This is a genomic window from Streptomyces lavendulae subsp. lavendulae, assembly GCF_002803845.1.
In the GTDB taxonomy this organism is placed as follows: Bacteria; Actinomycetota; Actinomycetes; order Streptomycetales; family Streptomycetaceae; genus Streptomyces; species Streptomyces lavendulae.
On the sequence record NZ_CP024985.1, the window covers coordinates 7,432,570 to 7,490,240 of the forward strand.

A 57,671-nucleotide genomic window follows, 5' to 3' on the forward strand; every position below is an offset into this window, starting at 1 on the left:
GCGGCCGTCGGCCCGGCGGGGAGCACCACCACGTTCGCGGCGGCGCCGGCCAGCGCGGGCGTGCCGTCGATCACGCCGACGCCCCGCACCGGCAGGGTCTTGTCGTCGCTGAAGCGCAGTTCCCGGACACCGCCGCCGGTGATCCGCGCGGCCAGGCCCTTGCCGAACAGCGCGGGCAGCGGGGCGTCGGCGCCGCCCCCGCCGACCAGCAGGCCCGGCTCGAACCGCCCCCGGCCCACGGCCCGGGACAGTTCCGCGTACGTGACCGGGTCCGCGACGACCACCGTGACCTGGGTGGAGCCCTGCTGGGTGTCGAGGAGGAACCCCCAGTTGTCGACCCAGGCCGGGACGGAGGTCCGTACGCCGGGCAGCCCGGCGGCCGCCTTGCCGAACCCCTCCGGGACCGTGCCCAGCGGCGGCGCGGCGACCTGGGCGTCACCGCCGATCGCGGCCCGCGCCACCTGGTGGCGCGAGATGTCCACGGAGGCCAGGACGGTGGCCCCGAAGCCGCCCGTGGTCACGGCCAGCAGCAGCGCGATCAACGGCAGCACCGACGGCCGGGATCCGCCGCCGCCACCGCGGGCCGCACGGGCCAGGCCCAGGAACCCGATCAGTCCCCGGCCGCGTCCCGCCGCGTGCGACAGGACCCGTACCAGCACGGGCAGCAGCCGGGCCAGCAGCAGGCCCCCGCACAGGGCCAGCAGCAGCGGGGCGGCGACCAGCAGCGGGTCCAGGCCCGCCCCGGCGGGGGCGACCCCGCGGCGGCCGACCTCCGCCACCGCGGCCGCGGTGGCGGCGAGCACCAGCAGCTCGGCCACCAGCCGCCGGCGCGGAGCCCGCCCGCCGCGCCCCGACAGCAGTACGAAGGCCCGTACGGGGAAGGCCAGCAGCGCGAGCAGGGTGACGGCCCCGGCCGCGATCAGGGCAGGTCCCGGCCGGGGGACCGGCAGCAGTACGAAGGCCAGGGCGGTGGCGAGGGCGGCGGCGGGCAGCACGGTGACCGCGCCCTCCGCGAGGAGCCTGCGGACGATCCCGCGGCGCGAGGCGCCCCGTGCGCGCAACAGCAGCAGTTCGGCCGTACGGCGGTCCGCGCCGAGCCCCGCCGCCAGGCACAGCACCACCAGGGCCTCCCCGGCCAGTCCGGCGGGGCCGAGGGCGGCGAGCGGAGCGGCGGCCTGCCGGCGGGCCTGCGCCTGGGCGAACAGCCGCGGCAGTTCGGAGGTGACCTGGAGCTGCGCGCGGCCGGTGCTCTCCCGCAGGCCCGCCGCGGTGGGCCCGGCCAGGTACGAGGCCACGGCGGCGGAGGTGCCGGGCAGCCGGTCGGCGCGGACCGCGCCGGTGTCCAGGGGCAGCCGCCAGAAGTCCTGTACGGTGCCGCCCCATTCGCCGAGGCGCTCGACGCCCTCGGCCCCCACCAGGGCGGTGACCCACCAGCGGGGCGTCAGACAGGCCGCGGTGGGGCAGGGCAGGCCGTCCCAGTACACGTCCGCGGGATCGTCGGCGGCGTAGAGCCCCACGATCTCCGCGAGAAAGGGGGTCCCCACGGCGGACTGGGTCTTCAGGACCGTGCCGATCCGGGCGTCCAGCGTCTCGGCCGCGCTCTTCGCCAGGGCGACGGGCACCGGGGCGCCCGCGGTCGCGCCGCCGGGCCAGCGGCCCTCCACGATCCTGGCGTGGGAGGCGACCCGGGGCAGGTGCAGGAGGCTCAGCTTGGTGGGCGGCGGGGGATCGCCCGGCATCATCTTCAGCTCGGTGTTGGCCAAGGGCTGCGGGGTGACCGTGACCGTGCCGTGGACCGGGCCGGTCGCCGCCAGGTCGATGCCGGTCCCCCCGCCGGTCCGCGCGCGCAGGTCGGCCAGGACGGAGTCCAGCGACTGCGGGGTCCGCGGGCCGGGGAGGGTGCGGGCGCTGGCGTACAGGCTGGTCGGGCCCGGGCCCTGCTGCTCCAGGTAGGAGCGCACCGCGTCATCGGCACCCCGGTCCAGGGCCCGGGGCAGGGCGGCCGCCAGCAGTACGGCGACGAACGCCAGCGCCGCGGCGAGTCCCGCGGCCAGGGGCATCGCCCGGAGCCGCGTCCATACCCAGGCCGCACCGGACGCACCCCGCGGGGCGCGGGCGGGGGTGGCGGCGGCGCGACGGGGGGTGGGCGGGGTGCTCCGGTCGGGGGGCGGGGTGCCTTCCGGGCCGGGGGGCGGGGTGGTCACATCTCCTCCACGTACCGCAGCCGCGCGGCTGCGCCTCGGTTGGTCCGCCCGCCCCGGCCGCCGAGCACCGCCGACAGCAGGGGCACCGCCGCGACCGCGAGGGCCAGCAGCAGTGTCTGGGTGGTCGGCAGGCCCACCACGACTCCGGGCACCGGCCGCCGCGCGGCCGGTGTCAGGACCGTCAGCGGCACCACCAGGTGGACGATCGCCGCGCCCAGGCCCGCGCCCACGGCCGTTCCGAGGCCCACCAGCAGGCAGCCCTCGGCGGCGGCCGTCCCGGCGAGCCGGGGCCGCGAGGCGCCCAGGGCCGAGAGGATCGCGTGCTCCCGGGCCCGTTCCCGCCCCGAGGCCGCCGCCGAGGCGGCGAAGCCGATCGCGGCGAGCACCGCGCACGCCACCGCCAGGGCCGCCAGCGCGGCCTGCGGGCCCGCGCTCAGCGGGTCCTGGAGCAGCGCGTCGGCCACCTCCTCGCGCAGCACCGCCTTCTGCGAGCCGGCGCCCGCGCGCAGGGCGGCGGCGGCCCGTGCCGGTGACGGGTCGCCCGGGGAGGCGGCGGGCAGCCACCATTCGCCGGCGGTGGGCAGGGGCTGCGCGTCCTCGGCGGCGAGCCGGCGCGCGGCGGCGTTCAGGTCGACGGCCAGGGCGGTGTCACCGGCCACGGGCAGCGACCCGACGGCGGCGGTGACGCGTACCTGCACGGTGGTGACGCCGAGCCGGACGGAGACGTGGTCGCCCACGGAGGCCCCCATGGCGGCGAGGAACCCGCGGGTGGCGACCCCGCGGAGCTCGGCGGGGGGCCCGCCCGGGCTCAGCGAGATCTGCACGGGCGTTCCGGGCCGGCCCCGGTAGTGCAGCCGCAGCAGGTCCGGTCCGGCGGGCCGCAGGTCGGCGGCCGGTTCCCCCTTGGACACCTCGGGGGTACGCAGGTTCCAGTCGGGCGCGGTGGCCGCCACGTGCACCCCCGGTCCGTCCGGGGTCCCGCTCACCGAGACGCGGCGCACGGAGAGGTCCCCGGCGACGTCGGCCAGGGTGCTGGAATCGAACCAGGCCGGCTCGGCCCCGTAGGACATCGCCATGCCCACGACGCTCAGCGGCCCGGCGGCGGACCCCAGCGGGGATCCGGTCAGCGGGTCGAGCTGGACGGAGACGGTGCCGTCGCCGTTCTCCGGGAGGGCGGCGGCCGGGGTCCGGTACGTGAGCCCGAACCGGTCGCGCAGCAGCAGTGCGAGGGACGGCCGGCCGCTCGTCGCGGGGGCGGCCGGAGCGGTCACGGTCACGTCGAGGTCGATGCGCCGCGGGGTCGCGGGCAGGTCGATCCCGTCGCCGCCCGCCGTGCGTCCGGCGGCGGTGGCCGGTGGCAGGGCCAGCGGGGCGAACAGTGCGGCCATCGGCCGTCCGTCGCGCAGATCGGCCCGCAGCGGCAGCCGGTCGGCGGTGCGCGAGTCCAGCGCGAGCAGCCGGCCGGGCTTGCGGCCCGGCAGGGCCACCTCGTCGTGGATCACGGGGACGATCCGGTCGCCGCCGGGCAGGGCCGCGTACCGGCCCGCGCGGCCCATCGGAGCCAGGTCGCCGCCGGTGATCCGCAGTCCGCCGGCGGCGGCGAAGTCGGCCTGGTCCCGCTGGGAGGCGGACCAGGCGGTGTGCTGGCCGAGGGCGAGCACCCCGCTGGACACGGCGAGCACCAGCAGCAGGACCGGCCCGGTGGCCCGCTGCGGCCGGCGGGCCAGCTGCCAGCCGACCAGCGCCGGACCGAGCCCGCGGCCCCGGGCGGCGATCCGCCCGCCGAGCCGGGCGGCGAAGGGCAGCAGCCGCAGGACGAGCAGGGTGCCCGCGCACAGCGCCAGCGTCGGGGCCGCCACCAGGACGGGGTCGACGCCGAGTACCCCGCCGCCGGCCGGGGCGTCCCCTTCGCCACCGCTGTACCGGGAGAGCTGCCGGTAGGCCAGGACGGCGAGGGCCACCAGTGCCAGGTCGGCGCCGGAGCGGGCGAAGCCGGAGACCACGGCCCTGCGGCGGCCGCCGCGCCGCAGGGCGGCGGCCGTGGCCCCGCGCAGCACGGCGGGCAGCGTGGTCAGCAGGACGCATAACAGCGCGCAGACCGCCGCGGCCGGCCACAGCAGCCAGGAGCCGCCCGCGTCCAACGGCACCCGCGCCAGAGGTCCGTAACGGCCCGTCAGGCCCAGTAGGAGCGGGGCCAGCAGCGGGGCGAGCACGGCCGCGGGCAGCGCGAGGAACAGCGACTCGGCGGTGGACAGCAGGCCCAGGCGGCGGCGGGAGGCGCCGCGCGCGGTCAGCAGGACCCGCTCGGGCTCCTGACGTTCCCTCAGCAGGTGGGCCACCAGCAGCAGGGCGGCCGACGCCAGCACGGAGAGCTGGAGCGCGCCGACGAGCAGGGTGGAGCGGGCGACCCGCTGGCCGGACTGCAGGTCCGCGATGAAGGAGGCCAGGCCGCCGCTCACCGTCAGCCCCGAGGGGCGCGTGGTCTCGGCCTCGGCGGCCCGGCCGCGCACGGCCTCGACCGCGGAGCGCGGCGTACCGGTGAAGTCGGGGGTCAGCAGGGTGGCGCGGCTGTTCTGCGGCAGGCCGCCCGCGGTGAAGGCCGAGTCGTCGACGAGGAGCGGGCCGTAGGTGGTGAAGCTGCCGACCTGCACCTCGCGTCCGCCGAGCGGGTCGAGCCGCCAGTACGGGGCGTCCGGCTCGGCGGCCCGGTAGACGCCCGTGACGAGCACGTCCAGCGGGGCGCCGCCCAGGCGGTCCTCCAGCCGGACCTCGGCCGGCAGCCGCTCGGGGGTCAGGCCGAGGCGGGTCAGGGCCGCCGTGGGCAGGGCCACCGGCAGCCTGCCGGGGTTCTGGCCGACCGCCTCGGGCCAGTGGCCGGCGAGGAGGCGTACGCGGTCCCGGGACAGGGCGGCGAGCAGGGTGAGGTCGGCGTCCTTGCCGGGGGCCCGTTCGCCGGGCAGCCCGTACGAGCGGCTGCGCGCCACGCTCTCGGAGCCGGTCGGCACGGAGCCGAAGACCCGGTCCGCGAAGGCCCGCACGGCCGCGTCGTCGGCGGGACGCTGGGGCAGGGCGTGTTCGCCGGTGAGCACCAGGGCGGTGCGCGCCCGCTCCGGTCCGGTCAGGGCCCGGCGCATGCCCGCGTCGCCGACGCTCCGGGTGAACGCCAGCAGGGCGGTCAGCGCGGTGGTGGTGATGAGCACGGTGAGCACTACGGCGACGGCGAGCGGCCAGCGCCCGCGCAGCCGGCGCATGACGAAGCCGAGCATGTGCCTGTTCCTCCCCCGTCCGGACTTGAGGCCCCGGATAGCGGACGATGCTGTCAGATCCGATCAAGTATCGGAAGGTACTTGCGTGATGGATGTGACAGATGAGCAAATTCGGACGTGAGGGCGGGAGAGTGTCGGAAGCGCTCTCCGGGGCAGCGCCGCCGCCCGCCGATCCGAGGGGGAGCCCACCATGACCCAGCAGCAGGTCAGTGCCACCGCCGTCACACCCATGGTGGTGGTGCGCGACCTCCGGCGGAGCTTCGGGAGCGGGGCCCGCACCGTACACGCCCTGCGTGGCGTCTCGTTCGAGGTGCGGCGGGGTGAACTCACCGCGCTCAAAGGCAAGTCGGGATCCGGCAAGACCACCCTCATGAACCTGGTCGGCGGGCTCGACACCCCCACGGGCGGCACCGTCGAACTCGACGGCACCGATCTGACGGGCCTGGACGAGAGCGGCCGGCTCGCCCTGCGCCGGGACCGGATCGGCTTCGTGTTCCAGTCCTTCGGCCTGATCCCGGTGCTCACCGCCGCGGAGAACGTCGGCGTCCCCATGCGGATGCGGGGGGTCCCCGCGAAGCAGCGCGAGGAGCGCGTGCGCACCCTGCTGGCCCTGGTCGGGCTGGCCGAACACGCCGGACAGCGCCCCGGGGAGCTGTCCGGCGGTCAGCAGCAGCGCGTCGCGGTGGCCCGCGCGCTGGCCAATGAGCCCGCCCTGATCATCGCGGACGAGCCCACCGGCCAGCTGGACTCCGAGACGGGCCGCTCGATCATGCGGCTGCTGCGCGCGGTGGTGCGCAGCGAGGGGATCACCGCCCTGGTCGCCACCCACGATCCGGAGCTGATGGAACTCGCCGACCGGGTGGTGGAGTTGCGCGACGGCAGGATCGCCGAGGCGGCCGGCTGAGGGGCTCCGGGCGGTACGGCCCGGGTGGCGGGGGGAGCCGCCGGGCCAGGAGGGCGGCCAGCAGCAGCGGGGCCAGGGTGAGGAGCGTGAAGGTCACGGGCCCACCCGCTCCCGGTCGGCGGGGCGCGGGCGGACACGGGCGTCGAGGTCCAGCAGGAGCCGCAGGGACCGTGAGGTGGCGGACGTCTTCCAGGAGCGTCCGCTCCGGGGCCAGGCGTCCAGTACGTCGAGCAGGGCCGAATCGCAGAAGGTGACGAGGGCGGCGTCGAGGACGAGGCGCCGGGCGCCTGCGGAGGCGCCTTGGGCGAAGAGGTCGCGCAGGGGGGCGCAGGTGAGGACGTCGAACTCCCCGGCGAGGCCGACGGCGAGGACGCCGTCGCGGAGCGTGGCCCGTATGCGGGGCACCGGGTCGGGCGGGGCGTCGGCAGGGCCGGCCGCGGGCAGTATCGGGGCGCTTATCGCGTTTATGGGACTGTTCATGCCCATCCCAACGGTGTGCGCCCCGGCGGGGAAGCGGCGCCCGGGCGCACTTCACCCGCGTGGGGCGCCCGGCTGACCCGTTCCGGCGATCTTCATCACCCACGCGGTCCCTGCGGCCGGCGGGGCCCCTCCGGCGGCGGGGCCCCGGTGTCCCGCCGGGTCCGCGGCCCCCTCCGCACGGGTCAGGGCGGCGGCGGGAGCCGGTGGGCGAGGCGTTCCTCCGGGGTCGGCGGATGGAGCACCCGGGCCGCCGACAGGCGCAGCAGGGGGGCGGGGTCCGGGTCCGCCGGGGTCCACAGCCGGACGGTCCGGTCGCGGGAGGCCGTCGCGAGGCGGGTGCCGTCGGGGGACCAGCACAGGCCGTTGACCCAGTCGGCGTGCAGCCCCACGACGACGGCCGGTGCCGTCGGCGCCGCGGGGTCCCACAGCCGGACCGTGCGGTCCCGGGACACGGAGGCCAGCCGGGTCCCGTCCGGGGACCAGGCGATGTCCTGGACCCGGTCCTCATGACCCGTCAGGACCACGGGCCGCCCGCAGCCCGCCGGGTCCCACAGCCGCAGCGTGCGGTCGCGGGAACCCGTGGCGAGGCGCCGCCCGTCCGGGGACCAGGCCACCTCCCACACCTGGTCGGCGTGGCCCTCCAGCGTCGCGAGCCGCTCGCCGGTGTCCGGGTCCCAGAGGATCACGCCGCGGTCCGTCCCGCAGGTCGCCAGCCGCGTCCCGTCCGGCGACCAGTCGGCCCCGGTGACCCAGTCCCGGTGTCCGCGCAGCACCCGCAGCGGGGCCCCGCCCGCCGCGTCCCAGACCCGTACGAGCCCGTCGCGCGCGGCCGTCGCCACCCGGGTCCCGTCGGGGGACCAGCAGAGCGCCGACACCTCGGCGCCGTGCCCGTCCAGTTCCACCGCCGACGGTCCGCCGTCGCGCGGCCACAGCGCCACCGTGCCGTCCCGGCGGCCCACCCCGAGCCGGGTGCCGTCGGGCGACCAGGCCAGGCCCGCGCACTGCCCGAGGGGCAGCACCTCGGGCGGTCCGAACCCCGGGGCCCGCCAGACCCGTACGGTCCCGTCCTCGGAGGCGCTCGCCAGCCGGGTGCCGTCCGGTGACCAGGACGTCTGCCACACCGACTCGGCGTGCCCGCGCAGCACCGTCGGCGGCGCCCCCGTGTCCCACACGGCCAGCGTCCCGTCGTGCGAGGCCGTGGCCAGGCGCCGGCCGTCCGGGGCCCAGGAGAGCGCGTACAGCGCCTCGCGGTGCCCGGTGAGCCAGAGCGCCGCCCCCTCGGGGCCCGTGTCCGGGCGCAGGTCCCAGACGCGCACGTTGCGGTGCTGGTCACCGGCGGCGAGCCGGTTGCCGTCGGGGGAGAAGGCCAGGCAGTTGATCCCGTCCATGCTCTCGAACGTGCGGACCGCCGCCCCCGTGGCCGCGTCCCGGAGCACCACCGTCCGGTCCGTCGAGCCGGAGGCCAGCAGGGTGCCGTCCGGGGACCAGCACAGCGCCGTGACCCGGCTCCGGTGGGCGGTCCCGGCCGGGACCGGGCCGCCGGGGCCCGCCGACGGCCAGATCCGTACGACCCCGTCCTCGCCCGCGGCCGCGAGCCGGCCGCCGTCGGGGGACCAGGCCGCGCTCCACACCATGCCCGGCGGCGCCGGCCGGGTGCCGGCGGGGGTCAGCGCGGCCGGGTCCCACAGCCGGAGCACCCCGTCACCGGCCGCCGTCACCAGCCGACGGCCGTCCGGGGAGAAGGCCAGGGCCCCGTGCCCGCCCCCGTCCCCGTCCGCCCCGTGCCGCGCGGTCGCCGAGCGCCGCCAGGACGCCGTCTCCCACGAGCTCAGCCGCGCCCCGCGGGTGACGCACACCAGCAGGGTCCCGTCGGGCGACCAGACCACCGCACGGGGCCGGTCGCCCGGCACGTCGAGCACCGCCGAAGGCTCCCCGGCCAGGGCCCCCACCCCGGCACCCGCGGCCGCCTCCCACACGCGCAGCCGTCCGTCCCCCGAACAGGCCGCGAGCCGCGTCCCGTCCGGCGACCAGGCCGCGCCCGTCACCGCCGCCCCGAAACCCCCGCGCACCGACCGCAGCAGCGAGCCGTCGAGCGCGGTCCGCAGCGCCTGGAGGGCGCCTGGGGTGGGCGCCCACTCGGTGACCGCCGCGCGGGCGATCCCGATCGCGGTCTCCGGCTCCCGGCTCTCCAGCACCCGGGCCGCCACCGCGTCCGCGGTTCCGGCCCGCGCCGCGCCGTCCGCACGGGCGCTGCGGTCCACGTACTCCACGACGAGCGGCGACACCTCCAGCCCGGACGGGGCGCCGGTCTGCCCTGCCAGCCAGGACCGCGCGTCCGCCAGCCGCTCCCCGGTCAGCAGGAAGGCCTCGCCCCGCCCCGCGAACTCCCATTCCTGCGCCCAGCGTTCCCACGCCCCCCGCTGCCGCAGCCGTTCGACATGGGCCTCGACGGCCGCGTGGAGCGGCGGCCACCGGCGCAACAGCGCCTCGTGGGCCAGGTCGAGGACCCCGGCGTCGGAGGTCAGCAGCCGGCCGGCGACGAACGCGTCGGCGATCTCCCGCTCGGCGGGCGCCAGTTCGGCCCGCGCGACCCGTCTGCGGACCGGCTCCCCGCCCCGTACGGTGACCAGCCGCAGCAGCGTCCCCACCACCGGGTCGTCGCCGTGCGGGGCGCCGGGGCCCAGGAGTTCGGCGCGGATCCGGTCGGCCTGCCCGACGAGCGCGCCCGCGACCCCGCCGACCTCCCGGTAGAGGGCGTGGCCGATCACCGACCCGGGTCCGCCCGCGCGCCGGTACAGCTCCTGGAGGGTGTAGGCGAGCAGCGGCAGCGCGTCGCCGCCGCCGCAGTCGTCGACGATCCGGGGGACCAGCCCCGCCTCGAACTCCACCCCGGCGGCGGCCCCCGGGCGGGCCACCACCTCGTGCAGCGCCTCCCGGGGCAGGGTGCCGATCACCACCGGATCCCGTACCAGGGAAGCCAGGTGGCCCTCCAGGAACCCGGTCAGGAAGTCCGAGCGCAGCGTGCCCACCAGCCACAGCCGCGGGTCCCGCTCCAGGACCTCCCGTACCGCCTCCGCGAAGGCCGTGCGCTCCCCGGCGCCCGACAGCGTCAGCAGCTCCTCCAGCTGGTCCACCACCAGCACCCTCGGCCGCCCGTCCCGCGGCCCGCCGTCCACGGCCGCGCGCAGCGCGCCGACCGGATCGGTGCCGGGGGTGATGGCCGGGTACGCGCTCCAGCGCGTGCGGCGTCCCGTCAGCGCGGGCAGCAGCCCCGCCCGGACCAGCGAGGACTTGCCGGAACCGGAGGGCCCGACGACCGTCACGCACCGGTGCGCCCGCGCGGGGGCCGCCGGGTGCAGCCGGGCGACCAGCTCGGCGGTCTCCCGCTCCCGGCCGAAGAACACGGCCGCGTCCTCTTCCCCGAAGGCCTCCAGCCCGGGGTACGGGGGCTGTCCGGCGGTCCACCGGGCGGCCGGCGCGGGCGGCCGGCGCTCCAGCCAGCGCAGCCACAACTGCCCGCCGACCAGGGCCAGCAGGCCGATCCCGACCAGGGGTATCGACCACTGGCGGAGCAGCCGCAGCGGGAGCGGGACCTCACCCTCCACGTTGGTCGCGTAGTTCGTCGCGATTCCCAGCAGGGCGCCCACCAGCATGAGCAGCACGTCGAGCACCAGTGCGAGAGGCCGTCGTTGCATGGGTCGAAAACCTACCCGGTGCGCGACGGCGCCGGGATCGGCCGACGGCCCCCCGCCGGGCGTTCGGCCTCAGGGCATCGACTCCCGGATCACCGCGGGCGGGAGGGCCGGGTGGGCCGCCGCGGCCTCCACCACCTGCCAGTCCGGGTCGTCCAGCAGGCGGGGCAACTCCCTTGCGGGCAGCGCCGGATGGGCGGCGGCATGTCGGCGGGCCTTGACGTCGCCCAGGCAGCCGAGCAGTGCGGGACCCGTGGCGTTCGGGTGCCGGGCCACCGCCCGCAGCACCCCCAGCACCGGCGGGTCGTGGCGGACCAGCTCCTCCAGCAGGGCGCCCGGGGCGTCCGGGTTGGCGGCGATCTGCGCGAGGACCTGCACGCCGTGCCGCGCCGCCATCGCGCGCAGCCGGTCCTCGCCCAGGCCCGGGTGGGCGGCGACGGCCTTGGCCACCTTCGCGTCCGGGTCGGCGGCGAGGGCCTCGCGTACCGCGGGAGGCAGATCGCGCCGCCGGGCCACGTGCGCCCGTACGCCCGCGTCGGCCGAGGCCGCCAGACCGTCGACCTCGGCCTGCGTGGCGGCGGCGATCCGGGGCAGCGGGTCACGTCCGGCCCGCGCCCGGCCGACCGGCCCGGCCAGCAGGTCAAGTGGCAGGCGGGGGTGGCGGATCAGGCGGGCCAGGACCTCCGGGTCCCGGACGCGGGCGAGTGCGCGGATCACCGCCTCGTCGGTCCCCGGATTGCCGGCGAGGGCCCACAGGACCCCGGGCACCGGGTCGCGGGCGAGTCCCGCGTACACCGCCGGGGGCAGACCGGCCCGCGCGGCCACGGGCTCGCGCAGCAGCATCGAGGGGTCGTGGGCGAACCGGGCCACGTCCTCGGCCGGGGTCGAGGGGTTCGCGAGGGCGGCCCGCCGCGTCTCCTCGACGGTGGACCGGTGGGAGCCGTCGCAGGCGGCGCCCCCGCGGAGGTAGGGGGCGTACCAGAGCAGCTCCGGGTCGCTCTCGCAGACGCGGCACTCGGCGGCCGGGGGCAGTCCCTCGCCGGTGAGCAGTGCGGAGAGCAGGGCCGGGGGCACCGCCTCGTTGAGCGCGGTCATCATGCGCACCTCGGCGTGGGGATGCGCGGCCAGCAGGGCCGCCGTGGCCGGGTCCGGGGTCCCGTACGCCGCGAGGTCCGTCACCACGTCGAGCCGGGAGTCGGCGGCCAGCAGGGCGGCCACCTCCGGAGGCAGGCCGGGACAGGAGGCGAGCTTCCCGCGCCGGCCGGGGTCCGGGTCCGTGACGAGGAGCGCGGGCCAGTGCGCGAGGCCCAGGCCCTCGTCGAGCAGGGCGAGGGCGGCGTCCGGCAGGGCCCGCGGGTCGATGTCCTCGGCGCGCAGCAGCCCCCGGCGGACCGGGCCGACGGCCAGGACCCCGCTGCGGGCGGCCAGGGTCAGGGCCTGCTCGCGGCTCAGGTCCGCACGGTCGGCGAGGGCGGAGTCCATCCAGCCGCCGTCCTCGGTGTCCTCCCCGGCGGCGAAGGCGACCAGCCGGGCGACGTACGCGGGCGGCAGCGCCGGATTGGCGGCGAGCCCCTGCACGACGTGCCCCCTCACGGCCCCACCTGCGCACCGGAGCCGCAGGCACCCACCGGTCCGGCGCCCGAGGCCGCGACCGCTTCGGTGCCCGAGGCCGCCGCCGCTTCGCGCAGGGCGTCCCGCAGGGCGGCGGCGTCCGGGTCGAGGGGCGCGCGGCGCGGGGTCGCCACACCGATGTGGCGGGCCGGGCGCGGGGAGGCGAGGGGCACCGCGGCCGATCCGGCGGCCGGGGCCAGCGCGACGCGGGGGATCAGGGAGACGCCGACCCCCGCCCCGACCAGGGCCTGCGCGAAGAAGTAGTCGGTGGTCGACGCGGCGACGCGGGGTTCGAACCCGGCGCGGTCCGCGTACCGGCGCAGGAAGGCCTCCGTCTTCAGGCAGCCGAGCACCCACCGGTCGTCGCCCAGTTCCGCGGGCTCCAGCACCTCCCGCCGCGCCAGCCGGTGGCCGGGCGGCAGGACCGCGTACAGCGGGTCCTCCATCAGCGGCAGCCAGGCCGGACCGGCCGTCCCGGCGCCGCCGGCCGGCAGCGGCCCGTCGAAGTGGTAGGCCAGCGCGAGGTCCGCCGCCCCGGACCGCACCATGGCCAGCGAGACCTCCGGTTCGGCCTCCACCACCGTCAGTTCGACCTCGGGACGCGCGGCCACGAAGGTGGCGAGCGCCCGCGGCAGCAGGTGCCGGCCGCCGCTGGTGAAGGTGGCCACCGTCAGGCGGGCCCGGTCGGCGGCCAGCCGCTCGATCCGCGACCGGACGAGGTCCAGCTCGGCGGTGACCGTCTCGGCCGTCTCCACCAGCAGCCGTCCGGCCTCGGTGAGCTCGACCCCGCGCGTGCTGCGCCGCGCCACCGGGTGGCCGAGACCGCGCTCCAGGGCGGCGATGTGCTGGGAGACGGCCGACGGGGTCAGCCGCAGGGCGGTCGCCGCGCGGTTGAAGCTCCCGTGCTCGGCCACGGCGCGCAGGATGCGCAGCCGGTGCACGTCGATCAACAGATTTCCTTCATACGGGTTCAGCACCTGATCAGTTCCGCCGGGGACAGTACCGCGGCGGAGCCGACCGCATGAAAGAGATTCTGGTCATCGGCGGCAGCCGGTACTTCGGCAGGCACCTGGTCACCCTGCTCCGCGACGAGGGCCACGCGGTCACCGTCCTCAACCGTGGCTCCGCCGCCCCGCCGCCCCGCCGCCCCGCCGCCCCGCCGCCCGGCGTGGCCCACCTGGCCGCCGAGCGCGGCGGAGGGCGGGCGGGAGGCTTCGCCGTTCGCGGGCGTACGCGCTGGACAACGGCCGCGCCACCCGCCTCGGCTTCTCCTTCGCCCACACCCGCGACTGGCTCCCCGGGGCGATCGAGGAGGCGATCGGGGAGGCGGTCGAGGAGGCGGTCGGGGAGGCGGTCGGGGAGGCGACCGCGCCGCCCGTGCCCGCCCCCTGACGCCGTCTCAGCGCTCGCCGCTCCCGGGATGCCGTTCCAGGGGTGTGGCTACCGCCGAGTTGCTCACACTGAAGGTGACGCTTCCGGCCCGGTAGCGGTCGTCCGACCACTCGATCGGGCGACCCGAGCGAGTGGCCGAAGTGTGCCGCTGGCGCAGCAGCGGACCTCCCCGCCGGATCTCCAGCAGCCGGGCGTCCTCGCTGCCCGCCGGGAGCGCGTCGATGAGGTGCTCCCCGTAGTGGGCCACGATCCCGGAGTCCGCCGCGAGGCTGTCCATCACCGAGCGGCAGTCCTGCGGCAGCGCCTCCACGGCCGCCGCGACCCAGTCCGCGTAGGCGGTCCGCTCCACCATCGTCGGCTCGCCGTCGAGCGACCGCAGCCGCAGCACCGCCAGGATCTCCGTACCGGGCGGCAGGGCGAGCCGCTCCGCCTCCTCGGCGGTGGCGGGCCGCCGGGTACGGGACAGGAAGCGGCTGCGCACCTCGTGGCCGACCCCTTCGGCCCATTGTGCGAAGCTGTTCAACTCGCCGAAGCTGTGGCGCCGTTCGTGGCGCAGGACGATCCGGCGCGCGCCCTGGCTGGAGCCGATGAGCCCCTCGGCGGCGAGCGTGGCGACGGCCTGGCGGACGGTTCCGCGCGAGACCGACCAGCGGGCGGCGAGGTCGCTCTCCGAGGGCAGCCGGCCCCCCACCGGGTGGGTGCCGGACAGGATCGCCCGGCGCAATTCGTCGGCGATCTCCAGATACCGGGCCGTTCCCATACGTTCCCCCTCGTCGCGGTGCTCTCCGACCTCACGGTCTTGATCATCATCGATGAGCATCGAGGTGGATCTGTCACGACTCCTTTCGGTCATTCTCGTCTCTTCGTCGAGCCGTGCTCCGCGGTCCAGCCGCCGTTCACCGTCCGTACAGCGGGCACGGGCGAACTGGAGCCAACTTGTTCAGACAAGTGATCTGACAAGTGCAGCCCCCTTCGTCTCCGGGAGAGACCGTGCTCAGTTCCACCGCCCGTCGTGGCGCGGCCGTACTGCTCAGCGCCGCCGTCCTGACCACGCTCAGTGCGTGCGGCGCAGCGCCCGACCCGCAGCAGCCCGGCGGCGCCGCCTCCGGCGACGCCAAGGGCAAGACCCAGCCGGGCGCCGCGACCTCGGCGGCCGACCTCGGCGGCATGGAGGCCCTCGTGGCCGCCGCCGAGAAGGAGGGCCAGCTCAACGTGATCGCCCTGCCGCCGGACTGGGCGAACTACGGCGAGATGATCAAGGCCTTCCAGGCGAAGTACCCCAAGATCAAGGTCGGCAGCGAGAACCCGGACGCCACCAGCGCCGACGAGATCGCCGCGGTCAAGTCCCGCAAGGGCCAGAAGCGCGCCCCCGACGTCCTCGACCTCGGCATCGCCTTCGCCCGCAGCGGCGCCGCCGAGAACATCTTCGCCTCCTACAAGGTCACCGCCTGGGACAAGATCCCCGGCTCCCAGAAGGACGCCGACGCCCGCTGGTACAACGACTACGGCGGCTACGTCTCCATCGGCTGCGACGCCGCGAAGATCCCCAACTGCCCGCAGACCTTCGCCGACCTCCTCAAGCCCGAGTACAAGGGCAAGGTCGCCCTCAACGGCAACCCGACCAAGTCCGGCTCCGCCTTCGGCGGCGTCTACGCGGCCGCCCTCGCCAACAAGGGCTCCTTCGCCGACATCCAGCCCGGCATCGACTTCTTCGGACAGCTGCGCAAGAGCGGCAACTTCATCCCCGTGGAGTCCACCCCGGCCACCGTCGAGAAGGGCGAAACCCCCATCTCGATCGACTGGGACTACCTGAACGCCGGCTACGCCGAGCAGTTCAAGGGCAAGGGCGTCGACTGGAAGGTCTCCGTCCCCTCCGACGGCGTCTACGCCCAGTACTACTCCCAGGCCATCAACAAGGACGCCCCCAACCCGGCGGCCGCCCGCCTGTGGATGGAGTTCCTCTACAGCGCCGAGGGCCAGAACATCTGGCTGAAGGGCCACGCCCGCCCCGTGCTGCTCCCCGTGATGGCCGCCGACGGCACCGCCGACAAGGACGCCGTCACCAAGCTCCCGCAGGTCCAGGGCACCCCGAACTTCCCGGCCTCCACCGAGCTCGACAAGGCCAAGGCCACCCTCGCCGAGAAGTGGGACAAGGCCCTCAGCTGATGTCCGCACCCACCCCCACCTCCCCCACGACGGGGACCGCCGGCGGCACCACCCTCCGCCGCCGGCGGCGCGGCCCGCGCACCTGGCTCGCCGCCCTCCCCCTCATCGCCTTCACCGGGCTCTGCTTCGGCCTGCCGCTCGGCGCCATCGCCTTCGGCGCCGTCACCCGCACCGACCCGGTCACCGGCGCCACCGGCCTCACCGGAGAGCACCTCGCCCGCTCCCTCCAGGGCCCCTACCTAGACTCCCTCGTCGGCAGCGTCGAGCTCTCCGCCCTGACCGCACTCCTCGGCGGAGTCCTCGGCGTCCTGATCGCCCAAGCCCTGGTCACCTCCCGCTCCACCGCCCTGCGCTCCGCGGCCCTGACCGCCTCGGGCGTCCTCGCCAACTTCGGCGGGGTGCCGCTCGCCTTCGCGTTCATCGCCACCGCCGGGATCTCCGGGGTCGTCACCCAGCTCGCGGACCTCACCGACCTCGGCTGGGACCTGTACTCCTTCACCGGCCTCGCCGTGGTCTACCTCTACTTCCTCACGCCCCTGATGGTCCTGGTGATCGTGCCCGCCCTGGACGGGCTCCGCCCGCAGTGGCGCGAGGCCGCCCAGAACAACGGGGCCACCGGACGGCAGTTCTGGCGCCACGTCGGCCTGCCCGTGCTGGCACCCTCCCTGCTCGGCGGGTTCGTCCTGCTCTTCGGCACCGCCTTCGCCGCGCACGCCACGGCCGCGGCCCTCGTCGGCGGCTCCGTGCCGCTGGTCACGCTGAAGATCGCCGACGCCCTCTCCGGCAACGTCCTCACCGGCCAGGAGAACGTGGCGCTCGCCCTGGGCCTCGACATGATCCTGATCGCCGGCCTGGTCATGGCGGTCTACCTGCCCCTCCAGCGACGGAGCGCCCGATGGCTGCGATGACCCCGACCGCCCCCCGGGCGGACAGCGCCGAAGCGGCCACCGGTGCCGCCCCCGCCCGGGCCCGCCGACCGCGGCCCCGCGTCTGGCGCGGAGCCGTGCTCGCCCTCGCGGGCGCCTACTTCCTGCTCCCGCTCGCCGCCTCCTTCGTCTTCACCGTGCACGTGCCCGGCCAGGGCCTCACCTTCGAGGCCTACACCGAACTGCTCGGCGCCGAGGGCTTCACGCGGAGCCTGTTCCTCTCGCTCGGCCTGGCCGCCGCCACCATCGCGCTGTCCCTGCTCCTGGCGGTGCCCGCACTGGTCGCCGTACGGATCGGCTCGCCCAGGCTGCGCCCCGTGGTGGAGGTGATGTGCATGCTGCCCCTGGTCGTGCCGCCCATCGCCCTGGTCACCGGTATCACCACGGTGCTGCGCTGGGGGCCCGAGTACCTCTCGCGGACCCCGCTGTACCAGACCTTCCTCGCCGTCCAGAACCCGGACTTCCCCGTCGTCCTGGTCCTCGCGTACACGGTGCTCGCACTGCCCTTCGTGTACCGCTCCCTCGACGCGGGCCTGCGCGCCGTCGACGTCCCCACCCTGGTCGAGGCCGCCCGCAGCTGCGGAGCGAGCTGGCCGCACGTGGTCCTGCGCGTCCTGCTGCCCAACCTGCGGGCCTCCCTCGCCGGAGCGGCCTTCCTCACCCTGGCCCTGGTCCTCGGCGAGTTCACCATCGCCTCGCTCCTCGGCTTCCAGCCCTTCGCCGTGTGGATCGTCTCCATCTCCGGCGCCCAGGCCCGGATGTCGGTGGCCGTCTCCATCCTCAGCCTCCTCATCACCTGGCTGCTGCTGCTCGTCCTCTCGCGGGCCGGCACGAACCCCACTACGGTCTCCGCCGAACCCGCCACCTCCCGCAAGGAGTCCTGACCCCCATGTCCACGACCCTCACCGCGCCACGGAAGCCGGCCGGCCCCGCCGCCCCGGCGGGCGCCCGCGTCGAATTCCGCGGCCTGCGCCGGGCGTTCGGCTCCACCGTCGCCCTGGACGGCCTCGACCTCACCGTCGAGCCCGGCGAACTCCTCGCCCTGCTCGGCCCCTCGGGCTGCGGCAAGACCACCGCGCTGCGCGTCCTCGCGGGTTTCGAGACGCCCGACGCCGGTGAGGTGCTCGTCGACGGCGAGGACATCACCCGGGTCCCGGCCAACCGCCGCGACGCGGGCATGGTCTTCCAGTCGTACAGCCTCTTCCCCAACCTCAGCGCCCGCGACAACGTGGCCTTCGGCCTGCGCGTGCGCAAGGTGCCCGCCGCGCAGCGCCGCGAACGCGCCGCCGAACTCCTCGACCTGGTGGGCCTGCCCGACCACGGCGACCGCTACCCGCACCAGATGTCCGGCGGCCAGCAGCAGCGCGTCGCCCTGGCCCGCGCCCTCGCCCTGCGCCCCCGCGTGCTCCTCCTGGACGAGCCGCTCTCCGCCCTGGACGCCAAGGTACGGGCCAACCTGCGCGAGGAGATCCGCCGCCTGCAGCTCGACCTCGGCATCACCACCGTGTTCGTCACCCACGACCAGGAGGAGGCCCTGTCCATGGCCGACCGGGTCGCCGTGCTGAACGCGGGCCGGCTGGAGCAGTGCGCCGCCCCCGCCGAGCTGTACGAACGCCCCGCGACCCCCTTCGTCGCCGAGTTCGTCGGCACCATGAACCGGCTCCCCGGCCGCCTCACCGACACCGGCCTCGTGGAGGTCGCCGGAACCCGGCTGCCCGTCGACGGCCCCGTCCCGGCCACCCCGGACGTGGAGGTGCTGGTCCGCCCCGAGAACCTCACCGTGACCGCCGACCCCGAGGGCGGCGCCACCGTCACGTCCGCCTCCTTCTTCGGCGCCGTCACCCGCCTCCACCTCGACCTCGCCGACGGCACCCGGGTCAAGGCCGACCTGCCGTCGCGCGACGCCGGGGACCTGGCCCCGGGCGCGCGGGCCGTCGTCGGACCGGCCGAACGGCCCGTGCTCGTCGTGGCGAGGACCGCGTGAACGCACCCGCCGCCGTGCTCTTCGACATGGACGGCACCCTCGTCGACACCGAGGTGCTGTGGTGGGAGACCACCGAGCGGACCGCCGAGCGGCTCGGACACCGCCTCGGCCCCGCCGACGCCCCCGAGGTCGTCGGCCGCGCCGTCCCGGACACCGCCGCCCACCTCGTACGGGTGGCGGGGCGCGGGGAGCCGGCCGAGGTGGCCGCCGAACTCACCGAGGGCTTCTTCCGCCGCGTCTGCGCCGGGGCGCCCCTGCGCCCCGGCGCCCAGCGGCTGCTGACCGCCCTGGAGGCCGAGGGGATCCCCTTCGCGCTGGTGAGCGCCTCGCCGCGGGTGGTCGTGGACCAGGTGGTCGGGGGCGCGCTCGCCCACGTCCCGTTCGCCTTCACGCTCTCCGCCGACGACACCGTACGGACCAAGCCGCACCCCGAGCCCTACCGCGCCGCCGCCGCCCGCCTGGGCCTCGCGCCCGAGCGCTGCGTGGCCGTGGAGGACTCCCCGGACGGCGCTGCCTCCGCCGAGGCCGCGGGCTGCGCGCTGCTGGTGGTGCCCTCGCTGCTGGACGTACCGCGCTCGGCCGCGCGCACCTTCGCCGCCTCCCTGGAGGAGGTCACCCCCGAGCTCCTGCGCGCCATGACCGGCGCCGGGCCCGCGGCTCAGGCCGACAGGACGAGCAGCTCCAGGATGCCCTCGGCGTAGGCCCCGGAGACCGACCCCGGTCCGGTCTCCAGCACGCCGACCAGCAGCGGCAGGCCGGTCCGTACGTGGGCCGCGACCTGCCCGTACAGGCCCGCCCCGTAACCGTCCCCGTCGTCCTCGGCGCTCAGCAGGGACAGCAGGGTCCACAGCAACGCCTCGCGGGTCGTCAGCCGGGGCGGGCCGGCCGACCACACGGCCATCAGCACCGCACAGGCGGCCGGCGCCGGGGGCCACAGCCGGGTCCCGGTGAACACGTGCCCCTGCAACGCGTGGTACGCCGCCGGATGTCCCTCGGCCGCGTCCCACAGGGCGTCCTCCAGGTGCTCCGCCGAGCGGCCGCAGCCGCAGGTGACGGACGCCCAGTCCTGCCGTGCGAGCTCGGCCCGCACACCGTCCGGCACCAGCGGGCTGCTGCGCGGCTTGTCCTTCCCTCTCATGAGGCTCCTTTCACGAGGCCCCAGTATGGGAGGGAGCGGGGACCGGGTCGAGCGGGGCCGCCGCCGCTCCCGCCCGCATGGCAGTCTGGGGCCCGTGAACGAGGCACCGCAGGCAGCAGACGCACCCCGGGAACCGCAGGAACCGCGGACGCCCCGCCGGACCTCCGGCCGGACGCCCCTCTACCTGGAGGTCGCCGAGGACCTGCGCGGGGCCATCACCGCCGGTGCGTACGGATCCGGGGCCCGGCTCCCCGCCGAGGACGAACTCGCCCGCCGCTACGCCGTCTCCCGGGGCACCGTACGCCAGGCCCTCGCCGCACTGCGCACCGACGGGCTGATCACCTCCCGGCGCGGCATCCGCCGCGTGGTGCTCGGCGGGCCGGGGGAGGAGAACGCCGCCACCGAGCTGCGGAGCTTCACCCGCTGGGCGCGCTCGCTGGGGCAGGAGCCGGGCGGCCGGACCGTGTCCGTGGACCCGGGCACGGCGGACGGGGAGGAGGCGGAGCAGCTGCGGATCGCCGCGGGCGACCCGGTGTACCGGGTGCTGCGGCTGCGCACCCTGGCGGGGGAGCCGGTGATGGTGGAGCGGACGACCTACCCCCGGGCGGTCGGCGCCCTGGTGGCGGGGATGCCGCCGGACACCGTCTCGTACTCGGAGCAGCTCGCCCGGCACGGGGTCCTGTTCACCGACGCCCACCACACCATCGACATCGCGCCCGCCGACGCCGACGACGCGCGGCTGCTGGGCTGCCGGGCCGGTGAGGCGCTGCTGCGGGAGCGGCGGCGCTCCACCGACCCGGCCGGCACCCCGGTCGAGTGGTCGCAGGACCGGTACCTGCCCGGGACGGTGGCCTTCACGGCGCATTCGACGGCGGCCAGCGCCCTGGGGCGCCGGCTGCGGCCCTGAGCCCGCCCTCAGCCCCGGGTGAGCAGCAGCCCCGCCAGCAGCGGCCGGAAGTGCGCGAAGTCCGGGGTCACCCCCTGCGGGTCCTTGGCCTGCTCGTCCCACCGGCGCACGGCGACCGCGTCGGCGGCCCCGGGCAGTGCCTCGAAGGCCCGGGCCTGCCGCGGGGTCATCGGCCCGCCCTGTACGCGCAGGGTGTGCACCGAGGCCTCGGAGAGCAGGCCGAGGTATCTGGGCTCGGCCGTGCACAGGTACCGCTTGGCGGCCACGTGCAGCCGGACCGGCTCGGTCACCTCCGGCCCGAACCAGCGGGCCAGCCAGTCGGCCCCGGTGTGGCTGTGCCGGTTGTCCAGGCCCTCCTCCATCAGGTCGCGGCCGGTCACCGTCCCGTGGAAGTGGCCGATGTCGTGCAGCAGCGCGGCCGCCACCAAGTGGGCGGGGGCCCCGGCCGCCTCGGCGAGGGCGCCGGCCTGGAGCATGTGCTCGGCCTGGGTGACCTCCTCCCCGAAGTACTCGGCGGCGCCCTCGCCCGCGAAGAGCGCGGCGAGCAGAGCGAGCGGATCCCCGTCCGGGGTGGGGGACGCGGCGTTCACGCGGCGGCTCCTTCACGGCGCAGCACGGCCAGGGTGGAACCCAGCCCGTCGAGGTCGGCGTACGCCCCCTGGAGGTGCCGGCGGCCGCTTTCGGCGAAGGCCGTACGGGCGTGCAGCAGGCGGGTGTTGTCGAAGACGAGGCAGTCCCCGGGTGTGAGGCGGAAGTCCAGGCGCAGTCCGGGGCGCAGCAGCAGCTCGCCGAAGAGCCGGTAGGCGGCGTAGAACTCCTCCAGGACCCGGGCGCTGCCGTGGAGGGTGCCCAGGGAACGGTTGTTGTACCGGATCTCGCGGATCCGCCCGAGCGGGTCCACGTCGATCAGGGGCCGCTGCGCGCGCAGTTCGGTGCGGGCGTCGCCGAAGGCGAACTCCACCGGCACCCGGGTCAGCACGTCGAAGGCCTGCGGAGCCTCCCGGCGCAGCAGCGCGGCCGCGTGGAAGCCGTCCACCAGCCCGGAGTCCCCGCCGGACGCCTCGTTGCGCAGGCAGTGCAGCAGTTGCACCGTCGGCACCGGGTCCCGGTAGGGGTTGTCGGTGTGCGGGTCGATCGGCGCCCCGGTGAAGGCCAGGTTGTTCGGGTCGGCCTCGACGCGGACCTCGAAGAGCTCGCCGTAGTTCGTCCGGCGCACGAAACCGAAGGTCTCCGCGACGTCGAGCACCATCCGGTCCCGGCGGGGCACGTCCCTCAGCAGGACGAAGCCCAGCCGCCGTACGCTCTCCAGCGCCCCGATCCGTACCGCACGGTCGCCGGTCTAGGCGTCCCACGAGGCCCCGGGCAGGCGTCCGGTGAGGTCGGCGGCGGCCCACAGCTCCTTGTCGTCCTCGGTCCGGCCGTCGCCGCGGGGCCGGTGCGGGCCGCCGGGGCAGTGGGCGGCGAGCCAGGCGGCCGGGTAGCGCGAGCGGTGTCCGTCGGGCTCCCACACCACCTCCCACACCGGCCCGTCGTCGCCCGGCAGCTCGCGCGCGGAGCCGACGGCGGGCCGGTCCGGCAGATCGGTGATCCGCAACAGCTTCTGACCGGTGCGCGGGTCGCGGCAGTCGCCGCAGGGGCAGTTGTCGCGCAGCCAGGGCGCGGGCGACTCGCTGATCGCCGTCGAGGACATCGGGGCTCCTGTGTGGTCGAAAGTTGTATGTACAACTCCGGGTGGCTGTCGGGCATGCTGGCAGCCCCCGATGACCGAGAGGTGGCGCCGAGGTGGCCGGAAAGGACCGGAACCGGACCGCGAGCAGCTTCGTCTGAGACCCGTGTGGATGAAGCGAAGAATCCCGGCCCTGCTGCTCGCCCTGCTCACCGTCCTGGCGGGATCCCTGATCAGCCCCGCCTGGGCCTGCGGCTGCGGGGCGATGGTCCCCGACGAGGCGTCCCGGATCGGGGTGGACCGGGAGGCCTCGGTGGTGCGCTGGGACGGCCGCAGCGAGGAGATCGTGATGCGGTTCACCGTCGGCGGTGACGCCCGCCGCGCCGCCTGGATCATGCCGGTCCCCGGCCGGGCCACCGTGGGCCTCGGCGACGCCGGGCTCTTCCCCGCGCTCACCGAACTCACCCGGCCCGTGCACCGCACCCGAACGTACTTCTGGCCGCGCGACACCGACTGGCCCTTCGCCGACGACCGGGACCGCCTCGTCGGCGCCGCCCCGCCCGGCGCCGCCCCCTCGGTCGGTGTGGTCGGCCGCGAGCGGCTCGGCGACTTCGACGTCGCCCGGCTCACCGCCACCGACCCGGACGCCCTGCGCACCTGGCTGGAGAGCAACGGGTTCAAGCTGCCAGACCGGCTCGCGGCGGAACTGAAGCCGTACGTCGACCAGAAGTGGGAGTACGTGGCCGTCCGCCTCGCCCCCCGCGACCAGGGTCGGCCCCTGAGCGGCGAACTGGACCCGCTGCGGATCCGCTTCGACAGCACCCGCCTCGTCTACCCGATGCGGCTGTCCCGGCTGGCCCGCACCCCGCAGTCCCTCGGCCTGTTCGTACTGGCCGGCCACCGGATGGAGCCCGCCTCCGCGATCGGCGGGGCCGCCCCGGAGGTGACCTTCGCCGGACGGATCACCCCGACGGGCCCGCTGGCCGCGCTCACGGGCGGGAAACCGGTGTTCCTGACCGCGATCGACCAGAGGTTCCCGGACCCGTCCCGCATCGACGGGGACCACGAACTGCGCGCCACCGCCGAGGACACCCCCTACCAGCGGGCCGTCTACCGCTACGAGGTCCTCACCGTGGGCGGCGTCCCGGTCTGGCTGCTCACGGTGGCCGGCGCCCTCCTGACGGTGGCCGCGGGCACGGCGCTCCTGATCCGGCACCGCCACCGCCACCGCCGCCGGGCCGGGTCCGCCTGACGCCCGCGGGGCTCACTGCTGCGGCAGGATCACCGTCACCCCGGACCCGGGCGCCGAGCCCATCGCGGCGAGCGCGGCCGGGGCGCCGGACAGCGGGAGGGAGCGGGTCACCAGCAGGTCCGGGCGCAGCGCCCCCGAGCGGACCAGTTCCAGCATCGGCGGATAGGCGTGGGCGGCCATCCCGTGACTTCCCAGCAGCTCCAGCTCCCAGCCGATGACCCGGTCCATCGGCAGCGCCGCCGGGCCGGACTCCGCCGGGAGCAGCCCGACCTGGACGTGCCGCCCGCGCCGGCGCAGCCCGGCCACCGACGCGGAGGCCGTGGCGGGGGAGCCGAGGGCGTCCAGCGAGAGGTGCGCGCCGCCGCCGGTGAGCTCCCGTACCTCCCCGGCCGCGCCCCCGGGCCCGGCGGCCCGGGGGTCGAGGGCGTGGGCGGCGCCGAAGGAGAGGGCCAGTTCCCGCGCGGCGGGGGCGGTGTCGACGGCGACGACCCGGGCGCCGGCGGCCGCCGCGATCATCACGGCGGACAGCCCGACCCCGCCGCAGCCGTGGACGGCGACCCATTCGCCCGCCGCCACCCGGCCCCGCGCGACCACCGCCCGGAACGCGGTGGCGAACCGGCAGCCCAGGGCGGCGGCCGTGGCGTACGAGAGTTCCGCGGGCACCGCCACCAGGTTCACGTCGGCGTGGTCCAGGGCCACGTACTCCGCGAAGGAACCCCAGTGCGTGAACCCGGGCTGCGTCTGGCGGGCGCACACCTGGTGCTCGCCGGCCGCGCAGTCGGCGCAGGTGCCGCAGGCGCACACGAAGGGGACGGTCACCCGGTCGCCGGGCCGCCAGGCGGACACCCCGGAGCCCACCGCCTCGACGACCCCGGCCAGTTCGTGCCCGGGGACGTGCGGGAGGGTGATGCCGGGGTCGTGGCCCATCCAGCCGTGCCAGTCGCTGCGGCACAGTCCCGTCGCCTCGACGCGCACCACGACCCCGCCCGGCGCCGGGGCCGGATCCGGTACCTCCCGGACCTCGGCCGGTTCCCCGTACCGTTCGAACACCACCGCGCGCATGGGACGTCCTTCCGTAGACCGGCCCTCACGCTACGCCCGCCGCCGCCCCGGGGTCAGGGTGCGGCCCGGCGCAGGGCCAGGGCGGCGAGTGCCTCGGGGGCGCCGGCCTGGCCCCGGATGCCGGGGAAGGCGTTGACGTCCACGATGAGCGGGGCGCCGCCGCCGGTGTCGATGACGTCCACGCCGTAGACGTCCAGCGCGAACACCTCGCCCACCCGCAGGGCCAGGCCGGCCCAGCCGTCGGGGAGGCGCTCCAGGCTGCGGGCCGGTTCCTTGGCGCCCGAGGCCAGTTCGGAACGGCGCAGGCCCGCGAAGACCCGGTCCCCGATCACCCACAGTTTGTGGTCCCAGCCGTCGTTGGGCGCGAACGCCTGCACCACGACCGGCTCCTCGCTCCAGTCGTCCAGCAACTCCGGCAGCCGCGCGGGACCGTCGAGGCGGGCGACCAGGTCGTGCTTGTGGCTGTGCCGGCTCTTGACCACCATCGGCCACGGCAGCCCCGCCGCGGTCTCCAGCCGCGCCGCCGCGGCGAAGGTGCGGGTGGGGGCGAAGGGCAGCCCGGCCCGCAGGGCGAGCGCGGCCATGCCGGTACGGTCCTGGCAGGCCTCGGTGGCGGCGGCCGAGTTCAGCACCGGCGCCCCGCCGCGCTCCAGTTCCCGGGCCAGGGCCAGCGCGGACGGGGTGCGCGCCTTCAGCAGGTAGACGTCGGCGGCCGCGCCGGCCGCACCAGCGGCCCCGGCGGCGGGGTCCAGCACCTGGACCGTGTGCCCGCCGGGGGCGAGCGCCGCGACGGCGGCCGCCAGCAGCGGGTGCCCGGCGTCCGGGGTGATCAGGCCGATCCTCACGCGCCGTCCCCCGCCCCCGCGGCCACCTGGAGCGGGATCGTCACGGGCAGGACGAACGGGGCGGCGGGCGGCCGCTCGCGCCCGCCGCCCGCGCGGGCCAGCGCCAGTACGGCACGGGCCACCCGGGCCGCGGCGTCCGGGACCTGGCGGAAGCTCGGGAAGTCGTTCACGTCGACCACCACGGGCCCGTCGGGACCCAGCAGGACGTCCACCCCGTACAGGTCCAGCCCGTACACCTCGCCCACCCGGGCGGCGATCCGGGCCACCTCGGCCGGCAGCGGCACCTGCCGCTCGCGCACCGCGGCGTCCGGGTGCAGGGGGGAGCAGCGCTCGGTGGCGAAGAGTTCGCCGTCCACGCAGTACACCTTGATGTCGGTGCCCGCGTTGGGGACGTAGGGCTGCGCGATGAGCATGGCCTCGCCCGCGAGTTCCGGCAGGAGCGCGGCGAGCCGGTCCGGCGAGGCCAGCAGGTGCACTCCCCGCCCGGAGCTGCCGTCGGCGGGCTTCACGACGAGCGGATACGCGCTGTCGGGTATCTCCGCGAGGAGTTCGGGCCGGGCGACGGCGTAGGTCTGCGGCTGGGGCAGGCCCCGGGCGCTGCCGATGGCGGCGGCCAGCGCCTTGTCCCGTACCCCGCGGATGGCGCGCGCGTCGTTGACCGTCGTCATGCCGGCGGCGGCCGCCGCTTCGAGCAGGGTGAGCCCCGGTCCGCCGGACACGGTCTTCAGCACCCAGGCGTCGTGGGCGCCCGAGCGCACGACCTCGTCCATGTGCAGCAGGGAGCCTCCCGGACGGACCACGTCCACCCGGTGTCCCCACGCGGTCAGTTGCCGGATCACCTCGTTCGGCATGCCGTCACGGCGGTAGTGCTCTTCCACCAGGAAGCAGAGCCTCATGACCTTCCCCATATTCCCCGGACGCCCCTCCGCCGATCCCGTCCGGCGAGCTGTGACGTCACAGGATGCCATGGCATAGCCCCGAAACCGCTCCAGATACAGCCTTAGTGGGCGCTACAGAGCGTGATATTCGACAAGAGCTTTCCTAAACGATCAGCAATCCTCTTATAGTTGTGCCTCGTTGCCACAGGAACCCTCTCTTCCATTTACGCCCGGTTTGAGGCTTTGACTAATGACGGCGTCGCCCTCCCCCCTTCGCCCCTCCGCGCTCGCGCTGCTCGTCACCGCGGCGGCCACGGGCACCTTCTCCATGGCGGCGGTGGCCGCGGCCCCCTCGTCCATCCGCGTCCCCCTCGGCTGGTTCGCGGCCTCCGGATCGCTGCTCCTCGCCGTGGCCGCCTGCGCCGTCACCTGGTGGGCGCGCAACGCCCGGCAGCTGCGCGCCCAGGTCTCGGCGCTCACCGCCGACGTCGCCGTCCGTGAGGCGCACATCGCCCGGCTCACCGCCGACGCGGCCCGCGAGACGGCGGCCCACACGGCCGAGCGGAGCCGTCTCGTCGCGGGGCACACCGCCGAGATGGACCACCTGAGCACCGCCCGCGCCGCCGAACTGGACCGGGTGACGCAGGCCCACGCCGCCGAGCTCGACAGCCTCGACGCAGCGCACCGGGCCGGCCGCGAACAGCTCGCCGAGGAACTGCGCCTGGCCCGGTCCGGACGGGCCGCCGCCATGGCCGCCGCCGCCAACGCGGCCGGCCGCATGCAGGCGCTCGCCACCGGCATGCTGGCCGACCTGCGCGAGATGGAGCACAAGCACGCCGACGAGGAAGTCCTCGGCGACCTCCTGCACCTCGACCACCGCACCGCCCAGGCGGGCCGCCTCGCCGACTCCATCGCCGTCCTCACCGGGGCCCGCTCGGGCCGCCGCTGGGCCCGGCCGATCGTCATGGAATCGATCCTGCGCGGCGCGATGGGACGCATCGGCGGCTACCAGCGCGTCCGCCTGCACTCCACCAGCGAGGCGGCCGTCGCCGGACACGCCGCCGAAGGCGTCATGCACGCCCTCGCGGAACTCCTCGACAACGCGGCGAACTTCTCGCCGCCCACCGCCGAGGTCCACGTCTACGTGGAGGAGGTGCCGGCCGGGATCATCATCACCGTCGAGGACAGCGGCCTCGTCATGAGCGAGGTCCAGCTGAGCCGCGCCGAACAGGCCGTCACCGCCGAGTCCCTGGACCTGGCCGGGCTCTCCGGCACCCGCCTCGGCCTCGCCGTCGTCGGCCGTCTCGCCCGCAAGCACGGGCTCACCGTCTCCTTCCGGCCCTCCGCGCGCGGCGGCACCGGCGCGCTGATGATGCTCCCGCAGGAGCTGATCAGCCGCGCCCCGGCCGAACCCGTCCCCGCCCCGCCGCTGATCGCCGCCCCCGAGCCCGCCCCGCGCACCGTCACGGTGCCCGCCCCGCGCGCCGCCACCGTGCCCGCGCCGGCGCCCGCCGCGGAGGCCGAGCCGGTCCACGACAGCGCGGACACCACCCACGACTCCGAAACCACCGGCACGACCCCGGTGCTCGGCGAGAGCGGACTGCCCCAGCGGCGGCGCGGCCGGACCCTGGCCGCCGCCCACCCCGAAGGACCCGACGCCGCCGCAGCGGCGGCCCGTACCCCGGCCGCCCCCGGCAGCGCCTCCCAGTCCGCCGCCCGCTTCGGCAGCTTCCGCCAGGCCGTGCGCGGCACCTCGGCGCAGCAGCCCTCGACCCCCACGCACCCGGAAGGCAACACGCAATGACCGGCTCCACCACCGACGAGACGCTCAGCTGGCTCCTGGAGGGACTCCTGGAGCGCACCCCCGGCGCCCGGCACGCCCTCGTGCTCTCCCGCGACGGCCTCAAGCTGTGCCGCACCCCCGAGCTCTCCGTCGACCAGGCCGACCAGCTCGCGGCGATCTCCGCGGGCATCCAGAGCCTGTCCCACGGGGCGTCCATCGAGTTCGGTGACGGCACCGGCGGGGTCCGTTCCGCCATGGCCGAGTTCTACGGCGGCATCCTCTTCATCGTCGAGGCCGGCGAGGGCGCGCACCTCGCCCTCGTCGCCGCCGACGACGCCGACGCGGGCCTCGTCGGCCACAACATGTCCGAACTGGTGGAGCAGCTGAGCGAGCATCTGATCGCCAGGCCCCGGGGATGAGCCGCGGCAGGCCGGGCCGGGACGACTCCCCGGACCGGCTCTACACCCTCACCGGCGGCCGCAGCAGCTCCGGTTCCGACGCGTTCGACCTGGTCACCCTGATCGTCGCCGAGTGCGACCCGGTGCCCGGCATGCAGTCCGAGCACGCCGCGATCCTGCGGATGTCCCGCTTCCCGACGGCGGTCGTCGAGATCGCGGCCGAGCTGGGGCTGCCGGTGTCGATCGTCCGGATCCTGCTCGCCGACCTCCACGGCACCGGCCGCATCAGCGCGAGGCACCCCCGCGCCACGACGTACCGCCTTCCCGACCTCGACATCCTGGAGCAGGTGCTCGTTGGACTCCGCAACCTCTGACCGGGGCGAGCCCCGGCAGGCCCTCAGCAGCACCGCCGACAACGGTCTGAAGATCGTCATCGTGGGCGGGTTCGGCGTCGGCAAGACCACCATGGTCCGCTCCGTCAGCGAGATCCGCCCGCTGAACACCGAGGAGACGATGACGAAGGCCGGTGAGGCCGTCGACGACACCGAAGGCATCACCGCCAAGACCGCCACCACGGTCGCCTTCGACTTCGGCCGCATCACCCTCGACGCCCACAACGTGCTCTACCTCTTCGGCGCCCCGGGCCAGGAGCGGTTCTGGTTCCTGTGGGACCGGCTGTTCTCCGGCACCCTCGGCGCGGTCGTCCTCGTCGACACCCGCCGCCTCGCGGACTCCTGGTACGCCATCGACCGCCTCGAACACCACGGCACGCCCTTCGTCGTGGCCTGCAACGACTTCGGCGGCCCCGCCCACACCCCGGAGCAGGTCCGCGGCGCCCTCGACCTGCCGCCCGAGGTGCCGCTGCTGTTCTGCGACGCCCGCTCCCGCGCCTCCAGCAAGCAGGTGCTGATCTCCCTCGTCGAACACCTCCAGCACCTCCAGCGCGCACGACACCCCCAGCCGGCCCTCCAGCCCCCGATCCCGGAGCCCACCCCGTGACCACCCCCGAGCCCCAGCCCGTCTACCTCGGCGGCCCCCGCTTCCAGACCGACCCCGCCGAGCTGTACCGGGAGATGCGCCGCGACCACGGTGCCGTCGCCCCGGTCGTCCTCGACGGCGACGTCCCGGCCTGGCTGGTCCTCGGCTACCGCGAACTCCACCAGGTCACCAGCGATCCCCAGCTGTTCTCGCGCGACTCCGACCTGTGGAACCAGTGGGACCGCATCCCCGCCGACTGGCCCCTGCTCCCGATGATCGGCCGCAAGCAGCCGTCCATCCTCTACACCGTGGGCGAACGCCACCGCGAGCGCGCCGCCGTCATCTCCGCCGCCCTGGAGGCCGTGGACCCCTTCGAACTCAAGGGCCACGCCGAGCGCTTCGCCGACGAGCTGATCGACCAGTTGTGCGGCAAGGGGGCCTGCGACATCGTCGGCGAGTACGCCATGCTCCTGCCGCTGCGCGTCCTCGCCCGCATCTACGGCTTCTCCGACGAACAGGGCCCCGGCCTCGTCACCGCCATGAACGACATGATCAACGGGCGGGAGGGCGCCCTGGACGGCCAGCGCCACCTCGGCGAGTCGATGTACGCGCTGCTCGCCGCCAAGGCCGCCGAGCCCGGCCACGACGTCGCCTCCCGGATGCTGGCCAACACCGCCGGCTTCACCCTCGACGAGGTCGCCCAGGACCTGATGGTGATGATGGCCGCGGGCCACCAGCCCACCGCGGACTGGATCGGCAACTCGCTGCGCCTGATGCTCACCGACGACCGGTTCGCCGCCTCCCTGGCCGGCGGGCGCCACAGCGTCGGCGAAGCCATGAACGAAGTGCTCTGGGAGGACACCCCGACCCAGAACGTCGCCGGCCGCTGGACCACCCGCGACACCAAGCTGGGCGGACAGCGCATCGGCAGCGGCGACCTGGTCCTGCTGGGCCTGGCCGCCGCCAACGGCGACCCGAACGTCCGCACCGACGCGGGCGCCCTCACCGGCGGGAACAACGCCTTCTTCTCCTTCGGCCACGGCGAACACCGCTGCCCCTTCACGGCCCAGGAGGTCGCCGAGGTCATCGCGCGGACCGGCATCGAGGTCCTCCTCGACCGGCTCCCCGACGTCGACCTGGCCGGCCCCGCCGACGAGCTCACCCGGCGGCCCTCGCCGTGGCTGCGCGGGCTGACGGCCCTGCCCGTGACCTTCACTCCCACTCCCGCTCTTGGAGCCGCCCGATGACCTGCCCGATCGACCACACCGGCCCCGCCCCCCTCGTCCTCGACCCGTTCGTCGCCGACCTCGACGCCGAGAGCGCCGCCCTGCGCGCCGCGGGCCCGCTGGTCCCCGTCGTGCTGCCCGGCGGCGTCGGCGTGTACGCCGTCACGCACCACGCCGAGGCCAGGAGACTGCTCACCGACCCCAGAGTGGTCAAGGACATCAACGTCTGGGGGGCCTGGCAGCGCGGCGAGATCCCCCTGGACTGGCCGCTCATCGGCCTCGCCAACCCCGGCCGCTCCATGCTCACCGTCGACGGCGAGGAGCACCGCCGCCTGCGCACCCTGGTCGCCCAGGCCCTGACCGTGCGCCGGGTGGAGAAGCTGCGCTCCGGCATCGAGGCCCTGACCACGGAGATGCTCGACAAGCTGGCCACCCTCCCGGCCGGGGAGGTCGTCGACCTCAAGGCGCACTTCGCCTACCCGCTCCCGATGAACGTCATCAGCGAGCTGATGGGCGTCGACGCCGCCGAACACCCCCGGCTCAAGGCGCTCTTCGAGAAGTTCTTCTCCACCCAGACCCTGCCCGAGGAAGTCCCGCAGATGATGGCGGACCTCGGCGCGCTCTTCTCCCGCATCGTGGAGTCCAAGCGCGAGACCCCGGGCGACGACCTCACCAGCGCCCTGATCGCGGCCTCCGAGGACGGCGACCACCTCAGCACCGAGGAGATCACCAACACCCTCCAGCTGATGGTCGCCGCGGGCCACGAGACCACCATCAGCCTGATCGTCAACGCCGTCGTCGCCCTGGAGACCCACCCCGAGCAGCGCGCGCGCGTCCTCGCCGGGGAGGTCCCCTGGGAGAACGTCATCGAGGAGACCCTGCGCTGGTCCACCCCGACCTCGCACGTCCTCATCCGCTTCGCCACCGAGGACATCGAGGTCGGCGACCGGATCCTGCCCGAGGGGGAGGGCCTGATCGTCTCCTTCGGCGCCCTGGGCCGCGACGAGGCCCAGCACGGCGAGAGCGCGGGGGAGTTCGACGTCACCCGCACCCCCAACCGGCACATCTCCTTCGGCCACGGCCCGCACGTCTGCCCCGGCGCGGCCCTGTCCCGCCTGGAGGCCCTGGTCGCCCTGCCCGCCCTCTACGCCCGCTTCCCCGGCCTCGGCCTGGCCGTCGGCCGCGAGGAGCTGCGCAACAAGCCGATCCTGACCCAGAACGACCTCCACGACCTGCCCGTGAGGCTTTCTGCGACCACGGTCTGACACGGGATACCACCGCGGGCCGACGCCGGGCCGCCGGCCCCGGCCTAGATTCGGCGTCATGAACACCACACGCCGCCGCACCGCGGCCGCCGCCGTCCTGTTGGCCCTGCTGCTGCCGCTCCCGGTCGCCGCGGCCTCCGCCGCGCAGGCGGCACCCGCCGCTGCGCAGAAGCAGGGCACGGCGCTCGAACTGCCGCCCGCCACGGGCCGGTTCGCGGTCGGCCAGGAGGACCTCCACCTGGTCGACCGCAGCCGGACCGATCCCTGGGCCCACTCCGGGCCCCGCGAGCTCATGGTCACCCTGCGCTATCCGGCGCAGCCCGGCACCGGCCGTGCCCCCGCCCCGTACATGAGCACCGAGGAAGCCCGGCTGATCCTCGCCGACAAGGGCCTGGACGGGGCCGTCGACCCGGCCGTCTTCGCCGCCACCCGGGCCCACGCCCGCATCGACGCACGGCCCGTCCATGGCCGCTACCCGCTCGTCGTCCTCTCGCCCGGCTTCACCGTCCCGCGGGCCACCCTCAGCTCCCTCGCCGAGGAGATCGCCTCCCGCGGCTACGTGGTGGCCGCCGTGGACCACGCCTACGAGAGCGCCGCCACCGCCTTCCCCGGCGGCCGCGTCCTCACCTGCCTGGCCTGCGACCAGACCCAGGGCCCCGGCGGCCGCGAGGCCGTCACCGAGGTCCGCGCCCGCGACACCACCTTCCTGCTGGACCGCCTGACCGGGCGCCATCCGGCGTGGAAGAACGCCGGCCTGATCGACTCCTCCCGCATCGCCATGGCCGGCCACTCCATCGGCGGAGCCACGGCCCTGCCCGCGATGGCCGCCGACCCGCGCATCCGTGCGGGCATCGACATGGACGGCACCCTGCCCGAGCCCTACCCGGCGGCGGGCATCGGCGGCCGGCCCTTCATGCTGCTGGGCTCCGCGGCGAGCGTCCCCGGGGACGGCCCCGGCAACTGGTCCGGCCCGTGGCCGCACTTCGACGGCTGGAAGCGCTGGATCACCCTCGACGGCACCGACCACTTCGGCGCGACCGACTTCCCGGCCCTGCGCGACCAGCTCGGCCTGCCCCACCCCGACGCCCCCCTCCCCGGATCCCGCGCCGTCGAGCTGACCCGCCGCTACGTGACGGCCTTCCTGGACCTCCACCTCAAGGGCCGGCCCGCCCCGGCCCTCGACGGCCCCCGCGCCGACACGCCCGAAGCCCGCTTCCACAACCCGTGAAAAATGGATGGTCATCTCATCGGAAGGCTCGCTAGGTTGATCACGTGCCGAAGCTGAATCAGATCATCGCAGTCGAAAAGGGCGTCAAGTCCAAGTCCCTCCAGGAGCTCACCCAGGCTCACCACGACGTGCAGAAGCCCGCCCTGCTGGCCGGCATCTCGCGGACGTACCAGCCCAAGGACGAAGAGGGCGAGCAGCTGCCCCCCGAGTCCACCCGGGTCCAGGTCAAGGCCGAGGACGTGCTGAGGGCGACGGCGAGCACCCTGACCCGTCTGTTCGACGTGACGGCCACCAAGGACTGGGCCAACCGCACCGCGGCCGCGGACGTCGTCGTCGACGGCAACGTGCTGCTCGCCGAGGTGCCGGTGCCGTACCTGCTCTTCCTGGAGAAGCAGCTGACCGACCTGCACACCTTCGTGCGCAAGCTGCCGGTCCTCGACGCCTCGGAATCGTGGAACCTCGACCCGTCCACGGACTCCTGGAGGACGGAGGCGGTGCGTACGATCCGCACCAAGAAGGTCCCGCGCAACCACGTCAAGGCCGAGGCCACCGAGCAGCACCCGGCCCAGGTCGAGGTCTACTACGAGGACGTGGCCGTCGGCTACTGGACGACCGTGAAGTTCTCCGGCGCCCTCCCGGCCCGCCGGGTCAACGAGCTCCTCGACCGGGTGGAGCGGCTCCAGCAGGCCGTGAAGTTCGCCCGCGAGGAGGCCAACGGCACCGAGGTCACCGACGAGCGGGTCGGCGACGCGGTGTTCGGCTACCTGTTCGGGTAGCCCCGAGAACGCCCCCTGTGTCGCAGGGGGTGCGCGAGAGCGCAAGCTGAAACTGATGTTGAAGCTGAAGCAGGGGTGTCAGTTGGGGGTTCGAATCCCTCCCCCGGTACCACGTGCCGGGGTGGCCCAAGCCGGAAGAGGCGGCCCCTTGAATTTCAGATTATCGCTCCAGTCTCAGTATTCGCCGCCGAACACCGGATCGACCGAGCAGGGACGATCACTGACGGATGGGGGTTCAAGTCCCTCCTGCGCCTCTTCCGCGGCGCGGTAGTTCAAAGGCAGAACACGTCGGCCTCACCTTGATCCCCGCTCTTAAACGCAGCCGGTGTGCGCAATTGGGTGGCACACAGGAGCCCGGGAGCTGGACATGCTCCCGGGCTCCGTCACGTCCACGGCCCGAAGGGCCGCCGGACGCCTTCCCGCTACACCGGCACGGACACGAAGGTCCGGCCGGACTCGTTCTCCACCAGGACCTCCCTGACGTTCGCCGGGTCCACGGCCGCGGAGCCGTCCAGGGACGCCCCCTTGCCCTCGCCGTGCTCGGCAGTGCCCACGACCCAGCCACCCGCGGTGGAGCGCGTACCGTCCTTGGCGACCACCACCAGCCGGCACCGCTCGCCGGCCGGGATCCCGGTCACCGCCGCGTGCACCCGCACCCACTTCGCCGCCGGCGTCACCTGTACGTTCATCCGCGCACCGGTGTCCCGGTCCGTCGCGGAGGCCACCCTGGTCCCCGGTACGGGCGCGGAAGGCACCGCCGACGCCGTCGGGGACGGCGGCGCGGGCAGCGCCCCGACCGGCTCCCGGTCCCCGCCCAGCTGCGTCCCGGCCCAGAACACGGCCGCGAGCGAAGCCGCCACGGCCAGACCCGCCAGCCCCACCCGGCGCCGCGCGGACGCCGCCCGCTCCCCGCGCACCTGCCGCAGGGTCCGCTGGAGCAGCAGGTCGCCGCCCTGCGGCGGCCCTTCGAGGAACGCCTCCTCGGGCACTTCGCCCAGTACCCCCTCCATCTCGCGCAACGCGGCCACCTCCTCACGGCACCGCACACAATCGCCGACGTGCTCCTCGACACGCCGTACGTCGTCCTCGTCCAGGACACCGAGCACGTACGGGCCGAGCAGTTCCTCCTCGTGCCGCTGCCGGTTCACGCCACCACCTCCCGCAGTCCGCCGGGCTGCTGGGGCGGCCGGCCTGATCGTCTGTTCCCGCCGCCGTCCCCGGCGCCGTCCGCGAACACCTCGCGCAGGGCCTTGAGCGCGTAGTGCGAGCGGGATTTGACCGTACCGGCGGGTATGCCGAGGCGGTCGGCGGCCTCGGCGACACTGCGCTGGCGGTAGTACAACTCCGTCAGCACGTCGCGGTGTTCCGGGGTCAGCCGGTCCAGCGCGCCGAGTACCGTCATGGTGTCCACCACCGCGTCCGCGTGGTCCCCCTCGACCGGGGGAGCGGCTGCCGCGCCCGAGACCTCCGGCGGCCGGGCGGCCTTGGCGCGGTACCGGTCCGTGATGATGTTGCGGGCCACCGTGAGCAGCCAGCCGCGCACCGAGCCCTTCCCGTTGACCAGGACCTCGGAATGCCGCCAGGCCCTGATCAGTGTCTCCTGCACGACGTCCTCGGCGGCGGCCCGGTCCCCGGTGAGCCGGGTGGCGTACGCGAGCAGGGCGTTGCCGTGCTCCTCGTAGACCGACCTGATCAGTGCCTCGTCTGTCGAGCCCCGCCGAGTGCGGGGCCACAGTGGTCCGGCCATCTCACCCTCTCCGTCCGCCTGGTGTTACCTGGTGCGGTCGGAACACGCCGTGGGCGCACGTCCGGTTCACGTGACGTACGTCACTCAGGTCCGGCATGCCCGTCCCTCGTTGAGGCAGGCGACGACCGCGTCCATCTGCGCGTCCGTCATCACGTCGACGAACATCGCGTGGTCCGTGCGCGGGCTGTGCCGCTGCTCGGGGAAGGAGTCCAGGGCGATCGGCACGCCCGGGGCCACCGCGTAGGCCAGCGACAGGCGCAGCTCGGGCACCGGGAAGGTGCCCTGCGGGCACACCCCCCGCGGGGAGGGGAACAGCAGGTGGGAGCGGTGGTCGGGGGCGGTCGTGTCCAGTCCGTTCCAGCAGCTGGGGAAGACGAGCGTGCGGGTGACGAGGGAACCGGACGGGCAGCGCGGGTAGTCGGTGGTGGACCGGTCGGGGAACCCGGTGCAGCCCCAGCGGGCCCGGACGTCGGCGCGCGCGCCCGCCGTGTACGCGACGGCGTCGCCGGTCATCGCGCGCAGGAACCGGGGCATCGGCACCACCTTGCTCACCGGGCTGCCGCGGAACTCCACGGTCACGGAGGCCTCGGGCAGGATCTCCCCGGTGTTGCCGTGCCCGGCCGAGTGTTCGTGGGGACCGCTCCCCGGCCGGTCCACCCGGCGCAGCACCGGCCAGTAGTAGGTGGAGCGGTCGCCGCCCGCACAGCTCGTGGCCGCCCCGGCGAGCGAGGCGTCGGTGGACAGGGCGTCCGTGGAGAGGTTGCCGACGTAGGCGTGCGTGTGGTGGGCGCCGGACCGCAGCCCCGGCGAGACCACCAGGTTGTCCTCGTTCCAGTGGCCCTCCTCGTTGCGCCCGCAGTCCACCGTCACCGAGCCGGGGGAGGCGTCGGCCCCGGCAGGTGCCGGCGCCTGGGGGGCGGGCGAGACCGTGCGTATGTCCACGGTGGCCCCCGCCACGGAGGCCTGACGGGATCCGGCGGCCCGGGTGGCCCCCAGCACGGCGGCCGTCAGCCCGGTGCCCAGCACCAGGCAGACGAGAAGCGCCAGAAGTCGGTGTTCGTTGCCCATGGCGGTCACGGTTGCCGGTGCCCGGCACGGCCGTCAACCGGGCATCCGCACGAGGGTCGCCGCCGGGGGTTGTACGGGTCGCACGGCACCGCGGCTCCTGGCCCCGGAGCGGGGGGAGTTGGCCCGTCCGGTCCTTGCCGGGGCGGACACGGGCCGCGCAGAGTTCTCCGTATGACACCGGAAGAGCTCCTGCGCGACCTGGCCCGCACCCGCGTCTCCCTGGACGGCGAGGAGGTCACCTACTGGTGGTCCGGCGACGTCCATTCCTGGGCCCCCGGCGAGCCCTACCGCCGCCTCTTCGGCTTCGAGGGCGTCAACGTGGCCCGCCTCGAAGCCGAGCACGCCGAGGACGCCGGGGCCGGCGGGGCCGGCGGTTACCGGATGCTTTCCCGGGAGGCGGCCTTCTACCTCGACCCCGGCACTCGGGAGATCCTCGAAACCTGGCAGGACAAGACCGTGGTCCACGTCTGGAACGACCCGGCCAACCAGAGGTGGCGGCCCTTCCCCGTCCCCCGGACCGACCTCGGCGACCAGGTCTGCTTCAGCCTGGAGGTCCCGCTGTCCTACCCCTCCCCGCTGCCCGTCGCCGACTACCCGCTGAACTCCGCGGACGACACCTACCGGGCCCTGGAGCTCTTCCAGTTCTTCACCCCCGCCGCCGCCCTCGCGGGCGACGCCCCGAGCGTGCCCGCCACCATGTCCTGGACCCGCCAGTCGCCCTGGCTGCCCTGGATGGAGCAGGGGCAGCGTCCCGGCGGCCTCACCTTCCACTGCCGCGGCGTGAAGCTCGGTTCCTACGCCGAGGTGCCCGAGCGCACCCGCGCGTACATCGCCGCCCACCATCCCGAGTTCGCCCGGGCCCCCGAGAAGTGGACCGAGCCGAACGAGACCAGCTGGACCTATTTCCGCAAGCTCGGCCCCAGGTGACCCGGCGCGCCCCCGGAGGCGCGGCGGGGGCGCGCCGGGGGCCGGGGGAGGGGGCCGCCAGGGTCCGGACAAGGGTTTTCCCCGTATCGGGTTCACCCCCGCGTTGCCTACTGTCTGCCCACCGGCGATCTTCCACATCCCGAACGGCCCCCGCACCCACCCCACATGGTGTGAAGCCGTACGAGGACGCGCGGATCGCGGGTACGCAGTCGTCCGGTCCCACCGTCGCGCCCGGACGACGCAACGCGCGGCGGCGGCCGGAGCGGGTCTGACCAGCCCGCCCCCGGCGCCGCGGCCGCGATCACCTCCCACACTGCACCGACCGGCCGCTCCGGCCTGCCCGGAAGCGGCCCGCGAAGGGGAACACCGTGCACGCAACCAGACGTCGGCTCATATCCGTGGCGGCCATCTCCGTCACCCTGCTGGCGGGCTCCGCCACCGCCTCCGTGGCCGTGACCGGCGGGAACGACCCGGCCCGCACCCTCCCGGCCGCCGCGGCCCCCGCCGCGCCCGCCGCCGCGCCGGTCGAGAACCTGATCGTCGGGTACAAGTCCACCGCCTCCGAGGCCAGCTCCAACACCGCCGCCGCCGACGACGCGGCAGCCAAGGGCAAGAAGGCCGGCAAGAAGGCGAAGTTCGACCGCCGCCTCGGCACCGGTGCCGCCCTCGTCAACCTCGGCGGAGCCGTCGCCCCCTCCGAAGCGGCCGACGTGATGGCCCAGTTCCGTGCCGACCCGGACGTCGCCTACGTCGAGCCCGACTCCCGCGCCTACGCGATGAGCACCCCCGACGACACCGAGTACGCCAAGCAGTGGGACCTCTTCGAGCCCACCGCCGGCATGAACGTGCCCGCCGCCTGGGACAAGACCACCGGCTCCGGCGTCACCGTCGCCGTGATCGACACCGGCTACGTCGCCCACTCGGACGTCGCGCCCAACATCGTCGCGGGCTACGACTTCATCAGCAGCTCGACGGCCGCCCGCGACGGCAACGGCCGCGACAACAACCCCGCCGACCAGGGTGACTGGAGCGCGGCGGGCGAGTGCGGCACCGGCTCGAAGGCCAGCGACTCCTCCTGGCACGGCACCCACGTCGCGGGCACCATCGCCGCGGCCGCCAACAACGCCAAGGGCGTCGCGGGCATCGCCTACAACGCCAAGATCCAGCCGGTCCGCGTGCTCGGCAAGTGCGGCGGCGCCACCTCGGACATCGTCGACGCCATCACCTGGGCGTCGGGCGGCTCCGTCGCCGGCGTCCCGGCGAACGCCACCCCCGCCAAGGTCATCAACATGAGCCTCGGCGGCTCCGGCGCCTGCACCGCCAGCTACCAGAACGCCATCAACGCGGCCGTCGCCCGCGGCACCACCGTCGTGGTCGCCGCCGGCAACAGCAACGCCGACGCGGCCGGCTTCTCCCCCGCCAGCTGCAACAACGTGATCAACGTCGCCGCCACCAACCGAACCGGCGACCGCTCCTTCTACTCCAACTTCGGCTCGATCATCGACGTCGCCGCCCCGGGCGGTGAGACCCGCCGCGCCACCGACACGCCCGGCACCGTCACCACCCCCGAGAACGGCATCCTCTCCTCCCTCAACGCCGGCACCACCACGCCGGGCGCCGAGATCTACAAGCCGTACCAGGGCACCAGCATGGCCGCCCCGCACGTCGCGGGCCTCGCGGCGCTGCTCGTCGCCGCCAAGCCGTCGCTGACCCCGGCCCAGGTCGAGGCGGCCATCAAGGCCAACGCCCGCCCGCTCGCCGGCACCTGCACCGGCGGCTGCGGCTCCGGCCTCGCGGACGCGGCCGCGACCGTGAACGCCGTCACCTCCACCCCCACCACCCCGAAGTTCGAGAACACCGCGGACGTCGCCATCGGTGACAACACCACCGTGGAGAGCCCGATCACCGTCTCCGGCGTGACCGGCAACGCCCCGGCCACCCTCCAGGTGGGCGTGAACATCGTGCACACCTACATCGGTGACCTGAAGGTCGACCTCGTCGCCCCCGACGGCACCGTCTACACGCTCCACAACCGGGCCGGCGGCGGCACCGCCAACATCAACCAGACCTACACCGTCAACGCCTCCTCCGAGGCCGCGAACGGCACCTGGAAGCTGCGGGTGAACGACAACGCCGGCGGCGACACCGGCAGGATCGACTCCTGGAGCCTCGGCTTCTGACCCGTCCAGGTCCCCGGCGGAGCCCCCCAACTCCGTTCTGACGGACCGATGGTACGGACCAAATCCCAGCACGCGGGCCTGCCGGTACCTCCCGTACCGGCAGGCCCGCCGCGCATTCTGTCCACGGACTGAATTCTGCGTCACAATCCGGGTCCGTCCGGCGGCTGACCTCGTATTGTCGCGTCTCACAGGAAAGGCACAGAACTGGGGCGCGAAAGGCTGGTGGCTGTGCGTGGCGGCGACGGGGCACGCTGACACCCGGGTGGGACACACCAATGTCGGACAACGCGAACTCATCGAGGCGGTCCACCGTGCGCTGACCACGCACGGCCGGGCCGTCCTCACCGGGCCCGCCGGAGCGGGCAAGACCGAGGTGGCGCGCGCCGTCGCGGCCGCCGCCGAGGGCCGCCGGGAAACCGTCCTGCGGCTGGCCCCGGAAGCCGCCGACCAGGCGATACCCGAGGCCGCCGCCGCCACCCTGCTCGCCTCCGTCCCCCGCACCGCCCTCGAACGCCTCGCCGGACCCCAGCGCACCGCCATCGCCCGGCTCCGCCGCGAGACCGACGACCCCGGCGCCGGCCGCGACCACGTCGCGCTGCGCCTCGCCGTGGTCGAGGTCCTGCGCACCCTGTCCGCCCCCGGCCCCGTCCTGCTCGTCCTCGACAACGCCCAGTGGCTGGACGCCGAGAGCACCGACCTGCTCCGCTTCGTCCTGCGTCTGACCCCGCCCCGCGTACGGGTCCTCGTCGCCGAATGCGTCCAGGGCGGCGCCCCCGTCGCCGAACCCCTCTGCGGCCCCGGCACCCCCGTCGTCCACGTCCCCCCGCTCGGCGCCGACCAGGTCGCCGAGCTCCTGCTCCGCCACGGCCTGCCCGCCCGCCTCGCCGGCCGCGTCCACCAGGCCAGCGGGGGCAACCCGCGGCTCGCCCTCGCCCTCGGGCACTCCCTCGCCGAGGCCTGCGGCGGACCGGGCGGCGCCGCCCACCACGCCGACACCCCGCCCGTCTCCGGCCAGGCCCGCGAGGTCGCCCGCCGGCTCCTCGCCGAAGCCCCCGCCCGCGCCCGCAGGACCCTGCTCCTCGCCGCCCTCGCCGCCCGCCCCACCACCGCGCTGCTGCGCCGCGCCGGCCGCCCCGACGCCGAAGCGGAACTCGCGGAGGCCGAACGGGCCGCGCTGGTCACCGTGGCGGAGGACGGCGCCGTCACCTTCACGGCCGGCGCCCTGCCGACCGCCCTGGCCGCCGACGCGGGCTGGCCGGAGCGCGCCGCCGGACACGCCGCCCTCGCCGCCGCCGTCGACGACCCCGTCCAGGCCGTACGCCACCGCGCGCTGGCCGTCGACACCCCCGACGCGGAGCTCGCCGCCCAGATCACCGACGCGGCCGCCGCCTGCCGGCGCCGGGGCCAGCGCGCCCTCGCCGCCGAACTCGGGCTGCTCGCGGCCGAACGCACCCCCGTCGCCCTGCCCCGCGAGGAACTCGCCCGGCTCGTCGCCGCCGCCGAGGACGCCGGCTGGGCCGGCCGCGCCGATCTCGCCCGCCGCGCCACCCGCGCCGTCCTCGCCCGTGACGCCTCGCCCGCCCAGCGGGTCCGCGCCCGGCTCGCCGTGATCGACGCCGCCGGGCAGGCCCTCGCCGACCTCGACGAGACCATCGCCCACGCCCTGGCCGACGCCGCCGCAGACCCCTCGCTGCGGGCCGCCGTCCAGCTGCGCATCGCCTGGAAGCACAACATCGGCGACGGCGACCCCCAGCGCTCCCGCGACGCCGCCGCCGAGGCGGGCGCCCTCGCCAAGGCGGGCGGGGACCAGGTCGCCGAGGCCATGGCCCTGACCGTACGGGCCCGCATGGGCCGCATCCTCGGGGACCCGGACGCCGAGGACATCCTGGCCGAGGCCCTCGCCCTGCCCGCCCCCGAGGTCCCCCTCGGGATGCGCAACGCCCCCCAGTACCTGGCCGTGCGCCACGCGCTCTTCGACGACCGGCTCGCCGACGCCCGCCGCCAGCTCCTCGTCCTGCTGCCCGCCGTGCAGCGCACCGGATCCGCCGAGGACGTCTTCGAGGTGCTGCGCAGCCTCACCGAGGTGGAACTGCGGCGCGGCCGCTGCGGCGCCGGGGCCGCGCACGCCCGCCGCGCGCTGGAACTGACCATCGAGGCGGGCCTGTCGCCCGGACCGGCCTGGTACGTCGCCGCGACGGCCGAGGCCGCGGCCGGCGGCTTCGCCCGCGCCGCCGGATACGCCCGCCGGGGCATCCAGGCCTCCGAGGAGGAACAGGACCAGGTCTTCCTGTCCCGGTCGCTGTACGCCCTCGGCACCGTCGAACTGGCCACCGGGGAGGCCGCGAAGGCCGTCGCCACGCTGCGCCGGGTCGCCGCGCTGGAGGAGGCCCAGCAGGTGGTGGACCCCTCGGTCCTGCGCTGGCACGGGGAGCTCGCCGAGGCCCTGGTCGCCGCCGACGATCCCGCCGGAGCCGCGGAACTCCTCGACCGGGTCACCCCCGTGGCCCGCTCCCTGGGGCGCACCACGGTGGTCGCGGCCCTGGACCGGGCCCGGGCCCTGTGCCGGTCGGCGCGGGGCGAAGCGGAACCGGCCGTGGCCCTGCTGGAGTCGACCGCCCAGCGGTTCGGAGCCCTCGGGCTGCCCCTGGAACAGGGCCGTACGCTCCTCGCGCTGGCCCGGGTGGAACGCCGCCGCCGGCGCCGGGCCCCCGCCCGGGCCGCCCTGTCGGCGGCGGCCGAGGTCTTCGCGGCAGCCGGGGCCACGCCCTGGCTCGGGCTCGCCCGCGAAACCCCGCCCGAGACCGCCGCCCCGCACCCCGGGGTGGCGGCCCTGACCGAGGGGGAGGCCAGACTGGCGCTGCTCGTCGGCGGGGGAGCCAGCAACCAGGAGGCCGCCGCGAAGCTCTTCCTGAGCGTGAAGACGGTGGAGGCCCGGCTCACGCGGATCTACCAGAAGCTGGACGTCCGCTCCCGCGCCCAGCTGGCCACCGCCCTGCGCGGGCACTGAGCGGCACCGGGCGGGCACCGAGCGGGCGGACCGGCGCCGGTCCGCCCGCTTTCCCCCGTCAGCAGCTCAGGTTGTTCCCCGGGGTGACTCCCAGCAGCTGCGTGAAGCTCTGGTACTTGCTCACCCGGCTCTGCACCTGCGCGGGGTTGCCGCCGTTGCACTCCAGGGACCCGTTGATGGAGCGGATGGTCTCGCCGAAGCCCGCGCCGTTCACCATCGCGGCGTGCGCGGTCATCGTGCCCGGCCCGTTCTGGGTGTTCCAGTACCACAGGGCGGTCTTCATGGCGACCGCCGGATCCTGCTCCACCAGGTAGGGGTTGGCGAGGAGGTTGATGCCCAAGGCGTCGCCCGCCGCCTTGTAGTTGAAGTTCCAGCTCAGCTGGATGGGGCCGCGCCCGTAGTAGGCGGCCTGCCCCGCGGGACAGCCGTAGGGCCGGGAGGCGTCGCAGTAGTGCGGGTAGTTGGCGGTGTTCTGCTCCACGATGTACACCAGCCCGCCCGTCTCGTGCGAGACGTTGGCGAGGAAGGCGGCCGCCTCGCGCCGCTTGACCGTGTCGTCACCGGTGTTGGCGAAGCCGGGGTAGGCGGACAGGGCCGCGACCAGGCCGTTGTACGTGTAGAACGGGTTCCGGTTCGGGAACATCTGGTTGAACTGTGCCTCGCTGACCACGAACCCGGAGGGGTTGCCGGTACCGGGGTCCGTGCCCCCGCCGTCCCCGCAGGCGCCCTGGTCCGACCAGACGCCCCACTGGCCGGTGGTACCGGGCGTTTCGCCCTGGGTCCACCACTTCGCCTGCCAGTTGTGGCCGTTGTACGAGGCGCTCGTGCCCCCCGTGTAGACGGCGGAGGAGGTCCAGGCCGAGGCGCAGGCGGGGGCCGCGGCGGCGGGGGAGGCGGGCAGGGCGACGGCGAGGCCGAGCGTCACGGCGGCGGCCGCGGCGAGGGAGAGGGTACGGCGGCGGAGGGCGCGTATCACGTAACTGCTCCTGGAGTGGGGGGAATCGTCGCGGGGGTGGGGGTGCGACGGCTACCGCCACTGAAGCGAAGATGGTCTGGACCTGTCAAGGTCTAGACCAAGACTCTCCGGGTGGGGCGCGGGGCTCCGGAAACGCCGGAACGGCGTGACGGCCACGGCCGTCACGCCGTTCCGGATGCCGCTGGGGTCAGCTGCCGGCGGACAGGTTCCCGGACAGGACCGGGATGTTGTCCACGATGTGCGACAGCGACTCGTCACCCTTGGCCTGGGTGGAGTTCTCGGCGCACTGCTGGTTCTGCGGGTTGGACAGGACGTTGATGTCCTGGACGCCGATGTTGAGGGCGGCGAGGACCGACTGGGCGTTGACCTTCGCGGGCAGGCCGACGCAGAGCTTGTTCAGGGAGCCCTGGACGGCGCTGAGCTGCGGGCTCTGGGCGCCCTTGGTCTCCTGGTTGCCGTAGATCTGCGCGGCGCCGTTGCCGTTGACGGTGTTCACGCCGTTGTCGTTCCCGATCGCCATCGCCGGGGAGGCCGCGAGGGCGCCCGTGCCCAGTACGGAGGCGGTGACCGCGGCGGTGGCCATGAACTTCTTGAGCATTGTGGGGATCCTTCTGTCGCATGAGCTGTCCCCGGCGGGACGTCCTGATCAACTGCCCACGCGGTCAGGGGTTATCGCCGATCACCCATGCGGCCCAATGATTCGCCGGGGCCCGGCGGCGACCGGGGACGCCCGGAGGTGCCCCCGGCCGTCCCCGGCGTCTGCCGGCAGGCTCCCCCGCGGACGGTGGGGCCGGGCCGGGCCCCCGGCGTCAGCCGGTCTTGCGGCGGACCTTCTTGTTCTTGCCCCCGGCGCCGGAGCTGGAGCCCTGCACCTTCGCCCGGCTCTGGTGGGACTGCTGGGACTGGGCGTTCGCGGCGTTGCGCGCCAGCGCCTCGCGGAACTTGCGCTTGGCGGCGTCGGCCGGGGACTCGTCCTGCGGGACGTCCGCCGCGTCCCCGTCCGTCTGGGCCCCGTCGGCCTGCGGGGTCTGTGGTGCGTCAGCCATCGGTCTGCCTCCTGGAGTGATCACGTCGGCCCAGTCTGTCAGCCGGGCCGTCCGCGGGCCATCGGGTTCGTACCGGGGCGGCTGGTCAGGGGGCCGGGAGGGGTGCCTCGGCCCCGCCGCCGGCGCGGATGGCGCGCAGCGCGGCCGTGTGCAGGGCGTACGGATCGCCGTGGGCCACCGGGCTGCCGGTCAGCGTGTACCACTCGTCCGCGTCCGTGTACTGGATCGCGAACCCGACGGTACCGTCCGCCCCGCGGGTCGTCCGCAGCGTGAGCGGGCCGGTGATGACCCCGACCTCGTCGGTCATGGCCCCGCCGGGGCCGGCGAGGACCTCGTCCTGCCAGGCGGACGCTCCGGGCCCGGTCACGGGGCGCAGGTGTCGATCATGGTGGTGAGCATGGCCCTCTCGGCGTCGGTGACGGTCAGTGCGTAGTGGGACTTGACGGTGGTCCAGGCGCGCCCGTACTGGCACCAGCTCGACTTGTCCGTCGGCTGCCAGAGGTCAGGGCTCTGGTCGCCCTTGGAGCGGTTCGAGGACGCCGAGACCGCCAGCAGCTGCGGCCGCGTCAGGTCGTTGGCGAAGGCCTTGCGCCGGGCCGCGTCCCAGGCGGAGGCGCCCGAGCGCCAGGCCTCGGCGAGCGGCACCATGTGGTCGATGTCCAGCTTCGCGGCCTCGGTGACGGTCGCCCCGTCGTAGAGGCTCTTCCAGCGGCCCGTCAGGGCGCGGCACTCGGCGTCCTGGGTGACGTCGGCGCCGTCCCGTTTGAGGACCACCTCGCGGGTGTCGCACTTGTTGCCCTGCTCGGCCCAGTGCGTGAACTTGTCGCGGCTGTAGCCGGCCATGGTGCCGGGCTTGCCCGTCGTCAGCGCCGCCAGCCGGGTCCGGGCGGCCGCCGCGCTCACCAGCCCGGGCAGCACGTCCCCCGGGGCCGGCGCTCCGGCGGCCCCCGAGGGCGCCGGCGGTGCGGAACTCGCGCCCCCGTTCGGGCCGGAGGCCGTGCCCGGTCCGGGGGCACTCCCGGTCTTGCCGTCCCCGGAGTGCCCCGGCCCGCCGCACCCGCTGATACCGAGCAGCACGGCCGCCACGACCACCGCCGCGCCGCGCACACCTGACTGACGACCCATGACCCACCCCGAGGAGACTCCGCGCTGACCCGGGAAGCCTACCCATAACCGGACAACCAACCCCGCAGCGGGCGGTGCGGAGTGTCCGGAGGGGTCCTACCCCTCCCACCCCTCCCACGGATGCAGGGCGCCCCAGGTGCCACCGGCCGCCTGGAAGACCGGCTCCGAGCCCTCGAAGACAGCTTCAGGCACACCGGTTCCCGGCGGAGGTCCTCGCCCACGGCCCCGGCGCCGGTCACGAGCCAGGCGAGCCGTCCCCGAGCCGCCCGCCGTACGCCATCGTAGGAGCGCGGCCCTACCGGGTCCGGGTCCGCAGGGACCGCCACTGCGGAGGGCGCAGCGGGTCCGGCGGCAGGCGGAGCAAGTCGGCGAGCGGGGCTCCCTGTTCGGCCCAGCGGCGCAGCAGTTCGCGGTCGATCCACCGCACGCCGTGCCGCTCGCCCCACGCCTTGGCGTCCGGGGTGAAGCCGCCGTTGGTGACCACCACGGCGTGCTCGGCCCGGTGCGCCGGACCCGCCGCGCCCTTCGCCTCGGCCATCACCGAGGTGCCGACGGTGGCTCCGGCGGCGCCCGCGCGGGTGTGCCGGGCGCGGACGAGGAGGCGGCCGTGCCCGGCGGCCCCCCGCGCGCCCCAGCCGTCCCGGACCAGCAGGTCGCGCACCGCGTACGCGAACTCCTCGTGGCCCATGGCGTCGAACTCCGCCAAAGTGATCCGCAGGGCGGCGGGGCGCGCGGCCCGGTTCAGGGTCCGCCACCCGGCCACGGCCACCAGCGCGAGGGCCGTCGCCAGCGCCACGGGCCGGCCCTGCGCGGCGGCGACCCCGGCGACGGCCACCAGCGCCACGAGCACCAGGCCCCCGACGGCGATCCGCCTCCCGGGCCCATCGGCGCGGCCGCGCTCCCGTACGAGGTGGTAGCCCTCCCGTGCCATCGAGCCCCCTCCGCTCAGGGGCCGGCCGCGGTGCGGGGCCCTCCCGGGAAGAGTGTGGGCAGCCCGGGGTCCAGAAAGGGTGGAATCGTCATGGAAGTCGAGTCGAGGGCCTGGATCCGGCCACACCGGCAGCCGGTCCGGACCCCGTGAAGGGGCGGTCGACGCCCCCGTGACCGGGCCTGACGCCCGAAGGACTTGGCCGAAAACGGGGAGCGCATGACACCCCGCCCGCGCCGGAGCCGCCTCCCCTGTCGGGCCCGGGGCGGCCTCGGCCGCCGGGGCGGTCAGGTCCAGGAGGCGGTGACCAGGGAGCGCCGGGCCGCCTTCAGGTGGGTGGACGCGGCGAGCCAGGCCCAGGCGTAACCGTCCGACGAGGCGTCGGTGAGCCGCCCGAAGACGTCCCGGGGGCGCCGGTCCGCCTCCGCCACCAGAGCGGCCGTCAGGTCCGCCGCCGCCCCGAACCCGGCCCGCCGCAGCGGACCGTACGCGGTCAGCGGCTGTGGACCCCGCGCGGTTTCGGCCACCGCGCGGCGGCCTCCCGCGACACCCGTCTCCAGCAGCCGCCCCACCCGCCACAGCGGTGCGTCGGCCAACGGGTCCGGACCCGGCACCGCCGCCTCCGCCGTGGCCGCGGGGGCCTCGCCGGGGAAGTGGGCGCCCTGGAGCCGGTCGTAGCCCAGGTCGGCCCGGTCCCGCCACTCCGGCGGCAGCCGCAGCGTGTAGGCGGCGCCGGGCACCGGCCCCACCGCCAGGGGACTCAGCGTCGCCGCTCGGTCCGGGTCCGGGCGGCCCAGGACGCGCACCGCCAGCCCCGGATACCCGGCCAGGCGGCGCAGGTTGGCCGTGTGGGCCAGTTCCGGGTGCGGATGCGCGGGACGCAGCCGCAGCAGCGGGGCGTCCGCGCGGGCCTCCCGTACGAGCAGGTGCTCCCCGGCCGCGCCGACGACCTCGACGTCGCAGCCCAGCAGGCCCGGTTCGGCCTCCTCCCGGGACAGCAGCTCCGCGACGGCCTCGGCGGCCGGGCGCGCGAACAGCGCGGCCAGCGGCTCCGCCGTCCACGGCGTCACGGGCATGGGCGTGGCCCGCACCCCGCGCCCGGCGCCGAGCCGCCCGTCGGCGGAGACCGTCGCGCCGACGACGCGCAGGCCCGCCCGGGCCAGCCCGGCGTGGTCGAGGACCCCGCCGCCGAGGGCGACGGAGGCGGCCCCCGCACCCCGGGCGCGGGCGAGACCGCCGGGGCGGACGTCCGACAGGGAGTAGGCGCAGCCGTCCGCGCCCAGCAGGTGGGTGACCACGCCCCCGTACCCGGTGGCGCTCAGCACCGGCTCCCGGCACAGGCCGTAGACGCGCAGGCTGCCCCCGGCCGTGTAGGCGCGGCGGGCCCCGCCGGTCAGCCCCGGACCGCCGGTGCCGGACGCCAGCAGCGCGGCGGAGGTCAGCAGTTCGCGGAAGGCGGCGGAGAGATCGCCGAGGCGCTGCGCCGCGTGCCGTTCGCGCGCGGCGCGCAGACCCCGTACGACGCGCAGCGCGGCGGCCTCGGCCTGCGGCAGCCCGGCCAGGCGGGCGGTGTGCGCGGCGCGCAGCAGCTCCGCCTGGGCCACCGCACCGGCGGCCGTGACCCCGGCGGCCAGCGCCTCGGCCCCGACCGCCCACAACCCGGCCCCGGCCGCCCTCTGAGCAGCCGTCACCGCGACGGCAGCGTCCCCGCCGGCATCCCCTCCGGGCCGCGCCCGCGGGCGGTCCCCCGGGAGCGGCCCGGAGCCCGCCGCGGGACGGGCGGCGGCCCCCGGCCCCGCGAGGCCCTTCGCCCCGACCCCGGGGAGGGACCCCGCACCCACCTCGGGGAGTGCCCCCGCGTCCGCGCCGGGTCCGGCCCCGGCGCCCGCCTCCGGAGAGGTCCCGGTGGCCGTGCCGGATCCGGCCCCGGCGGCCTCCGGGAGGATCCCCGGTGCCGGGTGGGATCCGGTTGCCGGGTCGGTTCGGGCGGCCGTCTGCGACCCCGCGAGGGGGTTCGTCCCGGCCTCCGGGTGGGAACCCGGGCCCCTCTCCGGGGAGGTCCCCGCGGCCGGACCCGGTCGGGGTCCGGACTCCGTGTCCACCCCCGGGAGGGGCTCCGGCTCCGGGTCCGCCAGGGGTGCCGCGCCCAGCGCGGCCGCGCGGTGGAGGCAGCGGGGGGCCAGCAGGCAGGTGCAGACGGCCTGGGCCGGATCCGTGACCGTCCCCGACGGGCCCGGGCTCAGGGTGACCACCGCGTCCTCACCGAAGCGGAGCGCGACCGTGCCGTCCGGTCCGGCCTCGGCCCCCGCCCCGCACGCCTCGACGGCGGCGTCGAGCCGCTTGCGCAGCCGGGCGGTGAGGCCTTCCACCGCCTCCGCCAGCACCTCGGGGGCGACGGGGGGCAACAGGGTGCTGCTCATCGGGGTTCTCCACGGAGTCGGTCGCCCACCCAGCGGGCGAGGGCGAGGGGGCTGAGGGCGGCCACCGGCATGCCGGCCGCCACGAGTTGCCGCGCCACAGGCACCGAGTACCGGGGCGCGCCCGCGTCGTCGAGCGCGGCGCAGCCCAGCAGATGGGCGCCCGAGGCGGCCAGCGCGCGCACCTCGCCGAGCAGGCCCCCGAGCGGGGCACCCTCCTCGAAGTCGCTGACCACCACGACCAGCGTGCGGCTCGGCACCGTGATCAGCGTGCGCGCGTGCGCGAGCCCCGCCGCGATGTGCGTACCGCCGCCGACCCGGACCCCCAGCAGCAGCGAGAGCGGATCGTCCACGCGGTCGGTCAGGTCGGCGACCTCGGTGGAGAACGCGAGGAAGTGCGTGGACAGGGTCGGGACCCCGCCCAGCACCGCCGCCGTCAGCGCCGACCAGATCACCGAGGCCTCCATCGACCCGGACACGTCGACCACCAGGATCAGCCGCCAGTCCGCCTCGCGCGAGACGCGCGTGCTGAACACCGGCCGCTCCGGGACCACCACCACCCGGCCGTCGTCCAGCCGCCGGGTGTGCGCGAGGTTGGCCCGCAGGGTGCGCGCCAGGTCGAGCGGGCCGCCCGGGCGGCGGGTCGGACGCGGTGTGGCCAGCCCCGACAGAGCGGGCCGCAGCCGGGTGGCGAGTTCCTTGGCCAGCTCGTCGACCAGACGCCGTACCAGGGGCCGCAGCCGGGCGAGTTGCTGTTCCGGCATGCCGCCCGCGAGGGAGAGCACCGAGGTCAGCAGCTCCACGGAGGGGCGTACGGATCCGGGGTCGAGCGTCGCGAGCACGTCGGTGCGGCCCGCGTCGGCCGCGTCGGCGAGCACCTCCTCCCGCAGGTCGGAGCCGAACAGCGCCTCCAGCTCCGCCGCCCACTCACGGGCCGTCGGGAAGGACGGGCCGTCCCCGCCGCCGGGGCCGTCGCGGCCCACGTCGCCGGAGCCCTCGCCGCGCCCGGCCCCGTACAGCTCGTCCAGTGCCCGCGCGTAGCGGCCAGCGCCGGCCGGGAGCCGGTCGCGCTGCCGGCCGAGCAGCAGCCGCCACCGGTCGGCGGGCGCCAGCCGGCGGCCGTCCGGCGGCTCCGGGCGCGCGGGCGCGGCCCCGTCCGGTCCGCCGTCCGGGACCTCGGCGTCCGCCGGACGCGCCGGGACCGGGAGGTCCTTGAGCGCCGCGAGCCCGGCGGCGTCGGCGGCGGCCCACAGCGCGAGCAGCGCGGGCGGCGCGTCCAGCGACAGGTCGACCCGGTCGCCGAGCCGCTCGGTGACGGTCGCCAGCAGCCGCTCCCGCGCCGCCGGCGCGAGCACGTCGAAGCCGGCGCGCAGCGCGGGCAGCCGCTCCAGGAACGCCTCGTCGGACAGGGCGTCCACCCGGTCCAGCAGCGGGGTCAGGGCCGCCGGAGAGGCGTCCAGGAGCGGTCCGGCGGCGCTGAGCAGGCCGGTGAGCCGGCGGGCCAGGGCGCGCCGGCCGTCGGGACCCGCCGCGCCGTCGACCCAGGCGGCGGCCCGCTCGCCCAGCCCGGCCGCCGGGTCCAGGTCCAGCAGCACCCGCACGGCCAGGGCCGCGCCCCGCATCAACGGGCTCGCGCCGGAGGCCAGTTCCGCCAGGGCGGCGTCCATGCGCAGCCCCAGGCGGCGGACGGCGGCCCGGTCGGCGAGGGCCACCAGGGTGCCCGCGTCGGCGGGGTCGTCGCTGCCGGCGAGGCCGGGCAGGGCCCGAACGGCCGCGTCGAGGAGCTCACCGGCCAAGGCGCCGGACCGCTCCCGGGCCCCGGCGGAGGCACCGGGCAGGTGGCCGCGGCGCAGCCCCTCCAACAGGTCCACGGCGTCGAGGAGTTCCGCCGGCGCGGCACTCTCCGGCAGGACCGCCGCCAGCTCGTCCAGTCGTACGTCGACCAGCGCGGGCAGGTCGCAGCGCGCGGCGGCGGCGAGCCCGGTCAGCACCTGCGCCGCCGTCGGGCCGCCCTCGGCGGCCTCGCGGCGCGCCACCTCGCGCAGCGTCCCCGAGGCCGCCTGGGCGGCGGTGACGCCTCGGACCCCCGCCAGGTCCAGCCGGGCGGGGACGGACGGCGTCCAGGACAGCCGCCACTTGCTCCCCAGGGCCGTGCCGTCGCCGGTGGCGGCCACGCCCACGGGCTCCCCGTAGGAGGCCCCGCAGACCAGCAGCCGCTGCAGCAGCACCTCGCGGCGCCCGTCGAGCTCCGAACGCAGCGGGTCGAGACGGACCTCCCGGGCGGCCGGGTCCTCGGGCGACGGCAGCCGCAGCGCGGCCAGCTCCGCCTCCACCGACGGCCCGAGCCCGGAACGCGGGGCGTGCGGGGTGGTCCGGCCGCGGCCCGTGCCCACCAGCACGGCCTCCAGGGCGCGGGCCAGCGCCCGGCCCCGGCCCAGGGGTTCGCCGTGCCCGAGCACCGTCTGCACGGCCTCCAGCAGTTCGCCCCGGCCGGGCGCGGGCAGCCCGCGCAGCACCGCCAGGTCACAGGCGAGCCGCAGGGTCTCGGCGGCCTCGCCGGTGCCGGCGGTGTGCCCGGCGCGGCGCAGTTCCCGGCACACGCCCGTGACGGCGACGGAGGCGGCCTCCCGCAGCCTTTCGGGGTCGCCGCCCGCTTCGAGCACGGCCTGCTGCCAGAGCGGGTCCCGGATGCCGGCGGGGTATCCGGAGCGGGAGTCGAGCAGGTCGTGGGAGTACGCCACGAACGAGGTGACGACCTCCTGCGACGCACCCCGCGCACCCTGTGCTTCCTGTGCACCCTCCGCACCCGCCCCGGCGGCGGGGTCCGCCGCGGAGCGGCACGCCGTCAGGGCCGGTGCGTGGAAGGCGCCGATCACGGCGGCCACCCGGCGGCCACCGGCGGCCGCGGCGGCGATCACGCGCCGCATGTGGGCCTCGCGGGCCAGGTCGACCGGGGGCACGGCGCGCGCGTCGGTCCGCAGGGCCCAGCCGACGCCGAGCGCGGCGCGGCGCACGGCCTCCGGGGTGCACCCGGGGGCCAGCACCTCCACGGCCCGGTCCCACAGGTCGTCCCCCTCGCGCCCGCTCCCGGCCGCGACCAGCCCGTCGGCGAACCGGTTCGGCCCGGCCCCGGCGAACCCGTCGGCCCCGGCCTCGGCGGGCTCCGCCACAGCCGGGTCGGCAGGCACCCGGTCAGCCTCGGCCGGGCCGGCCGACCAGCCCCGGTCGGCGAGCGGGAGGTCGCAGCAGACGACCTCCGCGCCCCGGCTCCGCGCCCAGCGGACGGCCGCCAGCTCGGGGGAGAAGTCCGCGAGCGGGTAGAACGCCAGGCGGCCCTCCCGCCCCAGCCCGGCCAGGGCCACCGGCGCGACCGTCTCCGGGTCGGCCAGGTGGGCCACCCACGGCTGGAACTCGGCCGGCAGCTCCACGCAGACGACCTCCGCCCCCGCCTCGTCCAGCAGGGCCGGGACCACCGCCGCGAGCGCGGGACTGTGGTGGCGGACGCCCAGCAGGTAGGGCTCGCGCGACGCGGCGAGCGCCGCCAGCGCCTCCCGCGGATCGGTGACCGTCAACGCAGGCTCCCGCGCAGGTCCCAGAGCCGGCGCCACATCGCCGAGCCGTCCTCGGCCCGGCGGCGGACCGGGCCGTCCCAGTAGCCCAGCAGCCGTCCGTGGTCGGCAGGGTCGTCCTTGCGCACCACGCCCAGCAGGTGTCCCGGCAGCAGGTCCAGCACGTCGCCGCCCGGCAGGTACGCGGCCGCGACCCCCAGCGAGGCCGCCACCTGTACGGCCTCGGCCGTGGACATGACCGTGCCGGGCCGCTCCACGTCCCAGCCCTCGGAGCTGCGCCCGGAGCGCAGGTCGCGGAAGACGGTGACGAGCGCGTCGAGCACGGAGTCGTCCACCCCGAAGGCCGCCCCGGCGCGCTGCACGGCGGCGACGGCCTGGCGGCGGACCAGGGTGGCCTCGGCGTCCGGGTCCGCGATCGGCGCGACCGTCTCGAAGTTGAAGCGGCGCTTGAGCGCCGCGGACATCTCCGAGACGCCCCGGTCCCGGAGGTTGGCGGTGGCGATGACGGTGAACCCGGGGGCGGCGCTGACCAGCGCGTCCTCGGTGGCGGTCAGTTCCGGCACGCTGACCCGCCGGTCGGACAGGATCGACACCAGCGCGTCCTGCACCTCGGGCAGGCAGCGGGTGATCTCCTCGACCCGCGCCACCCGCCCGGTCCGCATCGCGGAGAGCACGGGGGAGTCGACCAGGGCCTGCGGGGTCGGGCCCTGGGCGAGGAGCAGCGCGTAGTTCCAGCCGTAGCGGAAGGCGTCCTCGGTGGTGCCCGCGGTGCCCTGCACGGTCAGGGCACTGGTGCCGCAGACGGCGGCGGACAGCAGCTCGGACAGCATCGACTTGGCGGTGCCCGGTTCGCCGGTGAGCAGCAGTCCGCGCTCCCCGGCCAGGGTCACCACGCACCGCTCCACCAGGGCGCGTTCGCCGACGAACTTCGGCGCGATCACCAGCTTGGCCGGCAGCCCGGCGCGCCGCTTGGGCAGGGCCAGCTCGGCCCCCTCGCTGCCGCACACGAAGGTGACGACCGCGCGCGGCGTCAGCGCCCAGCCGGGCGGGCGGGGGCCGGTGTCCTGGGCGGCGAGGAAGGCGAGTTCGTCGGCGTACCGCTCCTCCGCGGGCACGATCTGCCGGGCGGGAGCGGGCTGTTCGGTGAGGGTCATCGGTTCCTCGGGTCCTCTGGGCTTGGGGAAGTCTCGAACGAAGGGTGTGAAGGGAGCGAAAGACGTGGAGAGGGGCGTGGGGAGGGGGTGCGGGGGCAGTGCCGGTCCGCCCCCGCACCCGCTCCGGAGGGATCAGCGGCGGCGGCCCGCCGTGCGCTTCACCTTCAGCTGCTCGAAGCGCGGGACGTCACCCTCCCGGACCCGCCCCCACGCCCGCCGGTAGAGGTCCGCGGCGGGCTCGGTGGGCACGAGCACGCCCAGCACCGGGACGCCGCCCGGGGCCGCCGGGTACATCGGCAGCTTCCACTGCTCCACCGGCAGCACCGGCGAACCGGGCTCGGCCCAGCCCCCGGGCAGGAACAGGGTGCGTCCGGCCCGGGTCCGGCTGGCCTGCACCACCAGCTCGGTGGCGGCCAGTTCGACCCGTGCGGCCTTGATCCGGGCCGGCTTCCAGCCGGTCCACCGCGCCGTGTTGCGGTCGGTCGGGTCGGGCATGGCGAGCAGCATCAGGTACAGGGCGGCGGCGTCGGAGCCCAGCCCGTACGCGGCCTCCGCCTCGGCCACCAGCCCCGGCACGCTGCGGCCCGGGTCCTGGGTCCACCAGGTGCCGTCCTTGGCGACCGCGCCCGCCACCGGCGCCCCCGGATCGGCGAGCAGGGCCGCGAACGCCGGGTCGTGGGCGAGCCGCAGCGCCGTCTCGGCCGCGGAGGGCCGCTGGTCGACGCCGCGCAGCAGCGGCAGGTACGGGTCCGAACCGGTGGAGTCCAGCAGCGCCGTGCGCAGCGCGGGCCGGGGCCGGTCGTCGTGGGTGGCCAGGACCACCGCGCCGTAGCGCTCGTACCCCTCACCGGTCTCGGTCGGAGCCCCGGCCGCGCTCCGGAAGTCGGCCAGGGAGGTGTAGTGCCCGGCGGTCAGCAGCAGCCCGGGGGCCGCCAGCCGCTGCCGGACCGCCGTCAGCGCGGGCGGCAGGCAGGCCCGGACGGGGTGACCCGCGGGCAGCCGGTGCGCCAGCCAGGCCGTGAGGGCCATCGCCCCGCTGAGCGCGTCCGCGTCGAAGGACCGGCTGACGGGGACGACGGGTTCCACGTGATCCCCCTTGACCGCCCACTCGACGTCGGCGGACAGCACCGGGGACGACGCCGGCCCGAGGAGCTCGGGCAGCGCCCGGTGCGCGGGCCAGGGGGTGCGCACGTCCCGCGAGGCCTCCGCGAGGACCCACTCGGGAACCGGCGTACGACGGCCCACGCGCTGGTTCCACACCCGCGCGGCGGCGGCCGCGTCCGGGCCGTCGGTCCACAGCCGGGCCGGGTCGGCGGGCAGCAGCGCCGCGACGAGCTCGCGCCGCACGTCGAAGCCGAGTTCCTTCAGGTCGTCACGGGCGTGCGCGGCGTCGGTGGCCTTGACCCCGAGGACGGCGCGCAGCTCCGCGGGAAGGAACGCGCGCTCGTACGAGTCCAGCCGCGGCAGGCCCGCCAGCACCAGCGCCGCCAGCGCGGCGGAGACCCCGGTCAGCCGCCCGAACTCCTCGGCCGCGGAGGCGAACCAGGGCGCGGGACCCCGGCGGTCGGCCTCGTCGAGGAACGCGGCCAGCCAGCCGGCCGCCCGGTCCGGGTCGCCGACGGGCGAGCCCGCCCCGACCGGGGCGTAGGGCGCCGGTACGGCGAAGGCGCCGGACGGGTCGTGCAGCAGCCCGTCGAACTCCTGCCCGTCGGGCAGCACCTCGCTGTGGTCGGTCACGGCGAGCAGTGCTCCGCCGCCGAGCGGCAGTACGGAGCGGTGGCGCGGGTTGCGCGCCCGCCCGTTGCCGCCCACCAGGTGCGCCGAGTCCAGCCGGACCCGCACCCGGCGCCACCGCGCGGCGCAGCCCTCGGCGGAGTCCAGGCCCAGCGCGCCGACCTCGCCGAGCACCCGGCGCAGCGCCGCCCGCTGCTCGTCGGTGGTACCGGCGACCGCCATCCGGTAGGCGACCGCGGCCGGCTGCTCCAGGAACGGCCCCGTCCAGGGGAACGCCGAGTGCGCCAGCTTCGGCACGTCGAGGTGGAGCCGGCCGGGCACCCCCTCGGCGGCGGCGTCACCGGCGGCCTTGGCCAGCGTCCGCAGGAAGCGGAACGTGGCGTCGCTCTCCCCGCCATAGCGGTAGTACCCGCTGCCCACCAGGCCGTCCAGGGCGCCGTCCAGGAGGTGGTCGGCCGGTCCCCGGTCCGCCGGAGCGGTCCGCGGGGCCACCGGGCCCCGCAGCAGGTCCTCCGACACCTTGGCCAGGGCCCGCTGCTGGACCAGCGCGGCGCGGACGGCCGCGGTCACACCGGCGAGCAGCGCGGGCGCGGCGACGCCCGGCAGGGCGGCCCCCACCAGCGCGGGCACGTCCGCGCCCTTCTCGGCCTCGGCGACGGTCTTGAGCAGGGCCCCGGCGGTGGCCGCGTCCACCGTGCGCAGCGCCGCCGAACCCTCGGGGTCCCGGGCGCGCAGGCAGTACCAGTAGGGCAGCGGCGGCAGTTCCGCGCCGCGCGTGGAGTAGGCCGGGCTCTGGTGGTCGCCGCTGACCCGGGAGACGGCCGCGCCCTCGGGGTCGGTGAGGGTCAGCGTCCGCCAGTCGCTGGACACGGCGCGCGGCCGGTCGTCGCCGGGCAGGGACACGGCGTGGTGCGGGATCCGGGACCCCTCGCCCAGGGCCACCGACCGTCCGGCGTTGTCGGAGCCGTGCCAGCCCTGCCCGGGGACGCGGACCGCACGCCAGCCGAGCAGCCCGTCCACGGGCGCGCCCAGCACGGAGCCCTCGACGGTGGGGGTGGGGCGCAGCCAGTTCTGGCCGGTGCCGTCGGCCAGGCTGCTGCCGCTCGGGTGGTCGCGCAGGGCGTCGGCGAGGAAGCCGGGCAGGGAACGCCGCCCGTGCAGTCCGGTGGTGGGGTCGTACTCGGCCCAGTCGGACTCGCCCATCGCGGCGCCCCGCTCCCAGACCCAGTACGAGGTGCCGTCGCTGATCACCGGCCACTCGACGGGCAGTTTGCTGTCGCCGCGGTGCAGGACGCCGCCGCCGGTGGCGCGGCCGCCGCCGGGCAGGGGCAGGGTGACGTGTTCGGAGCGCACCGACCAGTAGTTCGCGGAGGAGTCCAGGGTGAGGACGTCGCCCGGGGAGCTGAGCCAGTAGCCCTGCACGGGCCCGTCGTACGGGACCCAGAACACCAGCAGGTCGCCGTCCGTGTAGTGGAAGCCCTGCCGGTACTGGCCGGCGGTGGCGGGGATCCGCAGGTCGTGGGTCAGCACGGTGGAGTCGGCGTCGATGACGCGCACCTGTGCGGAGTTGGCGACGATGACGTACGGCCAGGCGTCCATCACGGTGAGCTGCCGCCGGTTGCCCGCGGGCGACAGCGCGGTGACGGCCTCTTCCCAGGCGGGCCAGACGAGTTCCTCGAACAGTCCGCCGCGCAGGGTGCGGGCGAGGATCCCGCCCACGTCGGTGGCGGCGGCCCGGGAGACCTCCTGCGGGGCGAGCGCGAGCG

General features: G+C 76.0%; 46 protein-coding genes (2 of these 46 only partly in view). 19 read left to right on the forward strand and 27 right to left on the reverse strand.

The window, feature by feature from the left end; genetic code table 11:
* On the reverse strand, nt 1-2,204 hold the 5' portion of the coding sequence (locus SLAV_RS33285; RefSeq protein WP_100661117.1) for a hypothetical protein. Its footprint begins 598 nt before the window's first position; only the first 2,204 of its 2,802 coding nucleotides appear in the window; the start codon lies at nt 2,202-2,204; its stop codon lies beyond the left edge, outside the window.
* Nucleotides 2,201-5,470, reverse strand: a complete 3,270-nt coding sequence (locus SLAV_RS33290; RefSeq protein ID WP_051841165.1) for an FtsX-like permease family protein — start codon at nt 5,468-5,470, stop codon at nt 2,201-2,203. The genes SLAV_RS33285 and SLAV_RS33290 overlap by 4 nt, the downstream gene beginning before the upstream one ends.
* Nucleotides 5,471-5,660: 190 nt before the next feature.
* Between SLAV_RS33290 and SLAV_RS33295 the strand changes: the two genes are divergently transcribed.
* Complete coding sequence (locus SLAV_RS33295) at nt 5,661-6,374, forward strand: ABC transporter ATP-binding protein (protein ID WP_030234230.1); 714 nt, start codon at nt 5,661-5,663, stop codon at nt 6,372-6,374.
* Nucleotides 6,375-6,467: 93 nt separating this feature from the next.
* Here the strand turns inward: SLAV_RS33295 and SLAV_RS33300 are convergent, their stop codons facing one another.
* From SLAV_RS33300 to SLAV_RS33325, 5 genes are all read right to left on the reverse strand, one after another.
* Nucleotides 6,468-6,854 carry an STAS domain-containing protein gene (locus tag SLAV_RS33300; RefSeq protein WP_158740754.1) on the reverse strand — a complete coding sequence of 129 codons (387 nt, stop codon included), beginning with the start codon at nt 6,852-6,854 and terminating at the stop codon, nt 6,468-6,470.
* 182 nt (nt 6,855-7,036) lie between these two features.
* Nucleotides 7,037-10,549 carry an nSTAND1 domain-containing NTPase gene (locus tag SLAV_RS43265; protein ID WP_030234235.1) on the reverse strand — a complete coding sequence of 1,171 codons (3,513 nt, stop codon included), beginning with the start codon at nt 10,547-10,549 and terminating at the stop codon, nt 7,037-7,039.
* A 69-nt stretch (nt 10,550-10,618) separates the two neighbouring features.
* Nucleotides 10,619-12,139: a hypothetical protein gene (locus SLAV_RS33310; RefSeq protein WP_030234238.1), complete on the reverse strand. Its 1,521-nt coding sequence runs from the start codon at nt 12,137-12,139 to the stop codon at nt 10,619-10,621.
* Nucleotides 12,136-13,107: a LysR family transcriptional regulator gene (locus SLAV_RS33315; protein ID WP_078950469.1), complete on the reverse strand. Its 972-nt coding sequence runs from the start codon at nt 13,105-13,107 to the stop codon at nt 12,136-12,138. The genes SLAV_RS33310 and SLAV_RS33315 overlap by 4 nt, the downstream gene beginning before the upstream one ends.
* 449 nt (nt 13,108-13,556) lie before the next feature.
* A complete protein-coding gene (locus SLAV_RS33325) occupies nt 13,557-14,309 on the reverse strand; it encodes a GntR family transcriptional regulator (RefSeq protein ID WP_030234242.1) in 753 nt (250 codons plus the stop codon).
* 230 nt (nt 14,310-14,539) lie between these two features.
* Between SLAV_RS33325 and SLAV_RS33330 the strand changes: the two genes are divergently transcribed.
* Genes SLAV_RS33330 through SLAV_RS33350 form a run of 5 tightly spaced genes read left to right on the forward strand, consistent with a single transcriptional unit; the run spans nt 14,540 to nt 19,326 of the window.
* Complete coding sequence (locus SLAV_RS33330; protein ID WP_030234244.1) at nt 14,540-15,715, forward strand: extracellular solute-binding protein; 1,176 nt, start codon at nt 14,540-14,542, stop codon at nt 15,713-15,715.
* Nucleotides 15,715-16,623 carry an ABC transporter permease gene (locus tag SLAV_RS33335; RefSeq protein WP_030234247.1) on the forward strand — a complete coding sequence of 303 codons (909 nt, stop codon included), beginning with the start codon at nt 15,715-15,717 and terminating at the stop codon, nt 16,621-16,623. The genes SLAV_RS33330 and SLAV_RS33335 overlap by 1 nt, the downstream gene beginning before the upstream one ends.
* On the forward strand, nt 16,611-17,525 hold the full coding sequence (locus SLAV_RS33340; RefSeq protein ID WP_030234250.1) for an ABC transporter permease: 915 nt from the start codon (nt 16,611-16,613) through the stop codon (nt 17,523-17,525). The genes SLAV_RS33335 and SLAV_RS33340 overlap by 13 nt, the downstream gene beginning before the upstream one ends.
* A gap of 5 nt (nt 17,526-17,530) precedes the next feature.
* Nucleotides 17,531-18,625, forward strand: coding sequence for an ABC transporter ATP-binding protein (locus SLAV_RS33345; RefSeq protein WP_030234252.1), 1,095 nt, complete (start codon nt 17,531-17,533; stop codon nt 18,623-18,625).
* Nucleotides 18,622-19,326, forward strand: coding sequence for an HAD family hydrolase (locus tag SLAV_RS33350; RefSeq protein ID WP_267884267.1), 705 nt, complete (start codon nt 18,622-18,624; stop codon nt 19,324-19,326). The genes SLAV_RS33345 and SLAV_RS33350 overlap by 4 nt, the downstream gene beginning before the upstream one ends.
* On the opposite strand, the gene SLAV_RS33355 is transcribed toward SLAV_RS33350, so the two are convergent.
* Nucleotides 19,284-19,763 (reverse strand): hypothetical protein, encoded by a 480-nt coding sequence (locus SLAV_RS33355; protein WP_030234258.1) that lies wholly within the window; start codon nt 19,761-19,763, stop codon nt 19,284-19,286. The genes SLAV_RS33350 and SLAV_RS33355 overlap by 43 nt on opposite strands.
* A gap of 94 nt (nt 19,764-19,857) precedes the next feature.
* Here SLAV_RS33355 and SLAV_RS33360 point away from each other — a divergent pair, with 94 nt between their 5' ends.
* On the forward strand, nt 19,858-20,670 hold the full coding sequence (locus SLAV_RS33360; protein WP_234333726.1) for a GntR family transcriptional regulator: 813 nt from the start codon (nt 19,858-19,860) through the stop codon (nt 20,668-20,670).
* A gap of 8 nt (nt 20,671-20,678) precedes the next feature.
* On the opposite strand, the gene SLAV_RS33365 is transcribed toward SLAV_RS33360, so the two are convergent.
* The 3 genes from SLAV_RS33365 to SLAV_RS33375 all read right to left on the reverse strand — a co-directional run bounded on the left by SLAV_RS33365 (nt 20,679) and on the right by SLAV_RS33375 (nt 22,360).
* Entirely contained in the window at nt 20,679-21,260 is a 582-nt protein-coding gene (locus SLAV_RS33365) for a phosphonate degradation HD-domain oxygenase (protein ID WP_051841166.1), read from the reverse strand.
* On the reverse strand, nt 21,257-21,937 hold the full coding sequence (locus SLAV_RS33370) for a TauD/TfdA family dioxygenase (protein ID WP_051841167.1): 681 nt from the start codon (nt 21,935-21,937) through the stop codon (nt 21,257-21,259). Before SLAV_RS33370 ends, SLAV_RS33365 begins: the two co-directional genes overlap by 4 nt.
* Before the next feature lie 72 nt (nt 21,938-22,009).
* On the reverse strand, nt 22,010-22,360 hold the full coding sequence (locus SLAV_RS33375; RefSeq protein WP_051841168.1) for a Fe(II)-2OG oxygenase family protein: 351 nt from the start codon (nt 22,358-22,360) through the stop codon (nt 22,010-22,012).
* 148 nt (nt 22,361-22,508) lie between these two features.
* On the opposite strand from SLAV_RS33375, the gene SLAV_RS33380 reads away from it, so the two are divergent.
* Nucleotides 22,509-23,588 (forward strand): DUF2330 domain-containing protein, encoded by a 1,080-nt coding sequence (locus SLAV_RS33380; protein ID WP_051841174.1) that lies wholly within the window; start codon nt 22,509-22,511, stop codon nt 23,586-23,588.
* A 12-nt stretch (nt 23,589-23,600) separates the two neighbouring features.
* On the opposite strand, the gene SLAV_RS33385 is transcribed toward SLAV_RS33380, so the two are convergent.
* Genes SLAV_RS33385 through SLAV_RS33395 form a run of 3 tightly spaced genes read right to left on the reverse strand, consistent with a single transcriptional unit; the run spans nt 23,601 to nt 26,391 of the window.
* A complete protein-coding gene (locus SLAV_RS33385; protein ID WP_030234268.1) occupies nt 23,601-24,650 on the reverse strand; it encodes a zinc-dependent alcohol dehydrogenase family protein in 1,050 nt (349 codons plus the stop codon).
* 53 nt (nt 24,651-24,703) lie between these two features.
* The gene (locus tag SLAV_RS33390; protein WP_030234271.1) at nt 24,704-25,495 is read right to left on the reverse strand and encodes an ATP-grasp domain-containing protein; all 792 of its coding nucleotides are present in this window, start codon (nt 25,493-25,495) and stop codon (nt 24,704-24,706) included.
* A complete protein-coding gene (locus SLAV_RS33395) occupies nt 25,492-26,391 on the reverse strand; it encodes an ATP-grasp domain-containing protein (protein WP_037687830.1) in 900 nt (299 codons plus the stop codon). The genes SLAV_RS33390 and SLAV_RS33395 overlap by 4 nt, the downstream gene beginning before the upstream one ends.
* 232 nt (nt 26,392-26,623) lie before the next feature.
* On the opposite strand from SLAV_RS33395, the gene SLAV_RS33400 reads away from it, so the two are divergent.
* From SLAV_RS33400 to SLAV_RS33435, 8 genes are read left to right on the forward strand one after another with little or no spacing between them, the layout of a single operon-like run.
* Nucleotides 26,624-28,177: a sensor histidine kinase gene (locus SLAV_RS33400; protein WP_030234275.1), complete on the forward strand. Its 1,554-nt coding sequence runs from the start codon at nt 26,624-26,626 to the stop codon at nt 28,175-28,177.
* On the forward strand, nt 28,174-28,575 hold the full coding sequence (locus SLAV_RS33405; RefSeq protein WP_030234278.1) for a roadblock/LC7 domain-containing protein: 402 nt from the start codon (nt 28,174-28,176) through the stop codon (nt 28,573-28,575). The genes SLAV_RS33400 and SLAV_RS33405 overlap by 4 nt, the downstream gene beginning before the upstream one ends.
* The gene (locus tag SLAV_RS33410; protein WP_030234280.1) at nt 28,572-28,928 is read left to right on the forward strand and encodes a DUF742 domain-containing protein; all 357 of its coding nucleotides are present in this window, start codon (nt 28,572-28,574) and stop codon (nt 28,926-28,928) included. The genes SLAV_RS33405 and SLAV_RS33410 overlap by 4 nt, the downstream gene beginning before the upstream one ends.
* The gene (locus SLAV_RS33415) at nt 28,909-29,553 is read left to right on the forward strand and encodes a GTP-binding protein (protein WP_030234282.1); all 645 of its coding nucleotides are present in this window, start codon (nt 28,909-28,911) and stop codon (nt 29,551-29,553) included. The genes SLAV_RS33410 and SLAV_RS33415 overlap by 20 nt, the downstream gene beginning before the upstream one ends.
* A complete protein-coding gene (locus SLAV_RS33420) occupies nt 29,550-30,779 on the forward strand; it encodes a cytochrome P450 (RefSeq protein WP_030234285.1) in 1,230 nt (409 codons plus the stop codon). The genes SLAV_RS33415 and SLAV_RS33420 overlap by 4 nt, the downstream gene beginning before the upstream one ends.
* Nucleotides 30,776-32,023 (forward strand): cytochrome P450 family protein, encoded by a 1,248-nt coding sequence (locus SLAV_RS33425; protein ID WP_051841169.1) that lies wholly within the window; start codon nt 30,776-30,778, stop codon nt 32,021-32,023. Before SLAV_RS33420 ends, SLAV_RS33425 begins: the two co-directional genes overlap by 4 nt.
* A gap of 58 nt (nt 32,024-32,081) precedes the next feature.
* Nucleotides 32,082-33,251: an alpha/beta hydrolase family protein gene (locus SLAV_RS33430; protein ID WP_051841170.1), complete on the forward strand. Its 1,170-nt coding sequence runs from the start codon at nt 32,082-32,084 to the stop codon at nt 33,249-33,251.
* A gap of 44 nt (nt 33,252-33,295) precedes the next feature.
* Complete coding sequence (locus tag SLAV_RS33435; RefSeq protein WP_030234291.1) at nt 33,296-34,027, forward strand: DUF7873 family protein; 732 nt, start codon at nt 33,296-33,298, stop codon at nt 34,025-34,027.
* Between the two features lie 422 nt (nt 34,028-34,449).
* On the opposite strand, the gene SLAV_RS33440 is transcribed toward SLAV_RS33435, so the two are convergent.
* The 3 genes from SLAV_RS33440 to SLAV_RS33450 form a co-directional block, all read right to left on the reverse strand.
* Nucleotides 34,450-35,175 carry an anti-sigma factor family protein gene (locus SLAV_RS33440; protein WP_030234293.1) on the reverse strand — a complete coding sequence of 242 codons (726 nt, stop codon included), beginning with the start codon at nt 35,173-35,175 and terminating at the stop codon, nt 34,450-34,452.
* Nucleotides 35,172-35,774, reverse strand: a complete 603-nt coding sequence (locus SLAV_RS33445; RefSeq protein ID WP_030234295.1) for a sigma-70 family RNA polymerase sigma factor — start codon at nt 35,772-35,774, stop codon at nt 35,172-35,174. The genes SLAV_RS33440 and SLAV_RS33445 overlap by 4 nt, the downstream gene beginning before the upstream one ends.
* An 84-nt stretch (nt 35,775-35,858) precedes the next feature.
* Nucleotides 35,859-36,842: a DUF1996 domain-containing protein gene (locus SLAV_RS33450; RefSeq protein WP_030234296.1), complete on the reverse strand. Its 984-nt coding sequence runs from the start codon at nt 36,840-36,842 to the stop codon at nt 35,859-35,861.
* A 171-nt stretch (nt 36,843-37,013) separates the two neighbouring features.
* On the opposite strand from SLAV_RS33450, the gene SLAV_RS33455 reads away from it, so the two are divergent.
* From SLAV_RS33455 to SLAV_RS33465, 3 genes are all read left to right on the forward strand, one after another.
* Nucleotides 37,014-37,769: a DUF1838 family protein gene (locus SLAV_RS33455; RefSeq protein WP_030234298.1), complete on the forward strand. Its 756-nt coding sequence runs from the start codon at nt 37,014-37,016 to the stop codon at nt 37,767-37,769.
* Between the two features lie 368 nt (nt 37,770-38,137).
* The gene (locus SLAV_RS33460) at nt 38,138-39,949 is read left to right on the forward strand and encodes a S8 family peptidase (protein WP_037687820.1); all 1,812 of its coding nucleotides are present in this window, start codon (nt 38,138-38,140) and stop codon (nt 39,947-39,949) included.
* A gap of 262 nt (nt 39,950-40,211) precedes the next feature.
* A complete protein-coding gene (locus SLAV_RS33465; protein ID WP_030234303.1) occupies nt 40,212-42,956 on the forward strand; it encodes a helix-turn-helix transcriptional regulator in 2,745 nt (914 codons plus the stop codon).
* Nucleotides 42,957-43,014: 58 nt separating this feature from the next.
* On the opposite strand, the gene SLAV_RS33470 is transcribed toward SLAV_RS33465, so the two are convergent.
* The 10 genes from SLAV_RS33470 to SLAV_RS33515 form a co-directional block, all read right to left on the reverse strand.
* Nucleotides 43,015-43,932 (reverse strand): glycoside hydrolase family 19 protein, encoded by a 918-nt coding sequence (locus SLAV_RS33470; RefSeq protein WP_030234306.1) that lies wholly within the window; start codon nt 43,930-43,932, stop codon nt 43,015-43,017.
* Between the two features lie 187 nt (nt 43,933-44,119).
* Nucleotides 44,120-44,530: a rodlin gene (locus SLAV_RS33475; RefSeq protein ID WP_030234308.1), complete on the reverse strand. Its 411-nt coding sequence runs from the start codon at nt 44,528-44,530 to the stop codon at nt 44,120-44,122.
* A gap of 211 nt (nt 44,531-44,741) precedes the next feature.
* Complete coding sequence (locus tag SLAV_RS33480) at nt 44,742-44,978, reverse strand: DUF5302 domain-containing protein (protein ID WP_030234310.1); 237 nt, start codon at nt 44,976-44,978, stop codon at nt 44,742-44,744.
* Nucleotides 44,979-45,063: 85 nt separating this feature from the next.
* Nucleotides 45,064-45,345, reverse strand: coding sequence for a hypothetical protein (locus SLAV_RS33485; protein ID WP_030234312.1), 282 nt, complete (start codon nt 45,343-45,345; stop codon nt 45,064-45,066).
* Complete coding sequence (locus tag SLAV_RS33490) at nt 45,342-46,103, reverse strand: HNH endonuclease family protein (RefSeq protein WP_078950473.1); 762 nt, start codon at nt 46,101-46,103, stop codon at nt 45,342-45,344. Before SLAV_RS33490 ends, SLAV_RS33485 begins: the two co-directional genes overlap by 4 nt.
* 295 nt (nt 46,104-46,398) lie before the next feature.
* The gene (locus SLAV_RS33495; protein WP_030234315.1) at nt 46,399-47,034 is read right to left on the reverse strand and encodes a restriction endonuclease; all 636 of its coding nucleotides are present in this window, start codon (nt 47,032-47,034) and stop codon (nt 46,399-46,401) included.
* Between the two features lie 284 nt (nt 47,035-47,318).
* Complete coding sequence (locus tag SLAV_RS33500; protein ID WP_030234318.1) at nt 47,319-49,451, reverse strand: hypothetical protein; 2,133 nt, start codon at nt 49,449-49,451, stop codon at nt 47,319-47,321.
* Entirely contained in the window at nt 49,448-53,020 is a 3,573-nt protein-coding gene (locus SLAV_RS33505; RefSeq protein ID WP_030234321.1) for a DUF5682 family protein, read from the reverse strand. The genes SLAV_RS33500 and SLAV_RS33505 overlap by 4 nt, the downstream gene beginning before the upstream one ends.
* The gene (locus SLAV_RS33510; protein WP_030234324.1) at nt 53,017-54,171 is read right to left on the reverse strand and encodes an ATP-binding protein; all 1,155 of its coding nucleotides are present in this window, start codon (nt 54,169-54,171) and stop codon (nt 53,017-53,019) included. The genes SLAV_RS33505 and SLAV_RS33510 overlap by 4 nt, the downstream gene beginning before the upstream one ends.
* Before the next feature lie 132 nt (nt 54,172-54,303).
* A protein-coding gene (locus tag SLAV_RS33515) for a DNA-binding protein (protein ID WP_234333728.1) crosses the window boundary here: on the reverse strand, nt 54,304-57,671 show its 3' portion. 1,627 nt of this gene lie beyond the right edge of the window; the window shows 3,368 of its 4,995 coding nt (coding positions 1,628-4,995); the start codon falls outside the window, past its right edge; the stop codon is at nt 54,304-54,306.

Excerpts from the sequence above, each read along its gene's own strand:
- SLAV_RS33290 (WP_051841165.1), bottom strand. The coding sequence starts at position 5,470 with ATGCTCGGCTTCGTCATGCGCCGGCTGCGCGGGCGCTGGCCGCTCGCC.
- SLAV_RS33295 (WP_030234230.1), top strand. The coding sequence starts at position 5,661 with ATGACCCAGCAGCAGGTCAGTGCCACCGCCGTCACACCCATGGTGGTG.
- SLAV_RS33300 (WP_158740754.1), bottom strand. The coding sequence starts at position 6,854 with ATGAACAGTCCCATAAACGCGATAAGCGCCCCGATACTGCCCGCGGCC.
- SLAV_RS43265 (WP_030234235.1), bottom strand. The coding sequence starts at position 10,549 with ATGCAACGACGGCCTCTCGCACTGGTGCTCGACGTGCTGCTCATGCTG.
- SLAV_RS33325 (WP_030234242.1), bottom strand. The coding sequence starts at position 14,309 with ATGGGAACGGCCCGGTATCTGGAGATCGCCGACGAATTGCGCCGGGCG.
- SLAV_RS33335 (WP_030234247.1), top strand. The coding sequence starts at position 15,715 with ATGTCCGCACCCACCCCCACCTCCCCCACGACGGGGACCGCCGGCGGC.
- SLAV_RS33340 (WP_030234250.1), top strand. The coding sequence starts at position 16,611 with ATGGCTGCGATGACCCCGACCGCCCCCCGGGCGGACAGCGCCGAAGCG.
- SLAV_RS33345 (WP_030234252.1), top strand. The coding sequence starts at position 17,531 with ATGTCCACGACCCTCACCGCGCCACGGAAGCCGGCCGGCCCCGCCGCC.
- SLAV_RS33355 (WP_030234258.1), bottom strand. The coding sequence starts at position 19,763 with ATGAGAGGGAAGGACAAGCCGCGCAGCAGCCCGCTGGTGCCGGACGGT.
- SLAV_RS33375 (WP_051841168.1), bottom strand. The coding sequence starts at position 22,360 with ATGTCCTCGACGGCGATCAGCGAGTCGCCCGCGCCCTGGCTGCGCGAC.
- SLAV_RS33380 (WP_051841174.1), top strand. The coding sequence starts at position 22,509 with ATGAAGCGAAGAATCCCGGCCCTGCTGCTCGCCCTGCTCACCGTCCTG.
- SLAV_RS33385 (WP_030234268.1), bottom strand. The coding sequence starts at position 24,650 with ATGCGCGCGGTGGTGTTCGAACGGTACGGGGAACCGGCCGAGGTCCGG.
- SLAV_RS33395 (WP_037687830.1), bottom strand. The coding sequence starts at position 26,391 with ATGAGGCTCTGCTTCCTGGTGGAAGAGCACTACCGCCGTGACGGCATG.
- SLAV_RS33400 (WP_030234275.1), top strand. The coding sequence starts at position 26,624 with ATGACGGCGTCGCCCTCCCCCCTTCGCCCCTCCGCGCTCGCGCTGCTC.
- SLAV_RS33405 (WP_030234278.1), top strand. The coding sequence starts at position 28,174 with ATGACCGGCTCCACCACCGACGAGACGCTCAGCTGGCTCCTGGAGGGA.
- SLAV_RS33410 (WP_030234280.1), top strand. The coding sequence starts at position 28,572 with ATGAGCCGCGGCAGGCCGGGCCGGGACGACTCCCCGGACCGGCTCTAC.
- SLAV_RS33425 (WP_051841169.1), top strand. The coding sequence starts at position 30,776 with ATGACCTGCCCGATCGACCACACCGGCCCCGCCCCCCTCGTCCTCGAC.
- SLAV_RS33430 (WP_051841170.1), top strand. The coding sequence starts at position 32,082 with ATGAACACCACACGCCGCCGCACCGCGGCCGCCGCCGTCCTGTTGGCC.
- SLAV_RS33445 (WP_030234295.1), bottom strand. The coding sequence starts at position 35,774 with ATGGCCGGACCACTGTGGCCCCGCACTCGGCGGGGCTCGACAGACGAG.
- SLAV_RS33450 (WP_030234296.1), bottom strand. The coding sequence starts at position 36,842 with ATGGGCAACGAACACCGACTTCTGGCGCTTCTCGTCTGCCTGGTGCTG.
- SLAV_RS33455 (WP_030234298.1), top strand. The coding sequence starts at position 37,014 with ATGACACCGGAAGAGCTCCTGCGCGACCTGGCCCGCACCCGCGTCTCC.
- SLAV_RS33475 (WP_030234308.1), bottom strand. The coding sequence starts at position 44,530 with ATGCTCAAGAAGTTCATGGCCACCGCCGCGGTCACCGCCTCCGTACTG.
- SLAV_RS33480 (WP_030234310.1), bottom strand. The coding sequence starts at position 44,978 with ATGGCTGACGCACCACAGACCCCGCAGGCCGACGGGGCCCAGACGGAC.
- SLAV_RS33490 (WP_078950473.1), bottom strand. The coding sequence starts at position 46,103 with ATGGGTCGTCAGTCAGGTGTGCGCGGCGCGGCGGTGGTCGTGGCGGCC.
- SLAV_RS33495 (WP_030234315.1), bottom strand. The coding sequence starts at position 47,034 with ATGGCACGGGAGGGCTACCACCTCGTACGGGAGCGCGGCCGCGCCGAT.
- SLAV_RS33500 (WP_030234318.1), bottom strand. The coding sequence starts at position 49,451 with ATGAGCAGCACCCTGTTGCCCCCCGTCGCCCCCGAGGTGCTGGCGGAG.
- SLAV_RS33510 (WP_030234324.1), bottom strand. The coding sequence starts at position 54,171 with ATGACCCTCACCGAACAGCCCGCTCCCGCCCGGCAGATCGTGCCCGCG.